Annotated in this window: 54 protein-coding genes (2 of these 54 only partly in view); 41 read left to right on the top strand and 13 right to left on the bottom strand. The window is 73.4% G+C overall.

Annotation, left to right across the window (positions count from 1 at the left end; translation table 11 throughout):
- The 3 genes from KSK32_RS04815 to KSK32_RS04805 all read left to right on the top strand — a co-directional run.
- Positions 1 to 686: the end of a valine--tRNA ligase gene (locus tag KSK32_RS04815; RefSeq protein ID WP_216928856.1), read on the top strand. Its footprint begins 1933 nt before the window's first position; 686 of the gene's 2619 nt are visible here — the last part of the coding sequence; its start codon lies off the left edge, out of view; the stop codon is at positions 684 to 686.
- Between the two features lie 68 nt (positions 687 to 754).
- Complete coding sequence (locus KSK32_RS04810) at positions 755 to 2026, top strand: folylpolyglutamate synthase/dihydrofolate synthase family protein (protein WP_254187518.1); 1272 nt, start codon at positions 755 to 757, stop codon at positions 2024 to 2026.
- The gene (locus KSK32_RS04805; protein ID WP_216928846.1) at positions 2023 to 2484 is read left to right on the top strand and encodes a DUF4233 domain-containing protein; all 462 of its coding nucleotides are present in this window, start codon (positions 2023 to 2025) and stop codon (positions 2482 to 2484) included. Before KSK32_RS04810 ends, KSK32_RS04805 begins: the two co-directional genes overlap by 4 nt.
- 72 nt (positions 2485 to 2556) lie before the next feature.
- On the opposite strand, the gene KSK32_RS04800 is transcribed toward KSK32_RS04805, so the two are convergent.
- Positions 2557 to 3867 (bottom strand): VOC family protein, encoded by a 1311-nt coding sequence (locus KSK32_RS04800; RefSeq protein WP_216928844.1) that lies wholly within the window; start codon positions 3865 to 3867, stop codon positions 2557 to 2559.
- A 145-nt stretch (positions 3868 to 4012) separates the two neighbouring features.
- On the opposite strand from KSK32_RS04800, the gene ndk reads away from it, so the two are divergent.
- A complete protein-coding gene (ndk, locus tag KSK32_RS04795; protein ID WP_216928842.1) occupies positions 4013 to 4438 on the top strand; it encodes a nucleoside-diphosphate kinase in 426 nt (141 codons plus the stop codon).
- A 36-nt stretch (positions 4439 to 4474) separates the two neighbouring features.
- On the opposite strand, the gene KSK32_RS04790 is transcribed toward ndk, so the two are convergent.
- Positions 4475 to 5266 (bottom strand): hypothetical protein, encoded by a 792-nt coding sequence (locus tag KSK32_RS04790; RefSeq protein ID WP_216928840.1) that lies wholly within the window; start codon positions 5264 to 5266, stop codon positions 4475 to 4477.
- 63 nt (positions 5267 to 5329) lie between these two features.
- Complete coding sequence (locus KSK32_RS04785; protein ID WP_216928838.1) at positions 5330 to 5767, bottom strand: carboxymuconolactone decarboxylase family protein; 438 nt, start codon at positions 5765 to 5767, stop codon at positions 5330 to 5332.
- A gap of 479 nt (positions 5768 to 6246) precedes the next feature.
- On the opposite strand from KSK32_RS04785, the gene ileS reads away from it, so the two are divergent.
- Complete coding sequence (ileS, locus tag KSK32_RS04780; protein ID WP_216928836.1) at positions 6247 to 9393, top strand: isoleucine--tRNA ligase; 3147 nt, start codon at positions 6247 to 6249, stop codon at positions 9391 to 9393.
- Positions 9394 to 9550: 157 nt separating this feature from the next.
- Positions 9551 to 10243 carry a 1-acyl-sn-glycerol-3-phosphate acyltransferase gene (locus KSK32_RS04775; RefSeq protein ID WP_216928834.1) on the top strand — a complete coding sequence of 231 codons (693 nt, stop codon included), beginning with the start codon at positions 9551 to 9553 and terminating at the stop codon, positions 10241 to 10243.
- 4 nt (positions 10244 to 10247) lie between these two features.
- Here the strand turns inward: KSK32_RS04775 and KSK32_RS04770 are convergent, their stop codons facing one another.
- The gene (locus KSK32_RS04770; RefSeq protein ID WP_216928832.1) at positions 10248 to 12137 is read right to left on the bottom strand and encodes a hypothetical protein; all 1890 of its coding nucleotides are present in this window, start codon (positions 12135 to 12137) and stop codon (positions 10248 to 10250) included.
- 207 nt (positions 12138 to 12344) lie between these two features.
- On the opposite strand from KSK32_RS04770, the gene KSK32_RS04765 reads away from it, so the two are divergent.
- From KSK32_RS04765 to KSK32_RS04720, 10 genes are all read left to right on the top strand, one after another.
- A complete protein-coding gene (locus KSK32_RS04765) occupies positions 12345 to 14330 on the top strand; it encodes a TIGR03960 family B12-binding radical SAM protein (RefSeq protein ID WP_216928830.1) in 1986 nt (661 codons plus the stop codon).
- 170 nt (positions 14331 to 14500) lie between these two features.
- Entirely contained in the window at positions 14501 to 14938 is a 438-nt protein-coding gene (locus KSK32_RS04760; protein WP_013288016.1) for a hypothetical protein, read from the top strand.
- A gap of 13 nt (positions 14939 to 14951) precedes the next feature.
- A complete protein-coding gene (locus tag KSK32_RS04755) occupies positions 14952 to 16460 on the top strand; it encodes a hypothetical protein (RefSeq protein WP_216928828.1) in 1509 nt (502 codons plus the stop codon).
- Between the two features lie 10 nt (positions 16461 to 16470).
- On the top strand, positions 16471 to 17883 hold the full coding sequence (gene mycP / locus KSK32_RS04750; RefSeq protein WP_216928826.1) for a type VII secretion-associated serine protease mycosin: 1413 nt from the start codon (positions 16471 to 16473) through the stop codon (positions 17881 to 17883).
- 297 nt (positions 17884 to 18180) lie between these two features.
- Complete coding sequence (locus KSK32_RS04745; protein WP_216935814.1) at positions 18181 to 18900, top strand: TIGR03936 family radical SAM-associated protein; 720 nt, start codon at positions 18181 to 18183, stop codon at positions 18898 to 18900.
- 130 nt (positions 18901 to 19030) lie between these two features.
- Complete coding sequence (locus KSK32_RS04740) at positions 19031 to 22327, top strand: Rne/Rng family ribonuclease (protein WP_216928824.1); 3297 nt, start codon at positions 19031 to 19033, stop codon at positions 22325 to 22327.
- A 302-nt stretch (positions 22328 to 22629) separates the two neighbouring features.
- Positions 22630 to 22944 carry a 50S ribosomal protein L21 gene (gene rplU, locus KSK32_RS04735; RefSeq protein ID WP_018787289.1) on the top strand — a complete coding sequence of 105 codons (315 nt, stop codon included), beginning with the start codon at positions 22630 to 22632 and terminating at the stop codon, positions 22942 to 22944.
- 11 nt (positions 22945 to 22955) lie between these two features.
- Positions 22956 to 23210, top strand: a complete 255-nt coding sequence (rpmA, locus tag KSK32_RS04730) for a 50S ribosomal protein L27 (protein WP_013288010.1) — start codon at positions 22956 to 22958, stop codon at positions 23208 to 23210.
- Between the two features lie 90 nt (positions 23211 to 23300).
- Entirely contained in the window at positions 23301 to 24752 is a 1452-nt protein-coding gene (gene obgE, locus KSK32_RS04725; protein WP_013288009.1) for a GTPase ObgE, read from the top strand.
- 59 nt (positions 24753 to 24811) lie between these two features.
- On the top strand, positions 24812 to 25261 hold the full coding sequence (locus tag KSK32_RS04720) for a GNAT family N-acetyltransferase (RefSeq protein WP_216928822.1): 450 nt from the start codon (positions 24812 to 24814) through the stop codon (positions 25259 to 25261).
- A gap of 98 nt (positions 25262 to 25359) precedes the next feature.
- On the opposite strand, the gene KSK32_RS04715 is transcribed toward KSK32_RS04720, so the two are convergent.
- Entirely contained in the window at positions 25360 to 25824 is a 465-nt protein-coding gene (locus tag KSK32_RS04715; protein WP_216935812.1) for a DUF4383 domain-containing protein, read from the bottom strand.
- Between the two features lie 208 nt (positions 25825 to 26032).
- Between KSK32_RS04715 and KSK32_RS04710 the strand changes: the two genes are divergently transcribed.
- From KSK32_RS04710 to KSK32_RS04700, 3 genes are read left to right on the top strand one after another with little or no spacing between them, the layout of a single operon-like run.
- The gene (locus tag KSK32_RS04710; protein ID WP_216928820.1) at positions 26033 to 26815 is read left to right on the top strand and encodes a hypothetical protein; all 783 of its coding nucleotides are present in this window, start codon (positions 26033 to 26035) and stop codon (positions 26813 to 26815) included.
- Positions 26816 to 26846: 31 nt separating this feature from the next.
- Entirely contained in the window at positions 26847 to 27299 is a 453-nt protein-coding gene (locus KSK32_RS04705) for a phage holin family protein (protein WP_018787295.1), read from the top strand.
- Positions 27296 to 27934: a DUF3618 domain-containing protein gene (locus KSK32_RS04700; protein WP_216928818.1), complete on the top strand. Its 639-nt coding sequence runs from the start codon at positions 27296 to 27298 to the stop codon at positions 27932 to 27934. The genes KSK32_RS04705 and KSK32_RS04700 overlap by 4 nt, the downstream gene beginning before the upstream one ends.
- 53 nt (positions 27935 to 27987) lie before the next feature.
- Here KSK32_RS04700 and KSK32_RS04695 read toward each other — a convergent pair whose 3' ends face one another.
- On the bottom strand, positions 27988 to 29070 hold the full coding sequence (locus tag KSK32_RS04695) for a glycosyltransferase family 2 protein (RefSeq protein WP_216928816.1): 1083 nt from the start codon (positions 29068 to 29070) through the stop codon (positions 27988 to 27990).
- Between the two features lie 120 nt (positions 29071 to 29190).
- Here KSK32_RS04695 and KSK32_RS04690 point away from each other — a divergent pair, with 120 nt between their 5' ends.
- Positions 29191 to 29829 (top strand): cyclase, encoded by a 639-nt coding sequence (locus KSK32_RS04690; protein WP_216928814.1) that lies wholly within the window; start codon positions 29191 to 29193, stop codon positions 29827 to 29829.
- Positions 29826 to 31004 carry a zinc-dependent alcohol dehydrogenase gene (locus KSK32_RS04685; RefSeq protein WP_026268336.1) on the top strand — a complete coding sequence of 393 codons (1179 nt, stop codon included), beginning with the start codon at positions 29826 to 29828 and terminating at the stop codon, positions 31002 to 31004. Before KSK32_RS04690 ends, KSK32_RS04685 begins: the two co-directional genes overlap by 4 nt.
- A gap of 27 nt (positions 31005 to 31031) precedes the next feature.
- Here KSK32_RS04685 and KSK32_RS04680 read toward each other — a convergent pair whose 3' ends face one another.
- Positions 31032 to 32297, bottom strand: a complete 1266-nt coding sequence (locus KSK32_RS04680) for a cytochrome P450 (protein WP_216928812.1) — start codon at positions 32295 to 32297, stop codon at positions 31032 to 31034.
- Between the two features lie 238 nt (positions 32298 to 32535).
- On the opposite strand from KSK32_RS04680, the gene KSK32_RS04675 reads away from it, so the two are divergent.
- A complete protein-coding gene (locus tag KSK32_RS04675) occupies positions 32536 to 32922 on the top strand; it encodes a hypothetical protein (protein ID WP_216928810.1) in 387 nt (128 codons plus the stop codon).
- A gap of 7 nt (positions 32923 to 32929) precedes the next feature.
- Here the strand turns inward: KSK32_RS04675 and KSK32_RS04670 are convergent, their stop codons facing one another.
- On the bottom strand, positions 32930 to 33148 hold the full coding sequence (locus tag KSK32_RS04670) for a DUF397 domain-containing protein (protein WP_013287999.1): 219 nt from the start codon (positions 33146 to 33148) through the stop codon (positions 32930 to 32932).
- A 66-nt stretch (positions 33149 to 33214) separates the two neighbouring features.
- On the opposite strand from KSK32_RS04670, the gene pepN reads away from it, so the two are divergent.
- The 10 genes from pepN to KSK32_RS04620 all read left to right on the top strand — a co-directional run bounded on the left by pepN (position 33215) and on the right by KSK32_RS04620 (position 44531).
- The gene (gene pepN, locus KSK32_RS04665) at positions 33215 to 35731 is read left to right on the top strand and encodes an aminopeptidase N (RefSeq protein ID WP_216928808.1); all 2517 of its coding nucleotides are present in this window, start codon (positions 33215 to 33217) and stop codon (positions 35729 to 35731) included.
- Positions 35732 to 35813: 82 nt separating this feature from the next.
- On the top strand, positions 35814 to 36410 hold the full coding sequence (gene nadD, locus KSK32_RS04660; protein WP_216928806.1) for a nicotinate-nucleotide adenylyltransferase: 597 nt from the start codon (positions 35814 to 35816) through the stop codon (positions 36408 to 36410).
- Between the two features lie 110 nt (positions 36411 to 36520).
- Positions 36521 to 36925, top strand: a complete 405-nt coding sequence (rsfS, locus tag KSK32_RS04655) for a ribosome silencing factor (protein WP_013287996.1) — start codon at positions 36521 to 36523, stop codon at positions 36923 to 36925.
- Positions 36922 to 37569 (top strand): histidine phosphatase family protein, encoded by a 648-nt coding sequence (locus KSK32_RS04650; RefSeq protein WP_216928804.1) that lies wholly within the window; start codon positions 36922 to 36924, stop codon positions 37567 to 37569. The genes rsfS and KSK32_RS04650 overlap by 4 nt, the downstream gene beginning before the upstream one ends.
- 48 nt (positions 37570 to 37617) lie before the next feature.
- Positions 37618 to 38472 (top strand): DegV family protein, encoded by an 855-nt coding sequence (locus tag KSK32_RS04645; RefSeq protein ID WP_216928802.1) that lies wholly within the window; start codon positions 37618 to 37620, stop codon positions 38470 to 38472.
- Positions 38473 to 38481: 9 nt separating this feature from the next.
- A complete protein-coding gene (locus KSK32_RS04640) occupies positions 38482 to 39258 on the top strand; it encodes an SDR family NAD(P)-dependent oxidoreductase (RefSeq protein ID WP_216928800.1) in 777 nt (258 codons plus the stop codon).
- A gap of 451 nt (positions 39259 to 39709) precedes the next feature.
- Positions 39710 to 40492: a ComEA family DNA-binding protein gene (locus KSK32_RS04635; protein WP_254187512.1), complete on the top strand. Its 783-nt coding sequence runs from the start codon at positions 39710 to 39712 to the stop codon at positions 40490 to 40492.
- 107 nt (positions 40493 to 40599) lie between these two features.
- Entirely contained in the window at positions 40600 to 42921 is a 2322-nt protein-coding gene (locus KSK32_RS04630; RefSeq protein WP_254187511.1) for a ComEC/Rec2 family competence protein, read from the top strand.
- A 123-nt stretch (positions 42922 to 43044) separates the two neighbouring features.
- Positions 43045 to 44025, top strand: a complete 981-nt coding sequence (holA, locus tag KSK32_RS04625) for a DNA polymerase III subunit delta (RefSeq protein WP_216927969.1) — start codon at positions 43045 to 43047, stop codon at positions 44023 to 44025.
- A complete protein-coding gene (locus tag KSK32_RS04620) occupies positions 44022 to 44531 on the top strand; it encodes a hypothetical protein (protein WP_216927970.1) in 510 nt (169 codons plus the stop codon). The genes holA and KSK32_RS04620 overlap by 4 nt, the downstream gene beginning before the upstream one ends.
- A gap of 348 nt (positions 44532 to 44879) precedes the next feature.
- On the opposite strand, the gene rpsT is transcribed toward KSK32_RS04620, so the two are convergent.
- Both rpsT and KSK32_RS04610 read right to left on the bottom strand, forming a co-directional pair.
- Entirely contained in the window at positions 44880 to 45146 is a 267-nt protein-coding gene (gene rpsT / locus KSK32_RS04615) for a 30S ribosomal protein S20 (protein ID WP_013287988.1), read from the bottom strand.
- 215 nt (positions 45147 to 45361) lie between these two features.
- Complete coding sequence (locus KSK32_RS04610) at positions 45362 to 46438, bottom strand: phosphotransferase (protein WP_254186940.1); 1077 nt, start codon at positions 46436 to 46438, stop codon at positions 45362 to 45364.
- Here KSK32_RS04610 and KSK32_RS04605 point away from each other — a divergent pair.
- From KSK32_RS04605 to KSK32_RS04575, 7 genes are all read left to right on the top strand, one after another.
- Complete coding sequence (locus KSK32_RS04605) at positions 46437 to 46973, top strand: DUF4240 domain-containing protein (RefSeq protein WP_216928799.1); 537 nt, start codon at positions 46437 to 46439, stop codon at positions 46971 to 46973. The two genes, KSK32_RS04610 and KSK32_RS04605, sit on opposite strands and share 2 nt — an antisense overlap.
- Positions 46974 to 47079: 106 nt before the next feature.
- A complete protein-coding gene (gene lepA / locus KSK32_RS04600) occupies positions 47080 to 48957 on the top strand; it encodes a translation elongation factor 4 (protein ID WP_216928797.1) in 1878 nt (625 codons plus the stop codon).
- A 221-nt stretch (positions 48958 to 49178) separates the two neighbouring features.
- Positions 49179 to 49466 (top strand): GlsB/YeaQ/YmgE family stress response membrane protein, encoded by a 288-nt coding sequence (locus KSK32_RS04595; RefSeq protein WP_216928790.1) that lies wholly within the window; start codon positions 49179 to 49181, stop codon positions 49464 to 49466.
- A 253-nt stretch (positions 49467 to 49719) separates the two neighbouring features.
- Entirely contained in the window at positions 49720 to 50004 is a 285-nt protein-coding gene (locus KSK32_RS04590; protein ID WP_216928788.1) for a GlsB/YeaQ/YmgE family stress response membrane protein, read from the top strand.
- A gap of 223 nt (positions 50005 to 50227) precedes the next feature.
- Positions 50228 to 51520, top strand: coding sequence for a sugar ABC transporter substrate-binding protein (locus KSK32_RS04585; RefSeq protein ID WP_216928781.1), 1293 nt, complete (start codon positions 50228 to 50230; stop codon positions 51518 to 51520).
- Positions 51517 to 52503, top strand: a complete 987-nt coding sequence (locus KSK32_RS04580; protein WP_216928778.1) for a carbohydrate ABC transporter permease — start codon at positions 51517 to 51519, stop codon at positions 52501 to 52503. Before KSK32_RS04585 ends, KSK32_RS04580 begins: the two co-directional genes overlap by 4 nt.
- Positions 52500 to 53333 (top strand): carbohydrate ABC transporter permease, encoded by an 834-nt coding sequence (locus KSK32_RS04575; protein WP_128136489.1) that lies wholly within the window; start codon positions 52500 to 52502, stop codon positions 53331 to 53333. Before KSK32_RS04580 ends, KSK32_RS04575 begins: the two co-directional genes overlap by 4 nt.
- 29 nt (positions 53334 to 53362) lie before the next feature.
- On the opposite strand, the gene KSK32_RS04570 is transcribed toward KSK32_RS04575, so the two are convergent.
- Positions 53363 to 54223 (bottom strand): hypothetical protein, encoded by an 861-nt coding sequence (locus KSK32_RS04570; protein WP_216928776.1) that lies wholly within the window; start codon positions 54221 to 54223, stop codon positions 53363 to 53365.
- Between the two features lie 111 nt (positions 54224 to 54334).
- Positions 54335 to 55120 (bottom strand): enoyl-CoA hydratase-related protein, encoded by a 786-nt coding sequence (locus KSK32_RS04565; protein ID WP_216928773.1) that lies wholly within the window; start codon positions 55118 to 55120, stop codon positions 54335 to 54337.
- A 19-nt stretch (positions 55121 to 55139) separates the two neighbouring features.
- Between KSK32_RS04565 and hemW the strand changes: the two genes are divergently transcribed.
- Positions 55140 to 56363, top strand: coding sequence for a radical SAM family heme chaperone HemW (hemW, locus tag KSK32_RS04560; protein ID WP_216928755.1), 1224 nt, complete (start codon positions 55140 to 55142; stop codon positions 56361 to 56363).
- Positions 56364 to 56402: 39 nt separating this feature from the next.
- Here hemW and KSK32_RS04555 read toward each other — a convergent pair whose 3' ends face one another.
- Complete coding sequence (locus KSK32_RS04555; protein ID WP_216928754.1) at positions 56403 to 57023, bottom strand: DUF4870 domain-containing protein; 621 nt, start codon at positions 57021 to 57023, stop codon at positions 56403 to 56405.
- A 232-nt stretch (positions 57024 to 57255) separates the two neighbouring features.
- Between KSK32_RS04555 and hrcA the strand changes: the two genes are divergently transcribed.
- Positions 57256 to 57271: the beginning of a heat-inducible transcriptional repressor HrcA gene (gene hrcA, locus KSK32_RS04550; RefSeq protein ID WP_216928752.1), read on the top strand. The gene runs 1007 nt beyond the window's last position; only the first 16 of its 1023 coding nucleotides appear in the window; it begins with the start codon at positions 57256 to 57258; its stop codon lies off the right edge, out of view.

Genomic DNA, 57271 nt, shown 5'->3' with positions numbered 1-57271 from the left:
ACGACGTCTGCGACTGGTACGTGGAGCTGAGCAAGCCGGTGCTGGCCGAGGGCGGCCCCGCCGCCGACGCCACCCGCCGGGTGCTCGGGCACGTGCTGGACCAGCTCCTGCGGCTGCTGCACCCGGTCATCCCGTTCGTCACCGACGAGCTGTGGGCCGCACTCAGCGGCGGCGAGACCGTACTGGCCGCGTCTTGGCCGGTCGCCGACCGTACCCTGATCGACGACGCCGCGGAGGGCGAGGTCGCCACCCTCGCGCGGGTGGTGACCGAGGTCCGGCGGTTCCGCTCGGACCAGGGGCTGCGGCCGACCCAGCGGGTCGCCGCCCGCCTCGACGGCCTGGCCGGCGCGGGCATCGCGGCGCACGAGCCGCTGGTCCGCTCGCTGGCCCGGCTCGACGCGCCGGGTGACGACTTCCAGGCGAGCGCCACGCTGGCCATGCCCGGCGCGGTGAGCGTCGCGCTCGACACCCGCGGTTCGATCGACGTGGCCGCCGAGCGCGCCCGGCTCACCAAGGACCGGGCGGCCGCCGAGAAGGAGGCCACCCAGGCGCGGGCGAAGCTGGACAATCCGGCGTTCGTCGGCAAGGCGCCCGAGCCGGTGGTGGCGAAGATCCGCGAACGGCTGGCGGTGGCCGAGGCGGATCTGGTCCGGATCGACGCCGCCCTGGAGGCACTGCCCTCGTGAGCGACAGCACCGACCGCACCGCGTTCGCCGAGGTGGACGCCGCGCTCAACGCGCGCGGATTCACCCGGATGCACTTCGAGCTGGAGAAGATCGAGACCCTGCTCGACCTGCTGGGCAGCCCCCAGCGGGCGTACCCGTCGATCCACCTGACCGGCACCAACGGCAAGACCTCGACGGCCCGGATGATCGACTCGCTGCTGCGGGCGTTCGGGCTGCACACCGGCCGCTACACCAGCCCGCACCTGGAGACAGTCCGGGAGCGGATCAGCCTGGACGGCGAGCCGGTGAGCGAGGAGCGGTTCGTGTCCACGTACCGCGAGATCGCGCCGCTGGCCGAGCTGGTCGACCAGCGGTTCGCCGAGCCGCTGACGTACTTCGACATGACCACGGCACTGGCGTTCGCCACGTTCGCCGACGCCCCGGTCGACGTGGCGGTGGTGGAGGTCGGGCTCGGCGGCGCGGAGGACGCGACGAACGTGATCCAGGCCGGCGTCGCCGTGATCACCCCGATCGGGCTCGACCACACCGAGTGGCTCGGCGACACGATCGAGGACATCGCGCTGCACAAGGCGGGCATCATCCACCCCGGCGCCACTGTCATCGCGGCGGCGCAGGAGGAGGAGGCGGCCCGTCCGATCCTGGAGCGCTGCGCCGAGGTCAACGCCACCGTCGCGCGCGAGGGCGCCGAGTTCGGCGTGCTGCGCCGCGCGGTCGCGGTCGGCGGCCAGGTGCTGAGCATCCAGGGCCTGGGCGGGGTGTACGAGGAGATCTTCATCCCGCTGCACGGGGCGCATCAGGCACAGAACGCGGCGGTGGCGCTGGCTGCCGTGGAGGCGTTCCTCGGCGCCGGGGCCCGGCGGCAGCTCGACATCGAGGCGGTCCGTGAGGGCTTCGCCGCGACCAGTTCGCCGGGCCGGCTGGAGCGGGTGCGTACCGCACCGACGGTGCTGCTCGACGGCGCGCACAACCCGCACGGGATGGCCGCGACAGTCGCCGCCGTGCAGGAGGAGTTCGCGTTCAGCAAGCTCGTCGGCGTGCTGGCGGTGCTCGGCGACAAGGACGCGGCGAGCCTGCTCGAACTGCTCGAACCGGTGCTCGACTCGATCGTGCTGGCGGAGAACAGCTCGGCCCGGGCGATGCCGGTGGACGAGCTGGCCGCGCTGGCGCGGGAGATCTTCGGGCCGGAGCGGGTGCAGGTGGCCCGGGAGATGCCCGACGCCATCGAGGCGGCGGTGGCGGAGGCCGAGTCGGATGTGCCGGGCGAGCTGGCCGGAGTGGGCGTGCTGATCACCGGATCGGTCGTGACAGTGGCCGACGCCCGCCGGCTGCTCAAGCGATGACCGGCCCGCAGCAGCGCCCGACCGGCGCTGAGCAGCCGACGGGCCCGGAGCAGTCGACGGGTCCGGAGCAGCCGGCCGGCCCGGAACAGGCGGCCGGCTCGGAGCCGGTGGGTGGCGTGCGGCGGTCCGGGCTGCGGAACCCGGACAAGGCGGTACGCGGGCTCGGTGCCGGCACCATGTCGCTGGAGGCGCTGGTGCTGCTGCTGGCCATCCAGCCGATCCGGGTGGTCGGCGGTGACCTGAGCGGCGCGGCGATCGGCGCGATCGTCGCGCTGGCGGTCGCCTGCGTGGTGCTCGCCGGCATGATGCGCCGTCCGTGGGCGTGGCACGCCGGCACCGTCCTCCAGGGCCTGCTGCTGCTCTCCGGGCTGCTGCACTGGTCGCTGTTCGCGCTCGGTGTGATGTTCGCGCTGGTGTGGGCGTACGCGCTGCACGTGCGGCGGGTCATCCTCGGCTGAGCGCCGTCGCGCGGCTCCGCGTGTTAAGAAGGGCCCCTTCCTCTACCTGAGGCGTTAAGAGGGGGCCCTTCCTTACACCTGGGCGAGGGTGCGCCACTGCGTGAGCGCTACGCCGTGGCCGTCGGGGTCGCGGAAGGCAGCCGCCCACACCTCCAGTTTGGTGCCCCGGTTGACCACGCGCGGGGCGTACGTGAACCGGACACCGGAGTCGCGTAGCCGCTCGTACGCCCCCTGGATGTCGTCCACCTCCAGGTTGACGTGCACCAGGCGGCGGCTGATCGGGGCGGCGCCGGTCACCCGGCGCAGCACCAGCCGGGTCGGCCCGGAGGAGAGGACGGCGTTGCCCTCGCCCCGGTCCAGCTCGTCGAAGCCGAGTTCCCGGTAGAAGTCGAGGGACCGGTCCAGGTCGGTGACGAGCAGGGTGATGCCGACGCCGCTGATCGGGCTGGCCAGCTCGTCCGGCTCGGCCGCGCCGAAGATCGCCTCGTCCAGCTCCTCGGCGGTCGGCGGCGCGTCGGAGCGCCGCGGCGCGTCCGACGGGTCGTCCAGCGGCACGTCGATCGGGTCGGGCAGGGTGTCGGCCGGCCCGCTGTCGGCGAGCACGGTCTCGACCGGCACCGTTACGGCCGGCTCCTCGGCCGGCGAGCGGGGGGCCGGGGCGCGGCGGGGGAGCCGGCCGGGGCCGGCCGTCCGGTCGGCCCGTTCGACGAGCTGCCCCTCCAGCACCACCGGGCCGCCGGGGCTCTGGTGCAGCACCACCGGCTCGCGGTCCTCGGCCCGGGGCGGGACGTCGTCCAGGCACGGGTCCGGCGCGGGCGGGTAGTCGTCGCGGAAGTCGTCCTCCGGCGTGCGCCCGGCCCACGGCGGCGCCTCCTGTGCGATCAGCGGCTCGTCCAGCGGGTCCGGCTCGGCGGCGTACTCGGGCGGCAGGTCGGCGACCGCTGCGGCGCTCTCCGCGTGCGTGGGCACCTCGTCCCAGAGCACCCGGACGTGCCGCTGGTCGTCGAGCGCCACCCGGACCGGCAGCGCCTGGCCCAGCGAGGGCCACTTGGCGACCGGCACCCGAGGCTCGATGATCTTCTTGGATCTAGGCGGCAGCCCGGGCGCGTCGATGACCAGTTGCAGCTCGCACCGGCCGAACGCGTACTGGGTGGGTGGTTCGGAGGCGCTGTGCACGTGCCCCAGTCCGATCACCCAGGTGCGACCGCCCCCGCGTACCGTGGCCAGGGCGATCGCCAGCACCAGCAGCGCGACGCCGAGCGCCACGATGGCCCAGCTGGTCATGCCGAGCCCGAACACGGTCACGAAGGTGGCGACGGTGCCCAGCACCGCCCCGATCAGTTTGCGTACCGGCGCGATCGTGCGGTTCCCGCCATTCGCCACAGTGGACCTCCCAGGGGTTCCAGGGCCAGGCTAGGCCGCCGCGGCGGGCCAGGGAAGACGCAGCCGCCGCGCCGGCGCCGGGACCGGGTCGCTACGCTGACCGTACCCAGCCGAACCCCGTTTGAGTGCGCAGGAGGAAACCAGCGTGTCCAGCAGCAGCCCGGACGAGCGGTCGCTCGTACTGATCAAGCCCGACGCGGTGCGCCGCGGTCTGGTGGGCGAGATCCTGTCCCGTTTCGAGCGCAAGGGCCTGCGGATCGACGCGATGGTGAGCCGGACCATGGACGGCGGCTTCGCCGACCAGCACTACGCCGAGCACGTCGACAAGCCGTTCTACCCGCCGCTGAAGACGTTCATGACCAGCGGCCCGCTGGTGGCGCTCGTGCTCTCCGGCGACCAGGTGATCGAGGTGGTGCGCGCGATGATCGGCAGCACCGACGGTCGCAAGGCCGCCGCCGGTACCATCCGCGGTGACCTGTCGCTGTCGAACCGGGAGAACCTGGTGCACGCCTCCGACTCGGTGGACAGCGCCAAGCGCGAGATCGCGCTCTGGTTCCCCGAGCTGGCCTGAGCGGTTCCGGCGGCGGCCCCGGCCGCCGCCGGCCCGTCAGGGCGTCGGCGCGGGTGGCAGCGCGCCGAGCTCGCGCACGATCCGCTCCGCCAGGGCCACCGCCCGGGTACGCGCCTCCCCGGTGACCGCCTTCCGGTCACCGGGACGGGCCGGGCGGGCGCAGAGCACACTCGCCTCGACCAGGTAACCCCGGTGCCGGACGATGACCCGGGCGTGGCCCAGCAGCGGGTAGTGGCCGCCGGAGTCCAGGCGGTCGCTGTCGGCGGTGACTGTGGCGAGCACTCCGGTCGTGCCGGCCACCCGCACCGGAGCGCTGGCGCCCCGGTAGCCGATCACGCCGCTGTGCGGTTCGCCGAGCAGGTGCGTGGCGCCGCCGGTGCACGTCGTCCGGCGTACCGTCTCGAACGCCTGCTCGGCCGGCGGCGGCGTCGCGTCGGGCCGCAGGGCCGCGACCACCTGGACCCTGCCGATCACCTCCCCGCGCTGCCCGCCGCCGGAGTAGGCGGCGGGCTTCGTCTCGGCGCGGACGGTGAAGAAGGATCTGACGGTGACCGGGTCGCGGTATTTGCCGACCAGCGGCCTCGGCATGTCGCAGAGGCCGAGCTGCGCGCTCGCGTTCGCGGTCGACTCGGCGCGCACGACCGGGCCGAGACGCCCGGCGGCGCGGCGTACCACGGCCAGGACCGCCGGCCCGTCGTGTTCGGGCGCGGGCGACGCGCTGGGCGCCGGTGACGGCGACCCCGTCGCGGGCGCGACCGGCGCCTCGGCGCCGCAGCCGGCGAGCAGGGCCGCCGCCACCAGGGCGGCTGGGATCAGTCGGGCACGCACGTTTCCTCCCCCGTCGGCGTGTCACCGGCGACTGTAGAGGAACCGCGCGGCGCCCGGGGTGCACTACTCGGCCGGCGGCTGCGTCTGGCAGGTCACCGCGATCCGGTTCCACACGTTGATGGTGGCGATCGCCATCACCAGGTCCGCCAGCTCCTTCTCCGGCCACACCTTCGCCGCGGCGTCCCAGACGTCGTCCGGCACGCCGTGCTCGCCGAGCCGGGTCACCGCGTCGGTGAGGGCCAGCGCGGCCCGCTCCCGCTCGTCGAAGAACGGCGCCTCGCGCCACGCCGCGACCGCGAACAGCCGGCGGCTGTCCTCGCCGGCCGCCAGCGCGTCGCGGCTGTGCATGTCCACGCAGAACGCGCAGCCGTTGCGCATCGACGCCCGGAGCTTCACCAGCTCCAGCACGGTGTGGTCCACGTTCGCCCGGACGTACTTCTCCAGGCCCAGCACGGCCTGGAACGCCTCGGGTGCCACCGCCGCCATGTCCATCCGGCTCATCGCCGCCTCCTTGAGGTTCGGGTACGCGGACAGGACGGGACACGGCGGGCGCGGTGTGACGGCGCGGCGGTGTGACGGTGGCCATGCCGGGGCCGCCGGACCCCGTCCGGACTGCGTCGATCATGAGGTTGGCGGCGATGTCGATCTCGGATTCCGCCGTCAACCTCATGATCGACGCGGCAGCGCCCGGGGAGGGAGATAGTCGGAGGCGAAGCGGGTGGGAGGTCGAGTACGCTTGACGGGCACAGGCGACGACCCGGCCATCACCGGCGAGCCTCCGGAAGAACGGCCGGGTCACCGGCTCAGTAGAACCGGACGGGACGGCCCGTCACAGCCGGCCAACGAGCGGGCGGTCGCACCTCGGCCGCCAAGCGGGGTGGTACCGCGGGCCACGCCCGGGGCGCCGGTCACGGCGTACCGGACTCGGCTCGTCCTCGCAGACCACAGACGAGTGAGCTGCTGAGGGAGAGCGACAGGCGATGGCCTATCCGTTGCACGACCCGACCGGCGCCGGAGTCCCGGCGAGCCCGGACCTGCCCGCGGTCGAGCGCCGGGTGCTGGAGCACTGGACGGCCGACAAGACCTTCGAGGCGTCCGTCGAGGCCCGCGACGCCGGCCGGAACGGTGAGAACGAGTACGTCTTCTACGACGGCCCGCCGTTCGCCAACGGCCTGCCGCACTACGGCCACCTGTTCACCGGCTACGTCAAGGACGTGGTGCCGCGCTACCAGACCATGCGCGGGCGGCACGTCGAGCGCCGGTTCGGCTGGGACTGCCACGGCCTGCCCGCCGAGGTCGTCGCCGAGAAGCAGCTCGGCATCACCACCAAGGCGGAGATCCTCGACCTCGGCGTGGCCCGGTTCAACGACGCCTGCCGCACGTCGGTGCTGGAGTTCACCCACGACTGGGAGCGGTACGTCACCCGGCAGGCCCGCTGGGTCGACTTCGCCAACGACTACAAGACGCTCGACCTGGACTACATGGAAAGCGTCATGTGGGCCTTCAAGACCCTGCACGACAAGGGTCTGGTCTACGAGGGCTTCCGGGTGCTCGCGTACTGCTGGCGGTGCGAGACGCCGCTGTCGAACACCGAGACCCGGATGGACGACGTCTACCGGGACCGGCACGACCCGGCGCTCACCGTCTGGTTCGAGCTGACCGCCGACGAGAACGCGCCGGAGCCGCTGCGCGGGCCGGTCAAGCTCGGCGTCTGGACGACCACGCCGTGGACGCTGCCGTCGAACCTGGCACTCGCCGTCGGCCCCGACATCGAGTACGCGCTGCTGGAACGTGACGGCGAGCGCTACGTCGTCGGCGCCGCGCGCCTCGGCGCGTACGCCAAGGAGCTGGAGGGGTACGAGCAGGTCGGCACCGTGTACGGCCGCGACCTGGTCGGACGCCGCTACACGCCGCTCTACGACTTCCTGGTCGAGCCGGCCGGCCCGAACGCCTACCAGGTGCTCGGCGCGGACTTCGTCACCACCGAGGACGGCACCGGGATCGTCCACCTGGCGCCCGCCTTCGGTGAGGACGACCAGAACACCTGCAACGCCGCCGGCATCCCCACCGTCGTGACGGTGGACGACCACACCCGGTTCACCGCCCTGGTGCCGCCGTACCAGGGCGAGCAGGTCTTCGACGTGAACAAGCCGGTGATCCGGGAGCTGAAGGAGCGGGGGGTGGTGCTGCGGCAGGACACGTACACCCACTCGTACCCGCACTGCTGGCGCTGCGACACCCCGCTGGTCTACAAGGCGGTGTCGTCGTGGTTCGTCGCGGTGACCCAGTTCAAGGACCGGATGGTCGAGCTGAACCAGCAGATCAACTGGACGCCCGGCCACATCAAGGACGGTTCGTTCGGCAAGTGGCTGGCCAACGCCCGGGACTGGTCGATCAGCCGGAACCGGTTCTGGGGCTCGCCGATCCCGGTCTGGCGCTCCGACGACCCGAACTTCCCGCGAGTGGACGTCTACGGTTCGCTGGAGCAGATCGAGCGTGACTTCGGCGTACGCCTGACCGACCTGCACCGGCCGGCGGTGGACGACCTGGTCCGCCCCAACCCGGACGACCCGACCGGCAAGTCGATGATGCGCCGGGTGCCGGAGGTGCTGGACTGCTGGTTCGAGTCCGGCTCGATGCCGTTCGCCCAGGTGCACTACCCGTTCGAGAACCGCGAGTGGTTCGAGCACCACTACCCGGGTGACTTCATCGTGGAGTACATCGGGCAGACCCGCGGCTGGTTCTACACCATGCACGTGCTGGCCACCGCGCTGTTCGACCGGCCGGCGTTCCGCAACTGCCTGAGCCACGGCATCCTGCTCGGCTCGGACGGACGCAAGATGTCCAAGAGCCTGCGCAACTACCCGGACGTCTACCACGTGTTCGACTCGTACGGGTCGGACGCGATGCGGTGGATGCTGATGTCGTCGCCGGTGCTGCGCGGCGGCGACATGGCGGTCACCGAGTCGGGCATCCGGGACGCGGTGCGCCAGGTGCTGCTGCCGCTGTGGAACGTCTGGTACTTCTTCTCGCTGTACGCCAACGCCGACGGCCACACCGCGCGTCGTCGTACCGACTCGGCGAACGTGCTCGACCGGTACGTGCTGGCGAAGACGAACGAGCTGGTCGCGACCGTCGGCGCGCAGATGGACGCGTACGACATCTCCGGCGCGTGCGCCACCGTGCGGTCCTACCTGGACGCGCTGACGAACTGGTACGTGCGCCGGTCCCGGGACCGGTTCTGGGCCGGCGACGCGGACGCGTTCGACACGCTGTGGACCGTGCTGGAGACGCTGTGCCGGGTGGTGGCGCCGCTGGCGCCGCTGACCGCCGAGGAGATCTGGCGCGGGCTGACCGGCGAGCGGTCGGTCCACCTGACCGACTGGCCGTCCGCCGAGGAGTTCCCGGCCGACCACGAGCTGGTCTCCGCGATGGACAACGTCCGGGCGGTGGCCTCGGCGGCGCTGTCGCTGCGCAAGGCCAAGGGCCTGCGGGTACGGCTGCCGCTGGCGAGGCTGACAGTGGCGTCGCCCGTCGCCGCCCAGCTGCGGCCCTTCGCCGACCTGGTCGCCGACGAGGTCAACGTGAAGGAGGTCGTGCTCACCGGCGAGGTGTCCGCGTACTGCCAGCAGGTGCTCACAGTGGTGCCGCGGGCGCTCGGCCCGCGCGTCGGCAAGGCCGTCCAGCAGGTGATCAAGGCGGTCAAGGCGGGGGAGTGGGAGCTGCGCGACGGCGCCCCGGTCGCCGCCGGGGTCACGCTCGCCGAGGGCGAGTACGAGCTGCGCCTGGTCGCCGCCGACGCCGAACACTCCGCGCCGCTTCCCGGCGGCGAGGGAGTGGTCGTGCTGGACACCGAGGTCACGCCGGAACTCGCCGCTGAAGGGCTGGCCCGGGACGTGGTCCGGGTCGTGCAGCAGGCGCGCCGCGAGGCCGGGCTGGACGTCTCCGACCGGATCACGGTGGCCGTCTCCGCGTCCGAGGAGGTGCGCGCGGCAGTCGCCGCGTACACCGAGTTCGTGGCCCGGGAGGTGCTCGCCGACAGCGTCGACTTCGCCGAGGGCCTCGACGGCTTCACCGGCGAGGCCGGCGAGGGCGAGCGCGTGACCGTGACGGTCCGCAAGGTCTGATGTAAGGCGGGGGCCCTTCTTAACGCCTCAGGTAGAGAAAGGGCCCCCGCTTGACGCCCGCACCCAGCGAGTGGACTGCGGGCCACCCGCTCGGTGGCGGACGGCCGCGTCGGCTACCGTGACAGCGCCTGTTTCACGTACGACCGCCGGAGGACCCGTGCCCCTGCTCTACACCATCGGCAAGCTCACCGTGGCGCCCGCGCTCCGGTTGGCCTTCCGTCCGCACGTGGAGGGTTTGGAGCACATCCCGGCGACCGGCGGCGCGATCTTCGCCAGCAACCACCTCTCCGTCGCCGACGAACTGCTCCTCGGCACCGTGGTGCCCCGGCACCTGGCGTTCTGGGCCAAGTCGGAGTACTTCACGGGCACCGGGCTCAAGGGCGGCTTCTCCAAGTTCGTGCTCACCGGCCTGGGCGCGATCCCGGTCGAACGGGCCGGGGGCCGGGCCGCGCTCACCGCGTTCGACGCGGCGATCCCGGTGCTCAAGGCCGGTGACCTGGTCGCCGTCTACCCGGAGGGCACCCGTTCGCCGGACGGGCGGCTCTACCGTGGGCGTACCGGCACCGTCCGGCTGGCCATCGCCGCCGGTGTGCCGATCATCCCGGTCGGCGTGACCGGCACCGACAAGGCCCAGCCCATCGGTACGCGGATCCCGCGACCGGGCCGCGCCAAGATCACTATCAAGTTCGGCAAGCCGCTGGACTTCACCGGCCGTCCCGACGACCGCACGTCGCTGCGGGCGATGACCGACGAGATGATGGCCGAGATCCAGAAGCTCAGCGGCCAGGAGTACGTCCCGCGCTACGCCCCGAAGCGCGCCGACCAGACCGGCGGCGACCAGGCCGCCTGAGCGGTCAGGACTTCGGCACCACCACGCGCTGGCGCAGGTCGTCGAGGAGCCGCCCGCTGTCGTCCACCGAGAGCCGGGTGAACACGCCGGTGGTGAGGCTGCCGTGGTCGGCCGAGACGCAGACCACCACCGAGTCGCCGTCGGCCCGGCCGACGGCGCAGCGCTCGTAGCGTCCCCGTACGCCGGTGTCCACTGCCACCGACTCCTTCAGCGCGTAGTCGCCGGCGAGGCGGTCGATCTCCGACTTGGCGTCCGACTCCGGGCTGAGCCGCAGGCCGGTGCTGCCGAACAACGTCACCCGCTTGCCGTCGTTCGTGGTGTAGATGCCGGCGAACGTGTCCTCGGCGAGCAGGTTCGACTCGCGTACCCGGGATTTCAGTTCCTCGGCGGCGGCCCGGCTGCGCTGGTCCTGGCGCAGCCGCAGCGAGTCGATCTGGTCCGGGAGGGTGGCGCTGGCCGGGTACTGGCTGGAGACCGGCTGGATCCACCAGAGCGGGACGCCGCAGCAGCAGGCCACGGAGAGCAGCAGCACCCAGGGCCAGCGGCGCCGGCGCCGGGTCCGCTTGGGCGGCTGCTGCCAGCCCGGCGGCGGCGCGACAGGCGGCCCGGCTTTGCCCCGGCGCTGCTTCGGCGTCCGTCCGGGCTTCGCCGGCGGGGCGACGGGCGGCGGCGCGACGGGCGGCGGCGCGACGGGCCGGGCGGCCGGCGCACCCGGGTGGTGCGGCGGACTGTGCGGCGGCGACACCGGCCGGGCCGGTCCGGGGTACGGCGCGCTGGGCGGCGGCGACACCGGGCGTGCGGCGGGCAGCGCGGCATGGGCCGGTGGCGCCGGCTGCGGGGCGGGGTGGGCCGGTGGGTTCGGGTGAGCCGCCGGTGGCGCCGGGTGGGCCGGGTGGGGGTTGCCCGGCGCGGTCCAGGGCGCGGTGTAGGGCAGCGTCGGCGTCAGCGGCGGCAGCTCGGGGGCGTGCAGCTCCCAGCCGGTGGTGTCCACCCCGGCCCACGGGTCGACCGGCGTGGCGTGCTCCGGCGACGCGAGCGGCGGCACGGGCGTGGGCTCGGCTGACTCGCCCCAGGCGGGCCGTCGCGGCTGCGGTGGCGGGACGGCGGCGGAACCGCTCCAGCGGGGCGCCTCGGCCCGGGTCGGGTTCGGGGCGTTCTCCACGCGGGTCGGGTCCGGCGTGTTCCCGGCCCGGGTGGAGGCCGGGGCGTTCTCGACCTTCGTCGGATCCGGCGTGGCCGTGTCCGGGGGAGGCTGCGGCGCGAGGTCGATCCGGGTCGGATCCGGCCGGCGTCCGGTCCGCGGCGTGGGGACGGGCGTGGTGCGGCCGGGAACCGCTGCGGAGCCCCGCGCCCGGGTCGCCGGTACGGGCGGGGTGGCGTCGGTGCCGGCCGGCGTTCCGGCGTCGGCGGTCGGGGCCTCGCTGTCCGTGGGCGCGTCGGCCGACGTTCCGGCGTCGCCGGTGGGGGCGTCGACGGTCGTCGTGCTCGCCGGCGGGTGCGGGCTCGTGTCGTCGACGGAGGCGGTGTCGGCTGGGTCTACCGGTTCGGCCTGCTCGGACGATGCGGGGCGGTCCTCCGGCAGCGCCTGTTCGTGCTGCCACGCGGGTTCGGCCTGGTCCGACTGCTCACCGGGCTCGGCGCGGTGCGGCTGCTCGTCCGACGCGACGGCGGACGGCCGGCGCTGGGGCGTACCGTCGTGCGGTTTGCCGTCGGCGGCGCCGGACGGCTGCTCGGCGGAGGTCCGGTCGTCGGCGGCCTCCGGAGTGCCGGACGGCGACGCCGGAGCCGAGGCGCCGGTGGCGTCCTCGGTGTCGACGGCGGTCGCCGGCTCGGTGACGGACGGCATCTCGGCCCCGTCGGCCGGCCGGTCCGCCCCCGGCTGCGGCTGCGGCATCGCGGCTATCTCCTCTCGCGCCCGTTGCGAGGTTAGTACCGCACCGCCACCCAGGACGAATTCCGCCCCGGTGCCCGGCCCCACTCGGGTGATCAAGGAGTTCGTGTCCGGTGGGAGCGCCGGACAGCACACAAACTCCTTGATCAACACGGCGGACACGGGCGCGGGCGCGGGAGAAGGCGGGGGCACCGCGTACGCTTGGGCATCATGAGTGCCCCGTCCACGACCCCGCGTCCCGCCGCCGCCAACTCCGTCTGGCCCCGGCTGGAGCCGTTGCTGCCGCAGGTGACCAAGCCCATCCAGTACGTGGGTGGAGAGCTGGGAGCGGTGGTCAAGGACTGGGACGCCGCGACCGTCCGGTGGGCGCTGATGTATCCGGACGCGTACGAGGTGGGCCTGCCCAACCAGGGCGTGCAGATCCTGTACGAGGTGCTCAACGAGCTGCCCGACGTGCTCGCCGAGCGGACGTACGCGGTCTGGCCCGACCTGGAGAAGCTGATGCGCGCCCACAGCGTGCCGCAGTTCACCGTCGACGCCCACCGCCCGGTCCGCGACTTCGACGTGTTCGGCGTCTCCTTCTCCACCGAGCTGGGCTACACCAACCTGCTCACCGCGATCGACCTCGCGGGCATCCCGCTGCTCGCCGCCGACCGCACCGACGCCGATCCGGTGATCGTGGCCGGCGGGCACGCCGCGTTCAACCCGGAGCCGATCGCCGACTTCGTCGACGCCGCGGTGCTCGGCGACGGCGAGGAGGCGGTGCTGGAGATCACCGCCATCGTCCGGGAGTGGAAGGCGGAGGGCTCCCCGGGCGGCCGGGACGAGCTGCTGCTGCGGCTGGCCCGGACCGAGAGCGTCTACGTGCCGCGCTTCTACGACGTCGACTACCTGCCGGACGGCCGGATCCAGCGGGTCGTGCCGAACCGCCCGGACGTGCCGTTCCGGGTGCACAAGCGCACGACGATGGACCTGGACGCCTGGCCGTACCCGAAGAAGCCCCTGGTCCCGCTCGCCGAGACGGTGCATGAGCGGTACGCGGTGGAGATCTTCCGGGGCTGCACCCGCGGCTGCCGGTTCTGCCAGGCCGGCATGATCACCCGCCCGGTGCGGGAGCGCTCGATCACCACGGTCGGCCAGATGGTCAAGGAAGGGCTGGAGTTCTCCGGCTTCCACGAGGTCGGCCTGCTGTCGCTGTCGTCGGCCGACCACTCGGAGATCGGCGACATGTGCTCCGGCCTGGCCGAGCAGTACGCGGGCACCAACGTCTCGCTGTCGCTGCCGTCGACCCGGGTGGACGCGTTCAACATCGACCTGGCCCAGGAGCTGTCCCGCAACGGGCGGCGGACCGGTCTGACCTTCGCGCCCGAGGGCGGGTCGGAGCGGATCCGCAAGGTGATCAACAAGATGGTGTCGAAGGAAGACCTCATCCGTACGGTGGTCACCGCGTACTCCAACGGCTGGCGGCAGGTGAAGCTCTACTTCATGTGCGGCCTGCCCACCGAGACCGACGAGGACGTCCTGGAGATCGCCGACATGGCGCACGAGGTGATCCGGGCCGGCCGGGCGGCCACCGGATCCAAGGACATCCGCTGCACGGTCTCCATCGGCGGGTTCGTGCCGAAGCCGCACACCCCGTTCCAGTGGGCCTCGATGGAGCGGCCGGAGGTCATCGACGGCCGGCTCAAGCTGCTCAAGCAGGCGATCAACAGCGACCGCTCGCTGGGCCGGGCGATCGGCTTCCGCTACCACGACGGCGAGCCGTCGCTGATCGAGGGCCTGCTGTCCCGGGGCGACCGCCGGGTCGGCGCGGTGATCCGCAAGGTCTGGGAGAGCAGCGGCCGGTTCGACGGCTGGAGCGAGCACTTCTCGTACCAGCGGTGGGTGGACGCCGCCGCCGAGGTGCTGCCGGCGTACGGCGTGGACCTCGACTGGTACACCACCCGGCAGCGCGAGGAACTGGAGGTCCTGCCCTGGGACCACCTCGACTCCGGCCTGGACAAGGACTGGCTCTGGCAGGACTGGCAGGACTCGCTGTCGGAGTACGAGCAGGACGACTGCCGCTGGACCCCCTGCTTCGACTGCGGTGTCTGCCCGTCCATGGACACCGAGATCCAGATCGGCCCGACCGGCCGCAAGCTGCTGCCGCTCACTCCGGTCAACGGACTGAAGCTGCCCGCCGCCGCTCAGGGCTGAGGCCGCCCGCACCCACCGGAGCGCGGGAACCCGATCGGGTTCCCGCGCTCCGCCGTCTTCCCCCGGTGACCACCGCGGTACGCGGGGTGGGGGTGCCCCGACTGGTTCTTCCTCGATACGCTGCGTCCGTAATGGACCGGCCGGGGCCGGTAGCGGGGAGGACAGTCAGGATGGGCATCAATCCGCCGGACACCGGCGATCTGCACGTCAGCGTCGAGGACCTGGATGCGGCGGCCGAGTACATCGAGCGCCTCAAGCAGTACGTCGAGGACACCATCTCCTGGGAGATGGAGCGCATCAAGGAGCGGATGAAGGGCGACAGCGGCAACGCGCAGACGGTGCCCAACGGCACGCCGTTCGGCGCGTACGAGGACGCCCGGATGCAGTGGCAGGCGCTGACCACGTCCACGGCCAGCATGGAGGCTCACCTCAAGGCCATCTCCATGAAGCTGGCCGGCCTGAAGCAGGGCACACAGGACATCGCCAAGGCGTTCCGCGACGCCGAGGCCCGCAACGCGGCCAACGGCAAGGACATCGAGCGGCTGCTGGAGTCCGCGGCCCCGCCGCCGGACGCCGGGCAGCAGCCCACCTACCCGTACACGGCCTGAGGGGGAGACGGTCATGGCAGGAGGCACCTGGGAGCGCTGCGTCCGTGAGGTGACGCTCTCGGCGGACCCGGAAACCGTCGGATCGGTCGGCGCGGGCTGGAAGAACCTCTCCACCGCGCTCGGCCACCTGCGCGACTCGCTCGTCGGTCGCTCGTTCGTCGGCCCGATCGCGGCGGGGCAGGAGCGCCCGCACACCGGCGGCCTCCCCGGGATGCTCGCCGGCTGGAAGGGCAGCGGCGGCGACGCGTACCGCGAGCACCTCGGCGACATCGGCAAGCAGATCGAGGAACTCATCACGCACGCCAGCAACGTCAGTGGCGCGCTGACGCGGATCGAGGGTGACATCCGTACGGCGGTGGCGAGCATTCCGATCCCGCTGATGGACAACTTCGGCTGGAACGAGTGGAGCCTGCCCGGCGGCACCGAGCTGGACGACGCGCGCGACGGTGAGAGCCAGTCCGGCTTCCTCACCGCCCTGCGCAGCGACTACCAGGGCAACCAGGCGCTTTACGCCGACGGCGCGTTCCGCGACAAGGCCGACGACCTCGAAGCCACCATGAAGGTCGACGGCAACGCCAGCGACCAGAAGCGCGGCGGCTGGTGGGACACCAAGTCGCACCTCGACAACTGGTACAACGACAACCAGAAGGCGGCCAACGCGGCGATGTCGCCGTTGCCGGCCGCGGTCGAGGCCGAGCGCCCCAAGCTGGCCGTACCCCGCCCCACGGACAGCGAGCTGGGCGACGGCTACCGCGGCGACCCGCGGGTTCCCCCGACGGGTGTGCCCGGCGGCGGCCTGCCCGGTGGCGGCGCGCCCGGAGGCATGCCCGGTGGCGGCATGCCCGGCGGTGGCGGCCCCATGCCGTCCATCGGCAGCACCGGCATCCCAGGCGGAGGCGCGCCGGGTGGTGGTTCGTTCACGCCACCGAGCACCGGTGTGCCAGGCGGTGGCATCCCCGGCGGCGGCTCCTACACCCCGCCGACCACCGGGGGGATCCCCGAGCTCGGTGGTGCCCCCGGCTCGGGCACCCCGGAGTACGGCAGTGGTCTGGCCGGCGCGGGCGGGCCCGGCACGATCACCGCCGGTGGACCGGGCACGCTCGGTCTGGGTGGCGGCGGTGGCGCGGGCGGACTGAGCGCCGGTGGCGGCGGCTTCGGCGGCGGGGCCGGCCTGGGCTCGGCCGGCGGACTCGGCGGCGGCGGGATCGGCGGCGGCGGGATCGGCGCGGCAGGCGGCATGGCCATGGGCGGCCTGCCCGGCATGGTCGGCGGCGGCAACGGCAAGGTTCCGCCACTGACCAGCGCGGCCAGCGCGCTGAAGGCCGCGGCCGCGGCGGGACCGGGCGGTGCGGGCGGCGCGCGTGGCGGGATCGCCGGCGCCGGGATGATGGGCGGCGGAATGATGGGCGGTCACGGCAGCGCCGGTCACGGCGGCGACGCGGCGGGCCACTCGTCATGGTTGACTGAGGACGACGATCCGTGGGGCGCCGGTGACGGTGCGTCTCCGGGCATCCTGCGATGAGGACAGACGGATGAAGGTGCACGTCGGCGCGCTCCGGCCGGTGGCGGCCGGTCTGCTTGCCGGACTGATGCTGCTGGGTGCCGCCCAGCCGGCGGTCGCCGCGCCGCGGCGCGCCGAGCAGTGGTATCTGGACGAGCTGCGGATCGACCGGGCGCATCAGGTCTCCACCGGGCGGGGCGTCGTCGTCGGCGTGCTGGACACCGGCGTCGACGCCGGGCACCCCGACATGCGGGGCCGGGTCCTGGCCGGGGGCAGCACCCGCGACTCCGGCGACGGCCAGCGCGACCCGGACGGCCACGGCACCCACATGGCCGGGATCATCGCGGCCAACGGGACCGGGGTGGTCGGCATCGCGCCCGACGCCCGGATCCTGCCCATCCGCAAGCCCGTCGGCGCGGCGGCCACCAAGGACGACTCCGCGACCGGCATCCGGATGGCTGTCGACGGCGGGGCGAAGGTGCTCAACCTGTCGTACGGCGGCGCCGGGCCGGTGGAGGAGGTCGAGGAGGCCGCGATCCGGTACGCGCTGGAGCGCGATGTGGTCGTGGTGGCCGCGGCCGGCAACGTCCGGCAGGCCGGCCCGGACGTCGTCTCACCCGCCAAGATCCCCGGCGTGATCGCGGTGACCGGCACGGTCCGGGGCGGGGGTTTCTGGTCCGGATCGGCCCAGGGCCCGGAAGCGGTGATCGCCGCGCCCGGCGACGAGGTCTACAACATCGGCCCGGATCGGGGCTACGGCTGGGGTGACGGCACCTCCGACGCCGCGGCCGTCGTCTCCGGCGTCGCGGCGCTGATCCGGTCGAAGTACCCGAGGCTCTCCGCGTCGGACGTGATCAACCGGATGATCCGTACCGCCCGGGACGCCGGCCCGCCCGGCCGCGACCCGCGGTTCGGCTTCGGCCGGATCGACCCGGTGGCGGCGCTCACCGCCGACGTGCCGTCGGTGTCGGCGAACCCGCTGCTCGGGGCCGCCGCGCCGAGCGCGTCCGCGCCGCCGGCCGCCGCCGAGGACGACAACTTCGACGTGACGAAGTACGGCGACCGGGGCGGCCCCACCGACCAGCAGGTCATGGTGATCGGCATCGGCATCGCCGTGGCGCTCGTGGTGCTGCTGGCGCTCGTGGTGTTCCTGATCTGGAACCGTCGCCGTCACCGGCGCGAGCTGGCCGAGGCCGGCTCGATCCCGGGCGAGGCGCTGGACCGGATGGACGGCGGTGGGCACGGCCCGCCGGTACCCGCCGGTCACGCGGCGGCCCCGCCGCCCGGCTACGGCCCACCCGGCGGCTACCCGCCACCCGGAGCACACCCCCAGCCGGGCGGATACCCCCAGCCAGGCGCGGACGCCTACCCGCCCCAGGGCCAGGCCCGCCACACCTCACCTGGGCAGAGCCCGTACGCCCCACCCGGCGACACCCGCCCCTGACCCGCACGCCTCCCATTCCCGCACCCGCGCCCACCCGCGCACCCCAACCTGACGATCATGAAGTTGACGGTGAAGTCGATCTTCGATCGTGCCGCCAACTTCATGATCGCGGGGTGAGGCGGGTGGGGTGGAGCGGTGGTTTGTCGGGGTTTGGGGTGGGTGGGATGGCCCCGGGTGTGGGGCGCGGCGGGTGCTGCGTCAGGATGAGACAGATACGCAGGCACAGCCGAGGAGCTCACGATCGCCAGAAAGCCTCAACCCGAGGGCGGCCAGGCCCCCGTCGTCCAGCGGGTCCGTATCCGGTACGCCAAGCGTGGGCCGCTGCGCTTCACCTCGCACCGCGACTTCGCGCGGGCCTTCGAGCGCGCGCTGCGCCGGGCCGGCGTGCCGATCGCCTTCTCTCAGGGGTTCACCCCGCACCCGAAGATCTCGTACGCCTCGGCTGCCCCGACGGGAGTGGCGAGCGAGGCCGAGTACCTGGAGATCGGGCTCCGTGAGCCGGTCGACCCGGCAGGGCTGCGTGAGGCGCTCGACGCCGCGCTCTCGCCCGGACTCGACGTGCTCGACGCGGTGGAGGCCACCGGCGGCAGCCTGGCGGACCGGATCGAGGCGTCGTACTGGCGGATCGAGCTGCCCGAGGTCGATCCGAAGGTGCTCGCGGAGGCTGTGGCGGCCTTCACCGCCGCCGAGGAGATCCAGGTCGAGCGGATGACCAAGCAGGGGCGGCGTACGTTCGACGCCCGCGCGGCAGTGGCGTCGATCGATGCCATGGCTCCGGCTGAGACGCCTTCCGGGGCGGCGGCCGTACCGTGTGCGATACTCGAACTGGTCGTGCGGCAGGTCACCCCGTCCGTTCGGCCCGATGACGTCCTGTCCGGCCTCCGCGCGGTGGCCGCCCTGGAGCCGCCGGTCACCCCGAAGGTGATCCGGCTGGCGCAGGGCACGCTGACCGCGCAGGGCGAGATCGTCGATCCGTTGGAAGCGGATCGCGACGGGGCAACCATCGGAGAGCGTTGACCGTCGGTCAACGCTCTGGCAGGCAGACTTCGGCGGTCGCGCGTTTGCGCGCCCGGCGGAAACACCTTTGCGGCAACCCTGCGTGGCAGCGCTCACCCGCGCCCGGGGCGGCCAGAACTGGAGAACGTCCATGCTCGAGAACGAGCCCGAGGGCGGCGAACGGACCGGCGCAGAGCCGGCCGGGATGACCGCCGACAGCCCGACCACCGCCTCCGGCAGCGCCGCGAGCGCGACCGCCGCCGGCGCCGAGGGTGCCGCCTCCGGCAGCGCCGACGGCGTCACCGCGGAAGGCGGCGTCCCCGCGGAAGGCGGCGCCGTCGCGGAGGGTGTCGCCGAGACCAAGCCACCGGCCCGTAAGCGGGCCAGCCGCCGCAAGGCCGCTCCGCTGAACCAGCCGGAGCAGACCGACGCACCGGTCGAGGCGTCCACGACGGTGACCGGCAGCGGTGAGTCGCCGCAGGCCGAGGTGCTCGCGCCGGTGGCCGGCGAACTGGACACCGCGCCGAAGACCACCCGGCGGCGTCGCAAGGCGACCCCGGCGAAGGCGGTCGAGGAGCCGGTGGCCGCGGCCGGTGTGGAGGCCGCCTCGGAGGAGGTCGTGCCGCCGGTCAAGGTGACCCGGACCCGTCGTCGCAAGGCCACGCCGCCGGCTGCCGAGACCGTCGCGCCGGAGGAGACCGCCGTCGCGGGGCAGGCGGCCTCGGACGGCGTGATCGACGGACCGGTCTCCGCGCCCGGGGGCGACCTGATCGCCGAGGGACGCGCCGACATCGACGGCGGCGAGGCCACCGCACCGGACGAAGCCGTCGCCGCCGACACCGCCGGGACCGCGGCGCAGGCCCCCACCGGCCGGCGCACCGCCACCGGCGGCAGGACCACCGCCCGCGGCAACAAGGCCGCCGGCCTGGCGAGCACCGGCGGCGCGGCCGGCATCGGTGAGACAACCGGCGAGGACGTCGAGGACGAGGACGCCGAGGCGGTTGCGGACGCGGGCGCCGCGGCTGCGCGTACCGAAGAGGTAAACCTGGCCCGCGGCGGCCCGGCGGACGCGACGGGCGCCGCCGTGCCGCGTGCGGCCGAGGAGCCGGCCGAGACGCCGCCGGCCACGGGCCGCCGGCGTCGTGCCGCGCTCTCCGCGCCGACCGTCCTGTTCATGGCGCCGCAGCCCGACGAGGCACCGGCCGTCCAGGTGACGTACCCGGCCGCCGAGGAGCCGATCGAGGAAGCGGTCGAGACCGGCCGGCGCCGCCGTCGTGGCCGCCGTGAGGTCGAGCCGGTCGAGGCCGAGGCCGAGCCGGAGGCCGCCGAGGAGGAGCCCGCCGCCGAGGCCGAGGAGATCGCCGAGGGGGACGAGGACGACGAGACGGCCGCGGGCCGCCGTCGCCGCCGCCGGGGCCGCCGGGGTCGTGGCCGGGGCAAGGGCGGCGCGGACGAGGCCGACGACGAGGACGTCGAGGAGCCCACCGCCGCGGCCGAGGCCGCCGAGGGCGAGGCCGAGGAGCCCGCGGAGGACGAGGAGGACGAGGGCGAGGGGATGACCCGCCGCCGTCGCCGTCGTCGCCGCCGGGGCGCCGGGGAGGCGGACACCGCCGCCGAGGACGGCGTGCCGACCGTCGTCAAGATCCGTGAGCCGCGCAAGCCGGTCGACGAGGTGCAGGGTGTCTCCGGCTCGACCCGGCTGGAGGCCAAGCGGCAGCGCCGCCGGGACGGCCGCGAGCAGCGGCGTACGCGGCCGCCGATCCTGAGCGAGTCGGAGTTCCTGGCCCGCCGCGAGGCGGTGGACCGGGTGATGGTGGTCCGCCAGCGCGGCGACCGCACCCAGATCGCCGTGCTCGAGGACGGCGTGCTCGTGGAGCACTACGTCACGCGGAACTCGTCCGGCACCATGGCCGGCAACGTCTACCTGGGCAAGGTCCAGAACGTCCTGCCGAGCATGGAGGCGGCCTTCGTCGACATCGGGCGCGGGCGCAACGCGGTCCTGTACGCCGGTGAGGTCAACTGGGACGCCACCGGCCTGGAGGGCCGGGCCCGCTCGATCGAGCAGGCGCTGCGCTCCGGCGACTCGGTGCTGGTGCAGGTGACCAAGGACCCGATCGGGCACAAGGGCGCGCGGCTGACCAGCCACATCGCGCTCTCCGGCCGGCACCTGGTCTACGTGCCCAACGGCAACGCCTCGGGGATCAGCCGCAAGCTGCCCGACACCGAGCGCAAGCGCCTGCGGGACGTGCTGAAGAAGCTGGTGCCGGACGGCGCCGGGGTGATCGTCCGGACCGCGGCCGAGGGCGCCAGCGAGGACGAGCTGGCGCGTGACGTCAAGCGTCTCCAGGCCCAGTGGGAGGACATCCAGGCCAAGGCGACCGAGGGTGGCGCGCCGGTGCTGCTCTACGAGGAGCCGGACCTGGTCATCCGCGTGGTCCGGGACCTCTTCAACGAGGACTTCCGCGAGCTGGTCATCGAGGGCGAGTCCGCGTACGACCTGGTCGAGTCGTACCTGTCGCACGTGTCGCCGGACCTGGTGGCGCGGCTGCGCCGGCACGCCGGGGTGGCGGACGTGTTCGCCGAGTACCGGATCGACGAGCAGATCCTCAAGGGGCTGGACCGGAAGGTCTTCCTCCCCTCGGGAGGCTCGCTGGTGATCGACCGCACCGAGGCGATGACTGTCGTCGACGTCAACACCGGCAAGTACACCGGCTCCGGGGGCAACCTGGAGGAGACGGTCACCCGTAACAACCTGGAGGCGGCCGAGGAGATCGTGCGCCAGCTCCGGCTGCGCGACCTCGGGGGCATCGTGGTGATCGACTTCATCGACATGGTGCTGGAGTCGAACCGTGAGCTGGTGCTGCGCCGGCTCACCGAGTGCCTCGGCCGGGACCGTACGAAGCACCAGGTCACCGAGATCACCTCGCTCGGCCTGGTGCAGATGACCCGCAAGCGCATCGGCGCGGGCCTGCTGGAGGCGTTCAGCGAGACCTGCGAGTGCTGCAAGGGCCGTGGCTTGATCATCCACACCGAGCCGGTGCCGGAGAAGCCGCGCGCCGGGGCGGGGGAGAAGGTCAAGGCGGTCGCCTCGGCGGTCGCCGCGCCGGCCGAGGAGAAGAGCGGCCGCCGCCGGGGCCGCAAGGCCGCCGCGGAGAAGCCCGCGGCGGAGCAGCCGGCCGCCGAGTCGCCGGTCGCGCCGGAGCGGACCGTCGCCGAGGTGGTCGAGAACGACGACGACTACTACGACACCCAGGGCTACGACCTGTCCCGGTTCGAGACGGACACGCCCGCCGCCCCGGCGGTCGCGGACAGCCAGGAGGGCGACTCGGCCCGGCTGGCCGCCGCCGACGACCCGGACGCGATCGGTGACGGGGACAACGACGACGACAGCGGCGCGCCGCGCCGGCGGGCACGCCGCGGTGGCGCCCGGCGGCGTACCCGGCCGTGAGGTCTTGACGCGCTGACCCGCGCGTACCGGGCCCCCGCCCCGCCTCTTCCCGGCGGAGCGGGGGCCCTGTCGTGCCCGCCGAGCCGGGCGGGGAGGCACCGACCGGCAGCCCGGTTTGGGGGGCGGGCCGGGTATGGCGTACGCTTGCCTGCGGCGCACTTTGGTGTGCCGAGTTCCCGCGTGCCCGCGCTGCCGGTGTCACGGCTCCCGGCGAGACGCCGTGGGAACGACCGCCAACGGTGTGACAGCCGACAGCGGTGGAATAGACGCCAGTAGCCTCAACGACAGGGAGTCCGCCTCCGATGTACGCGATCGTCAAGACCGGCGGCAAGCAGTACAAGGTCGCCGAGGGCGACGTGATCGAGGTCGAGAAGCTCGCCGGTGCCCCCGGCGACGCGGTGAAGCTCACCGCGGTGCTCCTCGTCGACGGTGACGACCTGGTGACCGACGCGGCGAAGCTCGCCAAGGTCGCGGTGTCCGGCGAGATCGCCGCGCACACCAAGGGCCCGAAGATCCGGATCCACAAGTTCAAGAACAAGACCGGCTACCACAAGCGCCAGGGTCACCGCCAGCCGCTGACCCAGGTCAAGGTGACCGGCATCTCCAGCGGGAAGTAGGTCGTCCTCCAATGGCTCACAAAAAGGGTGCGTCCAGCTCGCGTAACGGCCGTGACTCCGCGGCCCAGCGACTCGGCGTGAAGCGCTTCGGTGGTCAGGTCGTCAGCGCGGGTGAGATCCTCATCCGTCAGCGTGGCACCAAGTTCCACCCCGGTGACCTGGTCGGCCGTGGCGGCGACGACACGCTGTTCGCGCTGGCCGCCGGCTCGGTGCAGTTCGGCACCAAGCGCGGTCGCAAGACCGTCAGCATCGTGCCGCAGCAGTAGTTCCGAAAGCGTTGCGGGCCGCGGACCTCGAGTCCCGGCCCGCTTCGCTTTTCCCCGTGCGGGGCGGACCCCGCTGGAAGGATTGGCGTCGTGACGACGTTCGTTGACCGGGTCGTCCTGCACATGCAGGCCGGCGACGGCGGGCACGGCTGTGTCTCGATCCACCGGGAGAAGTTCAAGCCGTTCGGCGGGCCGGACGGCGGCAACGGCGGCCACGGCGGCAGCGTGTCGCTGGTGGTCGACCCGCAGGTCACCACGCTGCTCGACTTCCACTTCCGGCCACACCTGAAGGCCGAGAACGGCAAGGGCGGCGCCGGTTCGAACCGGGACGGCGCCAACGGCCGCGACCTGGTCATCAAGGTGCCGAACGGCACCGTGGTGCAGAGCCTCGACGGCGAGGTGCTGGCCGACCTGGTCGGCGTCGGCACCACGTTCGAGGCGGCCCGGGGCGGCCGGGGCGGGCGCGGCAACGCCTCGCTGGCCAACGCCCGCCGCAAGGCGCCGGGCTTCGCCGAGCTGGGCGAGCCCGGCGACCGGCTGGACGTGGTGCTGGAGCTCAAGAGCGTCGCCGACGTGGGCCTGGTCGGCTTCCCGTCGGCCGGCAAGTCGTCGCTGATCTCGGTGATCTCCGCGGCCAAACCGAAGATCGCCGACTACCCGTTCACCACGCTGGTGCCCAACCTGGGCGTGGTCCGGGTGGACAACCACACCTTCACCGTCGCCGACGTACCGGGCCTGATCCCTGGTGCGGCCAGCGGCAAGGGTCTGGGCCTGGAGTTCCTCCGCCACGTCGAGCGCTGCGCCGTGCTGGTCCACGTGATCGACACCGCGACGCTGGAGCCCGGCCGCGACCCGCTCGCCGACATCGACGCCATCGAGTCGGAGCTGTCCCAGTACGGCGGCCTGGCCGACCGGCCCCGGCTGGTAGCGCTCAACAAGGTCGACGTGCCGGACGGCAAGGATCTCGCCGACATCGTCCGCCCCGACCTGGAGGCGCGCGGCCTGCGCGTGTTCGACGTCTCGGCCGCCACCCGGGAGGGCCTGCGCGAGCTGACGTACGCGATGGCGGAGCTGGTCGACCAGGGACGCCGCGCCGCCCCGCCGGCCGAGCCGACCCGGATCGTGATCCGCCCGAAGGCGGTCGACGACGCCGGCTTCACCATCGAGGCCGAGCCGGACGGCTCGTACACGGTGCGCGGCAGCCGGCCGGAGCGCTGGGTCAAGCAGACCAACTTCGACAACGACGAGGCAGTGGGTTACCTGGCCGACCGGCTGGCCCGCCTCGGCGTCGAGGAGAAGCTCGCGAAGGCCGGTGCGCAGGCCGGTGACCTGGTCCGCATCGGCGACCGGGAGTTCGACTGGCAGCCGACGCTCTACGCCGGTGTCGACTTCGTGCCCGGCAACCGGGGCACCGACGTGCGGCTGGAGGAGAAGTCGAACCGCCCGTCGGCGTCCGACCGGCTGGCGGCCCGTAAGGCCCGCCGGGTCCGGCCGGAGGACGAGGTCGAGGCCGCGCCCGCGGCGGAAGCGGACGCCGAGTAGCCGTTTCCGGGTCGATGGTGGGAAACCTGCGCGAAATCCGGCCGATCTAGCGTACGGGCATGTTGATCGAGTCCCGTCCCGCCACCGATCCGGAGATCGCCGCGCTCGTCGTCGCCCAGCAGCGTGAGCTGCGCGACGCCGACGGTGGGCTGGACGGGCAGGTCACAGTCGTGCACACCGACATCCACTACCTGGCCGTCGTGGTGGGCGGCCGGGCGGTCGGGTGCGGGGGCCTCCAGGCGCTCGACGCCGACACCGGCGAGCTGAAGCGGATGTACGTGCGGCCGGCGTACCGGGGGCGAGGCATCGCCCGGCAGCTGCTCGTGGCGCTGGAGGAGCTGGCGTTCCAGCAGGGGCACCGCACGGTGTGCCTGGAGACGGGCACCTACCTGCCGGCCGCGATCGGGCTGTACCGGTCCAGCGGTTACGAGCCGATCCCGGTCTACGGCGAGTACGTGGACAACCCGTACAGCGTCTGCTTCGCCAAACGGCTGCCGGTAGCGGCCTGACGCTCGAACACCATCGCCCGCCTCCTCGACCCGCTCGCGGTGGCACTCCTGCCCGGCGACTGGGCGCGGCAGACGTCGGCTCGGCGTGCCGCGCCTGGTCAGGGGCGGTCGAAGGGGGCCTCCACCCGGCTGCCGGTGCCGAGGTTGTTGTTGAGCAGCAGGCCGGCGGCGAGCATGCCGAAGCCGAGGAACAGGTGCAGCCAGTTGTCGGCGTCGTTCACCGGCAAGAAGTTGACAGCGGTGTCCTGGTCGATGGCGAAGCCGTACAGCCACAACACCAGGTAGAGCGCGCCGCCGCCGGCCAGGAACACCCGCGCCCCGCCCAGCCGCCGGGCCATGACCAGACCGACCAGCCCGAACAGCAGGTGCACCAGGTTGTGCAGCACCGACACCTGGAACACCCCGAGCAGCTTCGCCTCGGAGTGGTGCCCGGCGAACGTCATCTCGCCGTAGTGCGTGGTGACGCCGGGCACAAAGCCGAGCACGCCGATGAGCGTGAAGATGGCCGCCGCCGCGAGGGCTACCTTCTGCACCGCAGGCCGGGCGGACGCGTGTTCGCGCACGTCACGTGCCATCCCCGTCACCCCCGTGGAACCTACCGCCGCCCGGGCGGGCAGGCACCTCATTGTCTGACCGGGACGTGCCGCTTCCGCAGAGAAATCACGAATCAGGCATGGAGCCGCCGACCGGGGGTAGGGCGATTGTCACGCGGAAATCATCCGCGTACCCCCGGAAGGCACCCGCTGGGAACACACGAGCGGAAGGGACACCATGACTCAGGATCTTTCCCCCAGTTCGGCCACGTACCAGTCGACGAACGGTGGCGGCGTGCGTGACCAGGCGCGCCAGGTCGGCTCCGACGCCGCGCACGCGGGCGGCGCGGTCGCGCAGACCGCCAAGGAGCAGGGCCGGGAGGTGGTGGGCGAGGCCAAGCGGCAGGCCCGCGACCTCTACGGCGAGACCCGCAGCCAGGTCACCGCGCAGGCCGGTCAGCAGCAGCAGCGCGCCGCGAGCGGACTGCGGTCGCTCGCCGACGAGATGCGCACCATGGCGCAGCAGGGCGGCGGCTCCGGGCCGGTCACCGAACTGGCCCACCAGGCGGCCGAGCGCGTGCACGGCGTGGCCGGCTGGCTGGAGCAGCGCGAGCCGGGCGACCTGCTCAACGAGGTGAAGACCTACGCCCGCCGCAACCCCGGCACGTTCCTCGTCGGCGCGGCCCTGCTCGGCGTGGTCGCCGGGCGGCTCACCCGCAACATCACCGCGCTCGGCGACGACAGCACGGCGCGGCCGGCGTACGACCCGGACCGCACCGCCGTCATCCCGACCGCGCGCGAGGTGCCGGACCAGGTGCCGCCGGGCGGCTACCTCGACCCGACGCCGGGCAGCTACGCCGAGCCGGACCCGGGCTACTCCGCGCCGGGCGCGGCCTACCCGACCGGCGGCGCCCCGAACACCTGGGCCGACCCGGCGGGCGGCACCGGCCAGCCGCTGCCGCCGCCGGAGCGCACCGACCCGCTGCCGGGTGTCCCGTCGACCGGCGCTCCCCGCCCGTGACCGGCCGCACCGGCAGAAGGGAGGCGACGGCATGACCGTACCCACGCAGGACCCCGGCTATCAGGCGGCGGGCGCCCCGCCCCACGCCGACGAGGTGCGCGGCAGCTCGCTCGGCGACCTGATGCGTCAGGTCACCACCGACCTGTCCACGCTGATGCGCCAGGAGGTCGAGCTGGCCAAGGCCGAGATCCGCCAGGAGGGCAAGAAGGCGGGCAAGGCCGCCGGCCTGTTCGGCGGCGCCGGTTTCGGCGGCTACATGGTGGCGCTCTTCGTCTCGATCGCGATCTGGCAGTTCCTCGACAACGTCATGGACTCCGGGCTGGCCGCGCTGATCGTGGCCGTCATCTGGGCCGCGGTCGCGGCGGTCCTGTACTCGATGGGCAAGAAGAACGCCGAGCGGATCCGCGGCCTGAAGCAGACCAACGACAGCGTGCAGCGCATCCCCGACGCGCTCAAGCCGCACCCGGAGGGAGTCACCCGATGAGCACCGATCCCGAGCAGATCCGCCGCGAGATCGAAGCCACCCGCAACAACCTCAGCTCGGACGTGGACGCCCTGGCGTACAAGGTCAGCCCGAGCCGCATCGTCGACGACCGCAAGCAGCGCGTACGCAGTGCGCTGACGAACGTGAAGGACAAGGTGATGGGAACCGCATCGGACCTCGGCCACAGCTCCGGCCACGCCGCCCACTCGGTGGGCGATCACGCCTCCTCGATGGCCTCCACGGTGGGCGACAAGGCGCAGTCCGCCGCCGCCACGGTGAGCGACGCCGCCCACCGGGCGCCGCAGGTGGTTCGGCGCAGGTCCGAGGGCAACCCGATCGCCGCCGGGGTGATCGCCTTCGGCGTCGGCATGCTGGTCTCCTCGCTGATCCCGGCCACCCGCCGCGAGCAGCAGGTCGCCGCGCAGGTCAAGGAGAAGGCCGCCGAGCACGGCGGGGTGGTGAAGGAGAAGCTGGGCGAGGTCGCCGGTGAGCTGAAGGACGAGCTGCGCGAGCCGGCGCAGCACGCCGCCGAGTCGGTGAAGGCCACCGCGCAGGACGCCGCGTACACGGTCAAGGACGACGGCCGCTCCGCCGCCCAGGACGTCCGGCACAGCGCCGAGCAGGCGCGGTCCTGAACTGTAAGGAAGGGCCCCTTTTTATCGCCCAGGCGATAAAAAGGGGCCCTTCCTTACACCTCGGCGCCTAGCGGTGGGGGCACCGCCCCGGTCTCCACCCAGAGCACCAGATCGTCGGGGCGGCGCCGCGTGATCCGCCGGCGCAGCACACGTGTGGGGTGGGCCGCCGTCCGCAGCCGGGCGCCCGCGTAGGGCAGCCCGCCGCGTAGCCGCCGCCCCACCGCCAGCCAGGCGCACAGGCCGCGCTCCAGCACCCAGGCGGGCGCGGCCAGGCTCGTGTGCGCCGGGAAGACGCGGGTGCCGCCGGCCCGTCGCCGGCCCAGCTCGGCCACCGCGACGGTCGCCAGTCCGGCGCGCAGCAGCAGGCCGGGCCGGCGGGTGGCGAGCGCGGCCGCCGCCGGCAGCACCGCCAGCGCGGCGAGCAGCCACACCGGACGGGCTGTCTCGTCGTACGCCTGACGGACGCGCTGCCCGAGGAAGTGCGCGGTGGAGGGCGGGCGCCGCCGCACGTACAGCCACGCCGGGGTGGCGGTGCTGCCGCCGTACGCGCGCACGGTCCGGACCAGTTCCAGGTTCTCGAAGAGTACGTCGGGGTCGTAGCCTCCCATCGCCAGGAAGGTGCTCCGCCGTACCGCCAGCGTGCCCGGCCAGTCGCCGCCGAACAGGCGGGCGAGCAGCGTCCGGCCGGTGTCCCACCAGGCGTGCCAGGGCAGCGGGTCGAAGTGGTTCTGCGGCCGGACCAGGTCCACCCCGTCCAGCATGTGGTGCACCGCGCACAGGGCTGGGCGGTCGTACCGGACGTCGTCGTCGGCGATCACCACGTGCTCGTGCCGGGCCAGCGCGACGCCGGTGAGCACGCCGAGCACCTTGCCGTTGCGCCCGCGCAGCGCCGGGTCCGGCGGCAGGTGCCGCACCAGCCCGCGCCAGGCGTCGGCGTGCCGGGCGAACAGCTCCGGCGGCGATCCGTCGACCACCACCACGTCGACCCAGCGGCTCAGCTCGCGCAGGTACCCGGTCAGCTCGTCCAGCCCGTCGTCGTCGTGGGCGCGCAGCGGCAGGACGTACGCCATCGGGAGCCGGACCGGCGCGGACGCGGCGCCCTCGTCGTGCGGGCGCGCGGCGGCAGCTCGGTTCATGTCGCCTCCCTCGTGTCGGGTGACGCGACTTGCCCGGAATGCGGCTGCTGAAACCGTTTCGGGCGGGCTGTGTCGGGTAGCGCAGCCGGATACGGACGGTCCGAGTCGGGAGGAGACGTGATGCCCAGCAACGCAACGAGATGGGCGCTGGCCGGCGCCGCCGCGGTGACCGCTCTCGGAGTCACCCGGACGGTGGCGCGGCGGCGGCACCGGCACCAGCCCGACCGGGAGGACGGCTGGTACGTGGTGCGCCGGGGGATCACCGTGGACCGGCCGATGGACGAGGTGGTCGGCTTCTGGGCGGACCGGGAACGTCTCGACCGCGGCCTGGCGGAGTGGGCCACGCTGGAGCAGATCGACGCGAACCGGTGGCGCTGCGTGGCGGCCGACCCGGCCGGCGGCGGCACCGAGTGGCGGGCCGAGATCACCGTCGACGGGCGGGGCCGGTTGAGCTGGCGGGTCACCGACGGGCCGGTGGCCCAGCGCGGCCGGGTCGAGCTGACCGCCGCCCCGCAGGACCGGGGCACCGAGATCCGGGCCGAGCTGCGGTGGCGGTCCGGTCCGATCCGGCGGGCGGTCGGCCTGGCCGGCGGCAGCGACCCGGACCTGGGTCTGCGCACCGCGCTGCGCCGGATCAAGTCGCTGATCGAGACCGGGCAGGTGCTCGACACCCGGCACGACCCGTCCGGGCGCAGCCCGCGGCAGGAACGGGCGACGGACAAGGTACGCGAGAAGCTGATGGCGGGAGGACGACCGTGAGGGCGTTGTGCTGGGAGGGCGTCGGCAAGCTGGCCGTGCGGGACGTGCCGGAACCGACCGTCAGGTCCGGCGGCGACATCATCGTCAAGGTCCGCGCGAGCAGCGTCTGCGGCTCCGACCTGCACCTGATCAACGGCTACCTGCCGGCGATGCGCGAGGGGGACATCCTCGGCCACGAGTTCATGGGCGAGGTGGTCGAGACCGGCCCGGACGTGCGCCGGATCTCCGTCGGCGACCGGGTGGTGGTCGGGTCGGTGGTGGCCTGCGGCTCGTGCTGGTACTGCCGCACCGAGCAGTTCTCGCTCTGCGACAACTCCAACCCGCAGCCGGTCTTCACCGAGAAACTGTGGGGTCACTCGCCCGCCGGCATCCTCGGCTACTCGCACGCGGCCGGCGGCTACTCGGGCAGCCACGCCGAGTACATCCGGGTGCCGTTCGGCGACGTCGGCGCGTTCACGGTGCCGGACGGGGTGCCGGACGACTCGGTGGTGTTCGCCTCCGACGCGATGCCGACCGGCTGGATGGCCGCCGACTTCTGCGACCTCAAGGGCGGAGAGGTGGTGGCGGTCTGGGGTGCCGGTGGCGTAGGTCAGATGGCGGCCCGGTCCGCGCAGATCCTCGGCGCCGAGCGGGTCGTGGTCATCGACCGGCTGCCGGAACGGCTCGCCACCGCGGCGCAACGCCTCGGCGTGGAGACGATCAACTACGCCGAGACCGACGTGCTGGAGGCGCTGCGGGAGATGACCGCCGGGCGCGGCCCGGATGCCTGCATCGAGGCGGTCGGCATGGAGTCGCACGACGTCGGCCCGGTCTACGCGTACGACAAGGCCAAGCAGACGGTACGCGCGCAGACCGACCGGCCCACCTCGGTCCGGCAGGCGATCATGGCGGCTCGCAAGGGCGGCACGGTGAGCATCGTCGGCGTGTACGGCGGCCTGGTGGACAAGTTCCCGCTCGGCGCGGCCATGAACAAGGCCCTGGTGCTGCGGATGGGACAGATGCACGCCCAGCGCTACATCCCGATGCTGCTGGACCGGGTCGCAGCCGGCGAGATCGACCCCGGCTACCTGGCCACCCACCCGATGTCGCTGGAACAGGGCGCCCGGGGCTACGAGATCTTCGAGAAGAAGGAGGACGGCTGCCTGCGTACCGTGCTGCACCCGCAGGCCGCCTGACGGGTCCGGGGAAGGGGGTGCGACCGCTCAGCGCGGCGGGCGTACCCCCTCGGCCGGTCGTACCCCGTCGAGCACCAGCCCGCCGGGCGGCAACGCCGGCATGGAGCCGAGGTCGAGCGCCAGGTCCTGCGGCGGCACGCGGTAGCTCATCGCGTCGGTCAGGTTCGTCACCGCCCGCTTCATCAGCTCGATCGTGATCCACTCTCCGGCGCAGCGGTGGCCGGTGTAGTGGTCGCCGCCGCCCTGCGGGACCAGGCCGAACGGGTCGTCGCGCCAGCCGGCGAAGCGCTCCGGGCGGAACATCTCCGGCTCCGGCCACACGCCGGGGTGGTGGTTGGTGCCGTACAGGTCGAGCAGCACCCGCCGGCCCTGCGGGAACGAGTACCCGCGCCACTGGAACGAGCGGCGCACCCGGGCCGCGGCGACCGGGAAGAACGGGTAGTAGCGGCGTACCTCCTGCACGAACTGCTCGGTCGCGGCGTCGTCGCCTGGTAGCCGGTCCCGCCAGTGCGGGTGGTCGTGCAGCGCCAGCGCGGCGAAGACCACGTACCGGTCCACCGCGACGGTGGGGCGCAGCACGTTCAGCAGCTCCACCGCGGCGATCCGGCGGGGGAGCGGCAGTCCCCGTTCGTCCCGGTGCCCGGCCACGACCGCCAGCGCGCTGCCCTCCGGGGCGGGCACCGCGCCCGCACGTACCCGCTCGATCAGCTCGCCGGCCCAGCGGTGTGCGTGCCGGCGGCCGAGCCGTCCGCGCCAGTGCCGGGGGCCCAGCGCGGCCGGCGCCTCGATCATGGCGTGCATCTCGGTGGTGCGGCGCGGCACGTCGGCCTCGGCCAGCGGCACCCCGGCCCAGGCCCAGACCGTCCGGGTCAGGATCCTTCCCACCTCGTCGTAGAGCACGACCGGACCGCTCCGCGCCCAGACCGGGATCCGGGCCCGCCACTGCTCGTCGAAGATCTCCCCGAGCCGGCGGATCGCGGCCGGCGTCATGATCGACATGAACATCGCCTTGCGGACCAGGTGCGCCTGCCCGTCGAGGCCCTGCACCCCGCCGACGCCGGTGAGCGTGCGCTGCCCGCGCATCGGCATGGCGCCGCGCCGGACGAACCGCTCCTCGTCGTAGAACAACTCGGCGGCCTCCCGGCCGCGCAGGCAGATCGTCGGCTTCAGCAGCAGCCGGGTCTGGAAGACGTCGCTGCCGAGGCGGTCGCAGCGGTCGCCCACGAAGCGGTAGCCCTCCCGCAGGAACGCAATCGTGCTGTCCGGGCTCCGGTCGCTCGGCATGGTGCTCATCTCGGCTGCTCCTGACGCGGTTCGGCGGCGCTGCCTGCCTACCCGGGCCGGAGCGGCCGAACCCTCCATTCCAGCAGCTCCGGCCCTTCGAGGGAGGGGCCCGCGACGCGGGTGGGCGCTGGCCCCTCCCCGGGCGCGGAAAAGCTGCTTGGCTCGGGTTCGCGGACCGGCGGCGACCGGTCCGCCGCCCGTCGGCGCGACGTCCGGCGGGCGTCACCGGGGACGGGGGAGGGCACTGATGCGTGACGACAGGGCGGCACGACGGCACCGCGAGGCACCGGCCCGGCTGCGCGGCGACGGCCGCGACGGGCCGCTGATCGGCGCGCCCCGCCGCTCCGTGCCCCGCCCGCCGCGCTACTTCACCGTGCACCTGGGCTTCGCCGCCGCCGATACCGCCGTCGCGCGGGAGCACGCCGTGGCGTACGCCGAAGCACTCGGCCTGCTCCGCCCGGAGCTGGCCCTCGGGGCGGCGGCGTTGTCCCCGGCGGACGCCTGGCACCGCGCCGAGCGGCTGTTCTGCGACGCGGCCGGGCCCGACGGCGAGCGTTGCGCCGACGTGGCCGGTCACCCCGGCTTCCACCACGCGCCCGGTCCGGGCGGCCTCGGCTGGGGCGACGGTGACTGAGGCGCGCTCAGTCCAGGTCGAACTCACCGTCCTGGGCGCCCGCGACGAACGCGTCCCACTCGGCCTGCGTGAAGACCAGCACGGGCCCGTCCGGCTCGGCGGAGTTGCGCATACCGATCAGGTCGTCGACGAAGGCCACCTCGACCGCTCCCTCGGAGGTGTCGCCCTCTGCCCGCTGCCAAACCGCCCGGGAGAGGTCGAAATCGCCCTTGGGGTGCTGACCCATCGCTGCTCCTCCATCGCCATGCGTAACGAGAAGGCCCGAGCGGACCTCATCGGGCAGGATAAGCGGATGCCGAGCCTCACCCGTGCAGAGGCGACCGCGCGCCGCGCGTCGATCGCCGTCGAGTCCTACGATGTGGACCTCGACCTGACCGGCGACGCCGAGCGGTTCCGCTCCGCCGTCACCATCCGGTTCCGGGCCACCCCCGGTGCCGAGACCTTCGTCGACGTCAAGCCGCGCCGACTCCTCGCCGCCCGCCTCAACGACCGCGACCTCGACCCGGCCCTGCTGGCCGGCGACCGGCTGCCGCTGACCGGCCTGGCCGCGACCAACACGCTCACCGTCGAGGCCGAGATGGCCTACTCCAACACCGGCGAGGGGCTGCACCGCTTCGTCGATCCGGCCGACGGCGAGACGTATCTCTACGCGATGTCCTTCCTGGACGACGGGCCGCGCATCTTCGCCGCGTTCGACCAGCCCGACCTGAAGGCCCCGGTGACGCTGGCGGTCACCGCGCCGCCGGAGTGGACTGTCGCCGCCAACGGGCAGCTCGCCGACCGGCCCGCGCCTGGGCGCTGGGCGTTCGCCCCCACCGAGCCGCTGGCCACCTACTTCGTCTCGCTGATCGCGGGGCCCTGGCACGTGCTGCGCGCCGAGCACGACGGCATCCCGCTCGGCCTCTACTGCCGGCGTTCGCTCGCCGCCCACCTGGACGCCGACGCCGACGAGATCCTCACCGTCACCCGGCAGTGCTTCGACCGCTTCCACGAGCTGTTCGCCGAGCGCTACCCGTTCGGCAAGTACGACCAGGCGTTCGTGCCCGAGTTCAACGCCGGCGCGATGGAGAACCCGGGCCTGGTCACGATCCGCGACGACTACGTGTTCCGCTCGGCGGTCACCGACACCCAGCGGGAGCTGCGCGCCACCACCATCGCCCACGAGATGGCGCACATGTGGTTCGGTGACCTGGTCACCATGAGCTGGTGGGACGACCTGTGGCTCAACGAGTCCTTCGCCGAGTACCTCGGCACCCGGGTCACCGCCGAGGCGACCCGGTTCGACCAGGCGTGGACCACGTTCGCCAGCCGCCGCAAGGCGTGGGGCTACACCGCCGACCAGCGCCCCTCCACCCATCCGGTGGCGCCGGAGGAGGTCGCGGACGCCGCCCAGGCGTTGCTGAACTTCGACGGCATCTCGTACGCCAAGGGCGCCAGCGTGCTGCGCCAGCTCGTCGCCTGGCTCGGCGACGAGGCGTTCCTGGCCGGGCTGAACGCCCACTTCGCCGCGCACCGGTTCGGCAACGCCACGCTCGCCGACCTGCTGGCCGCACTCGGCAAGGCGAGTGGCCGCGACCTGGACGGCTGGGCGGAGCGCTGGCTGCGCCGCGCGCAGGTGAACACGCTGCGGGTCGACACCGCTGTGGACGCCGACGGGCGGTGGACCGACGTGGCGATCGTGCAGACCGCCCCGGCGAGCCACCCGGTGCTGCGGCCGCACCGCATCGGAGTGGCCCACCACACCGCCGACGGCCCGGCGTACCGGTTCGAGGTCGACCTCGACCCGGACGCCGACGGCGGCCGGACGCCGCTGCCGGAGCTGGTCGGGCGGCCCGCCACCGGGCTCGTGCTGCCGAACGCCGGTGACCTGACATTCGCGAAGGTCCGACTCGACCCGGCCTCGGCGGACGCGGTGCCGCTGCTGCTGCCGGGGCTCGCCGACCCGCTGGCCCGGGCGCTGCTCTGGGCCGAGACGCTGGACGCGGTCACCGACGGGGAACGGCCGGCCGGCGCGCTCGCCGGGCTGATCGCGGCGGCGCTTCCCGCCGAGAGCGAGGTGACGATCGTCGAGGACGTCCTGTCGCTCAGCCGCCGGTTGATCGACCGCTACCTCGACCCGCTCGCCCGTGACGCGGCGCTGCTGCGGGTCGCGGCCGCCTGCGCGGCGCTGCTCGACCCGGCGCCCGCGGGCAGCTCGTTGCAGCTTGCCGCCGCGCGGGGTCTGATCGGCGCGACCACCGACACCGCGACGCTGACCGGCTGGCTCGCCGGCGAGGGCGTCCCGCCGGGCCTGGCGGTCGACGCCGACCTGCGCTGGGCGGTGCTGCGCCGGCTCGTGGTGCTCGGCGCGGCCGGGGCGCCGGAGATCGACGCCGAGGCCGACGCCGACCGCAGCGCCACCGGCGCCGAGCAGGCCGCCGCGTGCCGGGCCGCGCTGCCCGGCGCCGACGCGAAGCGCGCGGCCTGGGAGATCGTCACCCGCAGCACCGAGCTGTCCAACCGCCTGGTCGAGGCGACCGCCGAGGGCTTCTGGCAGCCCGAGCAAGCCGAGCTGACCGCCGGCTACGTGGAGCGCTACTTCGCCGACATGCCGGCGGCGGCGCGTCTGCGTACCGCGTGGGTGGCCGACGCGGTCACCGTGGCCGCGTACCCCCGCTACGCCGTGGCGCAGCCCACCCGGGAGATGGCCGCGGCGCTGCTGGCCCGCGACGACCTCACGCCCGGCCTGCGGCGGTGGGTGACCGACCTGGACGACGACATGCGCCGGGCGCTCGTGGCCCGGACGGCGGTGGCGGCCGCGTCGGCCTGACCGGGCACGCCGGGCGGGGCTCACCCGCCCGGCGTGGCCGACCCCGCCCGGGCCGCTCCGGGACGCGGCCTACGATCGCTGGGTGGAGGAAGACATCCGGCGGGTCGGCATCATGGGCGGCACGTTCGACCCGATCCACCACGGGCACCTGGTGGCGGCGAGCGAGGTGGCCGACCGGTTCGGTCTGGACGAGGTCGTCTTCGTGCCGACCGGACAGCCGTGGCAGAAGGCGGAGGAGACGGTCACCCCGGCCGAGGACCGCTATCTCATGACGGTGATCGCCACCGCCTCCAACCCGCGTTTCCAGGTGAGCCGGGTCGACATCGACCGGGGCGGTCCCACCTACACCGTCGACACGCTGCGCGACCTGCACGCCGAGTACGGCCCGAAAGCGCAGCTGTTCTTCATCACCGGCGCGGACGCCCTGGAGCGCATCCTCTCCTGGAAGGACTTGGACGACGCGCTCGAACTGGCCCACTTCATCGGCGTGACCCGGCCCGGCTTCGAGCTCACCGACAAGCACCTGCCGGCCGACTCGGTGAGCCTTGTGCAGGTGCCCGCGATGGCCATCTCCTCGACCGACTGCCGCGCCCGGGTCGCCCGGGGGGAGCCGGTGTGGTATCTGGTGCCCGACGGTGTGGTGCAGTACATCGCGAAACGGCGTCTCTACCAGCGGTGATTCGCCCCCTTACATCCTGGTTCGTGCCTGAAATCGACCAGAACTGACAAGTCGCCACACCGCCGGGTGTGAGAGGCTTGGAGAGTCGCACGGTTGATCGAAGGAGAACGGTGACAGTTTCCGAACGCGCGCACGAGCTGGCGATGGCCGCCGCCCAGGCCGCGGCCGACAAGAAGGCACAGGACATCGTCATCATCGACGTGGGCGACCAGCTCGCGATCACCGACGCGTTCCTGCTGGCCGCCGCTCCGAACGAGCGTCAGGTGCTCGCCATCGTCGACGCCATCGAGGAGCGCCTGCTGGAGCTGCCGGAGAAGGCCAAGCCGGTGCGCCGCGAGGGCGAGCGGGGTGGCCGCTGGGTGCTGCTCGACTACGTCGACATCGTGGTCCACGTCCAGCACACCGAGGAGCGCGAGTTCTACGCGCTCGACCGGCTCTGGAAGGACTGCCCGCAGATCCCGTTCACCGATCGCGACCTGGCCGACTCGGCCGCCGGCACCGCCACCGCCGAATGACCCGCCTGATCGTCTGGCGGCACGGCAACACCGACTGGAACGCCGCGAGCCGGGTCCAGGGTCAGACCGACGTGCCGCTCAACGACCTCGGCCGGGAGCAGGCGCGCGCCGCCGCGCCGGTGCTCGCCGCGCTGCGCCCGGACGCGATCGTCGCCAGCGACCTGAGCCGGGCCGCCGACACCGCCGCCGCGCTCGCGGCGCTGACCGGGCTGCCGGTCCGCTCCGACGCCCGGCTGCGCGAACGGCACTTCGGCCAGTGGCAGGGCCTCACCCTGACCGAGGTGGCCGAGCGGTTCCCCGACGAGTACGCCCGCTGGCGGGCCGGCGACCCCGACCCCGGCGCCGGCATCGAGCCCCTGGGCGACCTGGGCGCCCGGCTCGGCGCCGGGTTCCAGGACGCCGCCGACCTCGCCGTCGGTGGCACGGTCGTGGTGGCCACCCACGGCGGCGGCGCCCGGCAGGGCGTCGGACACCTGCTCGGCTGGGACCACACGGTGCTGCGCAGCCTCGGCTCGCTGTCCAACTGCCACTGGACCGAACTGCGTCGCGACGACGGGGTGGAGCGGCGTACCCGGCCGGGCTGGCACCTGCGCGCGCACAACGTCGGCCTGATCGCCCAGCCGGCGCTCACCGACGCGGTCTGACACCTCCGGCACCGGCGCGTCACAGCGTCATCGGCTAGCGTGCCGGTCATGCCCGTCGCGGTCGTCACCGACTCCACCGCCTACCTGCCCCCCGACCTGGTCCGCGCACGCGGGCTCACAGTTGTCCCGCTCACCGTCGTCCTCAACGGCGCGGAAGGGCTGGAGGGCGTCGAGACCTCCCCGGCCGACGCCACCCGCGCGCTGAGCGGCCGGCGGGTCTCGGTGAGCACATCCCGGCCCGCGCCGGAACAGTTCGCGCAGGTCTACCGCACGCTGCTCGCCGAGGGTGCCGACGGCGTGGTGTCGGTGCACCTGTCCGCCGAACTGTCCGGCACCGTCGAGGCCGCCCGGCTGGCCGCCGCCGAGGTCGGCGACGACCGGGTCACGGTGGTCGACAGCCGATCCACCGGCATGGGCCTCGGCTTCCCGGCGCTCGCCGCCGCCGCGGCCGCCGCGCAGGGCGCCGACCTGACCGGGGTACGCGAGGCGGCGCTGGACGCGGTCGCCCGGACCACCATCTACTTCTACGTCGACACGCTGGAGTTCCTGCGCCGGGGCGGCCGGATCAACGCGGCCGAGGCACTGCTCGGCACCGCCCTCTCGGTCAAGCCGATCATGCACATGCCTGATGGCGCGATCGTGGTGAAGGACAAGGTCCGTACCGCCAGCCGGGGAGTGGCGCGTCTGGTCGACCTCGCCGTCGAGGCAGCCGGTGACGGCGAGGTGGACCTCGGCGTGCACCACCTCGCCGCGCCGCAGCGGGCCGAGCAGTTGCTGGCGGCGCTGACCGAGCGGCTGGGCGACCGCCTGCACGACACGTACGTCACCGAGGCCGGAGCCGTCGTCGCCGCCCACGCCGGACCCGGGCTGGCATGCGTGGTGGTCCACCGCCGCACGCCCTAGGGTGGCCGGATGAGCCCACTGTCGTTTGTCGTCACCGGCGGCGGGCGCGGCGTCGGGCGGGCCATCGTCGAGCGGCTGGCGGCCGACGGCGGCACGGTGGTCGTGGTCGAGCGGGACACCGGCGCGCTGGACTGGTTGGCCCGGCATCCGCTGGCCGACCGGCTGCACGCCGTGACCGGGGACGCCGGTGACGAGGCGGTCACCGGCCGGGCCGCCGACCGCGCCGAGGCGTACGCGCCGCTGACCGGCTGGGTCAACAACGCCGCCGTCTTCCGTGACGCCGACCTGCACCGCGCGCCCGCGAGCGAGGTCGTCGACCTCATCGCGCTCAACCTGCGCCCCGCCGTCGCGGGGGCCGCCACCGCCGTACGCCGGTTCCTCGCCGCGCGTACCGGCGGCGCGATCGTCAACGTCTCCTCCCACCAGGCCCGCCGGGCGGTGCCGGGCGCCCTGCCGTACGCCACCGCGAAGGCGGCGCTGGAGGGGCTGACCCGGGCGCTCGCCGTCGACTACGGTCCGCGCGGGATCCGCGCCAACGCGGTCGCGCTCGGCTCCATCCACACCGAGCGGCACGCCGCCTACCTGGCCGGACTCGACCCGGCCGGGGTGGCGCACTCCGACGCGGAGATGGCCCGGCTGCACCCGCTCGGCCGGATCGGGCGTACCGACGAGGTGGCCGATGTGGTCGCGTTCCTGCTCTCCGAGCGTGCCTCGTTCGTCAACGGCGCCACGGTGCCGGTCGACGGGGGACGGGCCGCGCTCGGCCTGGACCCGGAGGCGCGCTGACGGGCCTGCTGATCCCCCGCGCAGGCCCTAGCACGGTGACGGCTTGATCGGGTGCCTGTCCACAGTGCTCGGGTCGTCCACAGCCAAGAGCTGAGCGGCCGATGCGGCACGAGGCGTCGTCGTAGCGTCCCGAGCCGTGCCAGACGACGAGGAGACGACGGTACGGCGGCGGCTCGCCCGGCTGTTCGGGTTCGCGGACGCCGCTGCCGTTCCGCCGACCCCCGCCTCCCGCTCGCACGGGCCCGGCTCGGCGGCGAGGTCCTCGTGGTGGCCCGGGCCATCCCTGTCCCGGCCGGACCGCGAGCCTGGGCCCGACGACGCCGGGCCGGTCGTCAACGGCGGGTCCGGTGCGGGCGCCGGGCATGCCACCGGCGGGACCGGACCGGATTTCGGAGGGCGGCTCGGCCCGGGTTCCGGGCGTGGGCCGGGCGAGGTCGAGACGGGTTTCGGGCTGCGGCGCGGTGTCCCGGAGCAGGACGGCGGTGCGGAGCAGCCGTTCGGGGCGGATCCGGCGTCCGCCGAGCCGGACGACGAGGGGAACCGTCAGTCGGCGTCCGCGCGAGGTCTGGCGTCCCGGCTGCCCGGCCCGGGCGCGTTCGACCCCGGCCGCCGGGGTGTGCGTGCGCTCGCGGTGCTGGCCGCAGTCGTGGTCGTGGTGGCCGCCGTCTGGGCGTGGCGCTCGCGTCCGACCGCCGAACCCGTCCAGCCGGTCCTGGCGGCCACCGAGGCGCCGGCAGGCGGGGTGACCGACGTGGTGGCCGGTGCGCCCGCATCGGGCGGCTCACCCGGTCAGGTCGTCGTCGCGGTGGCCGGGAAGGTCCGCCGCCCCGGCCTGGTCCGGCTGCCGGCCGGTGCCCGGCTCGCCGACGCCGTCGAAGCGGCCGGCGGCGCGCTGCCCGGCGTCGACGTGGCGCTGCTCAATCCCGCCCGCAAGGTCACCGACGGCGAGCTGATCCTGGTCGGCGTGACCGCCCCACCGGGACCGGCCGGACCCGCCCCGGCCGGCGGCGGGGCAGCTCCGGGCGGTCCGGCGGCACCGGCCGGGCCGGTCAACCTGAACACCGCCACCCTCGGCCAGCTCGACGCACTGCCCGGCGTCGGCCCGGTGCTCGCCCAGCGGATCCTCGACCACCGGGACCGGCACGGCGGCTTCCGGTCCGTGTCCGACCTGCGCCAGGTCGACGGCATCGGCGACGCGCGGTACGAGCAGCTCAAGGAACTGGTGACGGTGTGAGCAGCCGACCTGGGTCAGGGCCCGATCTGGCCGACGGCCGCGTCGTGGTCGCCGACGGGGACGTGGGCGGCCGTGAGGTGCCGGATCTGCGGTTGGCCGGGCTGGCGATGGCCGCCTGGCTCGCCGCGCTGGCCGGGCTGCACCTCGGTGTCCGGGCGACCGTGTGGCTGGCCGCCGGTACCGCCGTTCTCGCCGTTCTGGCGGGCCTGCACCTGTGCGGTGTGCTCGGCCGACCGGGGGAGCCGGTCCGCCGCTACGGCTGGATCGTGGTCGCCGTGCTGCTCGGCGTGGTCTGCGGTGCGGCGGCCACCGGCGCCCGGCTCGCGATCCGGGACGCTACCCCGGTACGCGCGCTCGTGACCGAAGGAGCCCGGGTCACCGCCGACCTGGTGCTGCGCGACGACCCGCGCCCGATACGCGGCGCCCCCGGCCGGCAACCGATGCTGCTGGTCCGCGTCGACCTGGTCCGCCTCACCGGACCCGACGGCGCTCGGGTCACCGGCCCGGTACGCGTGCTGGTGCTGGCGACCGACCCGTCCTGGCGGCCGCTGCTGCCGGGCCAGCGGGTCGTCATTCAGGGGCGGCTGTCCGCCCCGCGGGGCGGCGACCTCAACGCCGCCGTGCTCTCCACCGCCGACCCGCCCACGCCGCGCGGCGACGCGTCGTGGCCGCAACGGGCCGCGGGTGTGCTGCGCGCCGGGCTGCAACGGGCCTGCGAACCGTTGCCCGACGCGCCGGGCGGGTTGCTGCCGGGTCTGGTGGTGGGGGACACCAGCCGGCTGCTGCCGGAGGTGGAGGAGGACTTCCGGGCCACCGGGATGACACACCTCAACGCGGTGTCCGGCTCAAACGTGGCGATCGTCGTCGGGGCGGTGCTGCTGCTGGCCCGCTGGGCGCGCGCCGGTCCGCGTACCGCCGCCGTCCTCTGCGTCCTCGCGCTCGTCGGGTTCGTCATCCTGGTGCGGCCCTCGCCGAGCGTGGTGCGTGCCGCAGCGATGGGCGCGATCGGGCTCGCCGCGCTCGCCGCCGGGCGGTCCCGGTCGGCGCTGCCCGCGCTCGCCACCGCTGTCACCGGCCTGGTGCTGTACGACCCGGACCTCGCGGGTGACCCGGGTTTCGCGTTGTCGGTCTGCGCCACCGGCGGGCTGCTGCTGCTCGCGCCGGGCTGGCGGGACGCGTTGCGGCGCCGGGGCGTACCGGCCGGGCTGGCCGAGGCGCTCGCGGTGCCGGCAGCCGCGCAACTGGCCTGCGGCCCGGTGATCGCCGGGCTGTCCGCGACGGTGAGCCTCGTGGCGGTGCCGGCGAACCTGCTCGCGGTGCCGGCCGTCGCGCCGGCCACTGTGCTCGGCGTGCTGGCGGCGGTGCTGTCGCCGGTGTGGCCGGGCGGTGCGGAGTTCCTGGCCTGGCTGGCGAGTTGGCCGGCGCGCTGGCTGGTGGCGGTGGCCGCGCACGGGGCGGACCTGCCGGCCGGGAACCTGCCGTGGGCGGGCGGGGTGGCCGGGGCGCTGCTGCTGGCGGCGGTGAGCGTGTCGCTGCTGCTCGCCGTCCGCCGGCGCCGGGCGCGGCGGCTGATCGCTGTCGTCGCGGTGGCGGTGGTGCTGGGCGCGGTGCCGGTACGACTGCTCGCCTCCGGCTGGCCGCCACGCGGCTGGGTGGTGGTGGCGTGCGCGGTGGGGCAGGGGGACACGGTGGTGCTGCCGGTCGCCGCCGGCCGGGCCGTGGTGGTGGACGCCGGCCCGGAGCCGTCAGGCGTGGACGCCTGCCTGCGCCGCCTTCGGGTACGCGAGGTGCCGCTGCTGGTGGTCAGTCACTTCCACGTCGACCACGTCGGCGGCGTGGCCGGGGTGTTCCGGGGCCGTCGGGTGGGTGCGGTGGTGGGTCCGTCCTGGTCCGAGCCGCCCTACGGCGCAGCTCAGGTACGCGAGGCGGCCCGCCGGGCCGGTTCGCCACTGGCTCGGGTGCAGGCGGGGTGGCGGTGGCGGGCGGGCGCAGTGGACCTGGTCGCGGTCGGGCCGCCGTACCCGCTGCGGGGCAGCCGGTCCGACCCGAACAACAACTCGCTGGTGCTGGCCGCCACCGTGGACGGGGTACGCATCCTGCTCACCGGGGACGCCGAGACGGAGGAACAGCGGGCGATGCTGGAGACGACACCGGCCGCCCAGATCCGGGCGGACGTGCTGAAGGTCGCCCACCACGGGTCGGCGTACCAGGATCCGGAGTTCCTGGCCGCGGTGCGTCCGGCGGTGGCGCTCGTCTGCGTGGGCGTCGGCAACGACTACGGGCACCCCGCCGCCGGGCTGCTGGACCGGCTGAGCCGGGGCGGCGCCCGGGTGTTGCGTACCGACACCGACGGGGACATCGCAGCGGTCCGGGTGAGCGGCGGGCTCGCGGTGGTGAAGCGCGGCGCCGAGTCGGGACGGCCACCCTGAACAGGGGGAATCTTGTTGGGGTAGATGGGAGATCAAGGCAAATGTCTGGATTTGCGCTGTGTGCGGGCTGCGCCGTCACAGTCCCCGATGAGCAGGCCCGGCCGGGTCGAAGGGCGTGCGAGTATGGGCGACGTGACCCCCGCCGACCTGCCTCCTATTGTGCTCGTCCTCGGCGACGAGGAGCTGCTCGCCACGCGAGCGGTCACCGAAGCCGTCGGCCGGGCCCGCGAGGTCGACCCCGACGTGGACGTGCGGGAATACCAGGCCGGCACGCTCACCGTCGGCGAGATCGCCGAGATGCTCAGCCCTTCACTGTTCGGCGGTCGCCGGGTGCTCGTGCTCCGCTCCGGTCAGGACGCTCGCAAGGACCTGTCCACCGCGCTGCTCGCGTACGCGAAGAATCCCGACCCGGACGTGCAACTCGTGGTGCTGCACCTGGGCGGGGCCAAGGGCAAGGCGTTCGCGGACGGCCTGCGGGCGGCGGGCGCCACAGTGGTGCCGGCGGTGAAGCTGAAGGGCGACCGCGAGCGGGCCGCCTTCGTGCGGGACGAGATCCGCCGCCACGGCGGCAAGTGCACGCCCGACGCGGCCGACGCCCTGGTCGCGGCCGTCGGCAACGACATGCGTGAGCTGGCTGCCGCCTGCTCGCAGCTGGTCGCCGACACCGACGGGCGGATCGGCGCGGACACCGTCGCCCGCTACTACCGGGGACGGGCCGAGGTGACCGGCTTCACCGTCGCCGACGCGACGATGGTCGGTGACGTGCCCGGGGCGCTGGAGGCGCTGCGGTGGGCGCTGCACGTCGGCGTCGACCCGGTGCCGATCGCCGACGCGCTGGCCGACGGCGTACGGACCGTGGCCCGGGTCGCCGCCGCCGGCCGGGGCAACGCGTTCCAGTTGGCCAAGACGCTCGGCATGCCGGCCTGGAAGATCGAGAAGGCTCAGGTACGCGCCCGGGGCTGGACGCCCGAGGGCCTGGTCGAGGCGATGCGGGTGGCCGCCGAGTGCAACGCGGCGGTCAAGGGCGGCGCCGACGACCGGGCGTACGCGCTGGAGCGGGCCGTGTTCTCGGTGGCCGCGGCCCGGCAGGGCGGCGCCCGGTGACCCGAGCGTGGTCGACGGTGGCCACGGACGAGGAGCGGTACCGCCCGCTCTACGCCCGGGTGCTGGGGCTGCGCTTCGTCAACCCGGGTGGGGTGCTCTGCTTCCTCTTCTTCGAGGGCGCGGTGGCGCTGGCCGTGCTGCTCGCGCTCGCCGAGCTGGTCAGCTGGTGGGCGGTGCTGGCGCTGCCGGTCGCGGTCGCGGCGATGGTCAAGCTCAACGACGTGGTGGCGGAGATGGTCGTCCGCACCGCAGCGCAGGTGCCCGAACAGGAGCGGGACCGCTTCCGCCGGCAGATGGAACCGGTGATCGGGCGGGCCCGGGTGCCCACCAGCGCCCGTGCGCTACCGGGCGCACCGACATCGGCAAGCGTCCGTGCGTTGTCAGGCGGCGCGACGCCGGCGAGCGGGCGGGTGTTTCCGGACGGTCCGACGCCGATCGCCGACCCCCGGGGCATCCGCTACCACCATCCGCGACGCTCGACGTTCGACCGCCCCGGCGAGCGGTGACCACGGCGTTCCTGGTGTGCGCCGACACCCAGCTCACCTCGGCCGCTGCGGGCAGCCGCACACCGGAGCCGCCCGCAGCGCCTCCCGAGGTTCGCGTCCTCCCGCTGACGTGATCATCGGCCCGTCGGCCGCACATGCACGGAGTCCGGGCGACCGCTGCCCGCAGCGGTCGCCGGCGGCACCGATCACCGCCGCAGATCTTGGTACGAGAGGGCCCCTATAGAGGCCGAAATCCTCCAAGATCTCCGAACCGGTCCCTCAGCGCGCCGCGCTGCGGGGGAGGGTGGACAGGCGGAAGCCCCGTGGGCGCGGTGGCCCCGGGGCTTCCGGTGGGATCTGTAGCGCTGGTCAGGCAGAGAACGAGGCGACGCGCTTGGCGATCGCCGACTTCCGGTTGGCCGCCTGGTTCGAGTGGATGACACCCTTGCTGGCAGCCTTGTCCAGCTTGCGGGTGGCCTCACGCATGAGCACGGTGGCCTTCTCGGTGTCGCCCGCCTCGGCAGCCTCGTGGAACTTCCGGATGGCGGTCTTCAGCGACGACTTGACCGACTTGTTACGCAGCCGGCGCTTCTCGTTCTGCCGGTTGCGCTTGATCTGGGACTTGATGTTCGCCACGCGACAGCCTCGTCTTGATAGCTCGGGTTGGTCTGCTTTCGCGCACGACGAGCATGCGTCATCGCCGCGCGAAAAGCCAGGCTACCAGGTCGGCCCCGGACGAGCCAAAACGCCTCCGCCCGGCCCCATCCAGCCTGGTCGAGCGGCGCGCCACTTCGGGGAGGTGGTGAGGTCAGGGCTCCTGGGATGCCGCCACCTCGCCGAACTGGTGTGGATCAAGGGGAGGGGGTGGGGTGTGCCCAGGACCAGCCCCGGCGCTCGGCCAGCCAGCCGAGTGCCTGCTCCCCGCTCCACCGCTGGTGGGCGCGCAGGTGCGGGGAGGCGCTCGACGGCCCGGCGGCGGCGCCGGTCAGGAAGTACCCGGCCAGCGCGGCGAGCGTCACGTCCAGCGCGTCAGCGGGCGCCCCTGCCGCCGCCGGGTGCCCCGCGAACGCGGCGTCCGCGTCCAGGCCGCTGGCGTACGCGGTGAGCAGCAGCCCGGCCAGGTCGAACCAGGCCGGGCCGTGGCAGAGCCAGGGCCAGTCGCACAGCCAGGCCCGCCCGCCGGAGTCGATCAGGAGGTTGTCCACCCGCAGGTCGCCGTGGGCCAGGCCGGGGGCGGCGTCGGCGTACCGGGGCAGGCGCGACTCCAGCGTGACCAGCTCGGCCAGCGGGGCGCCGGCGGCCTGCTCGGGCAGCGGCTCGCGTCCGGCGGCCACCTCGCCCCACCAGAGGATGTCGTCGCGGGCCAGGTCCGCGAGGCGGGGGAGCCGGAGCGCGGCCAGTTCCGCGGGCGCGGTGGCGAGCGCGGCGGCCACCTCGGCGTACGCGGCGAGGGCGGCATCCAGCTCGCTCGGCGCCCAGGGCAGGCGGGGGGTGTGCCCGTCGATCGCGTCGAGCGCGAGCGCGTACCAGCCGGACTCGGTGAGCGCCCAGCGCGGCCGGGGCACCGGCAGGCCGGCCGGGAGCCGGGCCAGGATCGCCGCTTCGTGGGCGTACCAGTCGACCAGGTGCCGTTGCCCGTTCAGTGCCGCCGCCTTGACGAACGCCCGCTCGCCGGCAGGGCCGGTCAGTACGGCGGCGAAGCCGCTGGTGAACCCGCCAGCCGCCACCCGGACCGCCGCCGGTGGACCGCCGATCCGGGCGGCGAGCGCGTCCCGCAGCGCAGCCGGCAGGTCGGCCCAGCCGGGCCGGACGGCCGTCGACCCGTACGGAACCGGCGGCAGGGAGATCGGGCGCACCACATCATGCTGCCGTACCCGCGGCGCGCGGCGGACCGGCGCGTCGGTGGGCTCTGCCAGACTGCCTGCCATGAGGACCGACGAGTTCTGGCAGTTGATCGACGAGGCCCGCGCCGGCGCCGGGGGAGAGCCCGACGCGGTGGCCGCCCGGGCGGTCGCGCTGCTGGCCGAGCGCGACCCGGAGGAGATCGTCGGATACGCCCACCACCAGCGGCGGGTGCTCGCCGCCTCCTACAAGGTCGACCTCTGGGGCGCGGCGTACCTGATCAACGGGGGCGCGTCGGACGACGGCTTCGAGTACTTCCGGGGCTGGCTGATGACCCAGGGCCGGGCGGTGTTCGCCCGGACGGTCGGCGACCCGGACTCGCTGGCCGAGCTGCCGCAGGTCCGGGCCGCCGCGCTCAGCGGCGAGGAGTTCGAGTGCGAGCAGATGCTTGCGGTGCCGTGGGACGCCTACCGGAAGGCCACCGCGTCCGACCTGCCGGCCGAGCGCGACCCGGTCCCGGTGCCCGACCTGAACGACTTCTGGGACTTCGACGACGAGGAGGAGGCTCGCCGCCGGTTGCCGAGGCTGGCCGCGCTGTTCGTCGAGCCACCCGTGGAATAGGCGTGGAGTGAAGGGGGAGCCCGGGCGCGCCCCGGGCGACGTGGGACCATGGAGGGGGCCGGCGGCGCGCCGGCCCGCTCACGTCAGCCGACCAGAACGGACCGCTGTGCCACCGACGCTCGATCCCGGCGCGAACGCTCCTGGTGCCACCGACCCGGCGCGCATCCGCAACTTCTGCATCATCGCCCACATCGACCACGGGAAGTCGACCCTGGCCGACCGGATGTTGCAGCTCACCGGTGTGGTCGATCCGCGGCAGATGCGCGCGCAGTACCTGGACCGGATGGACATCGAGCGCGAGCGCGGGATCACCATCAAGAGCCAGGCCGTGCGGATGCCGTGGACGATCCGGGAGGGCGACCGGGCCGGCGAGACCGCCGTGCTCAACATGATCGACACCCCGGGCCACGTGGACTTCACCTACGAGGTGTCCCGTTCGCTCGCCGCCTGTGAGGGCGCGATCCTGCTCGTCGACGCCGCGCAGGGCATCGAGGCGCAGACGCTCGCCAACCTCTACCTGGCGCTCGAGAACGACCTGCACATCATCCCGGTGCTCAACAAGATCGACCTGCCGGCCGCCCAGCCGGAGAAGTACGCCGAGGAGCTGGCCCACCTGATCGGCGGCGACCCGGCGGACTGCATCAGGGTTTCCGGCAAGACCGGCGAGGGCGTGCCCTACCTCCTGGACGAGATCGTCCGGCAGTTCGTGCCGCCGGTGGGCGACGCCGAGGCGCCGGCCCGCGCGATGATCTTCGACTCGGTGTACGACGTGTACCGGGGCGTGGTCACGTACGTCCGGGTGATCGACGGCCGGATCTCCGCCCGGGACCGGATCAAGATGATGTCCACCGGTGCGGTCCACGAGCTGCTGGAGATCGGCGTCATCTCGCCGGAGATGGTGAAGGCCGACGCGCTCGGCGTCGGCGAGGTGGGTTACCTGATCACCGGCGTGAAGGACGTGCGGCAGTCCCGGGTCGGTGACACGGTCACCATCAACGGGCGGCCGGCGTCCGAGGCGCTCGGCGGCTACAAGGATCCGAAGCCGATGGTCTACTCGGGGCTCTACCCGATCGACGGCTCGGACTACCCGAACCTGCGTGAGGCGCTGGACAAGCTCAAGCTCAACGACGCGGCGCTCACGTACGAGCCGGAGACCTCCGGCGCGCTGGGCTTCGGCTTCCGCTGCGGCTTCCTCGGCCTGCTGCACCTGGAGATCATCCGGGAGCGGCTGGAGCGGGAGTTCAACCTCGACCTGATCTCCACCGCGCCTAACGTGGTCTACCGGGCCATCCAGGAGGACGGCGAGGAGGTCGTGGTCACCAACCCGAGCGAGTACCCGACCGGCAAGATCGCCGAGGTGTACGAGCCGACCGTGCGGGCCACCGTGCTGACCCCGAACGACTACGTCGGCGCGGTGATGGAGCTGTGCCAGGGTCGCCGGGGCAGCCTGCTCGGCATGGACTACCTCTCCGCCGACCGGGTGGAGCTGCGCTACACGCTGCCGCTGGCCGAGATCATCTTCGACTTCTTCGACCAGCTCAAGAGCCGCACCAAGGGTTACGCCTCGCTCGACTACGAGCCCTCCGGCGAGCAGGCGTCCGACCTGGTCAAGGTCGACATCCTGCTGCACGGCGAGCCGGTCGACGCGTTCAGCGCGATCGTGCACAAGGACAAGGCGTACACGTACGGCACGACGATCGCGGCGAAGCTGCGCTCGTTGATCCCGCGCCAGCAGTTCGAGGTGCCGATCCAGGCGGCCATCGGCAGCCGGGTCATCGCCCGGGAGACGATCCGCGCGATCCGCAAGGACGTGCTCGCCAAGTGCTACGGCGGTGACATCAGCCGTAAGCGCAAGCTGCTGGAGAAGCAGAAGGAGGGCAAGAAGCGGATGAAGATGGTGGGCCGGGTGGAGGTTCCTCAGGAGGCGTTCATCGCGGCGCTGTCGTCCGACTCCGGCGACACCAAGTCGGCCGGCAAGAAGTAGCCCGTCAGGTTCCACGAACCGGCCGGCGCCCTGAACAGGGCGCCGGCCGGTCGGCGTACCCAGGAAATTTTCAGTTGTCGGTAGCGCTCCCACCTGCGGGTTCGTCTCAGTCGGGGGAGCGGCGGTCGATGCCGCCGGTTTCGATTTTCGATGCGTCGGGCACTTAGCGGGCACGACAGCAACCGCACAGAACGTGCGAAATCGCTTTAGGAGGACCGACCGTGGAGTTCACCGTCTGGGGCATCATCACCGCGCTCGTCGTGGGTCTGATCGTCGGCGCGCTGGGCCGGCTGGTCGTGCCGGGCCGGCAGAACATGCCGATGTGGCTGCACATGGTGATCGGCGTCGGCGCCGCGCTGCTGGGCACCGTCCTGGCCCGCGCGCTCGGCATCGCCACGCAGACCGCCGGTATCGACTGGGCCGAGCTGGCCGTGCAGGTCGTGCTCGCCGCCATCGCCGTGGCCCTGGTGGCCGGCGTCGGCCGCCGCCGCAGCGTCTCGCATCACTGATCGACGCACCACGCGCCTCGACGGGCGCCCGGCCGATGCGGCCGGGCGCCCGTCGGGGTATTCGGCGCATTGAACTCCGTCGGTGCACCGGGCTCGCCCGCCGCGCCGGGTTTCGGAGAGAAGCAGCAGGTCAGAGCATGTCTGCACAATTCGTCATCGGAGTCGGTTTGGATTCCCGGGCGGTCGGGAACTTAGCGATCACGACAGTAACCACACAAAAACGTGTGACCCGATCTTAAGGAGGAGGGCGACCATGGAGCTCACCGTTTGGGGCATCATCACGGCGCTGGTCGTTGGTCTGATCGTCGGCGCGCTGGGCCGGCTGGTCGTGCCGGGCCGGCAGAACATGCCCATCTGGCTGCACATGCTGATCGGCGTCGGCGCCGCGCTTCTGGGCACCATCGTCGCCCGGGCCTCCGGCTTCGCCGAGACCGCCGGCATCGACTGGCGCGAGCTGATGCTGCAGGTGCTGTTCGCCGCGATCGGCGTGGCCCTGGTGGCCGGTCTCGGCCGTCGCCGCGGCGTCTCGCGCTACTGACCCCGCACCACGCGCCTCGACGGGCGCCCGGCCTCACCGGCCGGGCGCCCGTCGGCGTATGCGTGCCCTGAACTGCCCGGACGGCAGCAATGTCGGCCGGGCATCAGGCTGCGATACGGTCGCCTGTGCCCTCCGCCACGAACACCCCCTGTTGTAAAGGAAATTTTCCTACTAAGGTGCGGCGGAGAAGGTTAGTGCCAAACGGCCCTGAGGGAGATATGGCGTGAACAGGTGGAAGCGGCTGGCTCCGGTCACCGCCATCGTGGCGTCGGCCGCGTTGGTGCTGACCGCTTGCGGTGGCTCCGGCGACGACGACAAGGCCGCCGACAACAGCAAGCTCACTGTGTGGATGATGGGTGAGGGCGGCGACGCCCAGACCACGTTCCTCGACAGCGTCGAGGCGGAGTTCAAGAAGAAGCACCCCGAGACCGACGTCGTGGTGCAGTACATTCCCTGGCTCGAGGCGCCGAAGAAGTTCCAGGCCGCGCTCGCCGGCGGGGAGGGCCCGGACGTCACCGAGCTGGGCAACACCGAGACCCAGGGCTGGGCCGCGCAGGAGGCCCTGGCCGACGTCTCGGACAAGTTCAACGGCTGGTCCGAGGGCAAGGACATCCTGCCCGACCTGGTCAAGAACGCCCAGCTCGACGGCAAGCAGTACGGCGTGCCGTGGTACGCCGGCGTCCGCGCCGTCTACTACCGCACCGACTGGTTCGCCGAGGCGGGCGTCAAGCCGCCGACGAACTGGGACGAGATGATCGCCGCCGCGAAGGCCGTGCAGGCCAAGAAGCCCGGCACCTACGGCATCGCCCTGCCCGGCAACTCCGAGCTGCCGTTCTACTCCTTCCTCTGGGGTGCCGGCGGGGAGATCGCCACCAAGGAGGGCGACACCTGGAAGTCCGGCTACAACACCCCCGAGGCGCAGAAGGCGGTCAAGTTCTGGACCGACCTGGTGACCGTGCACAAGGTCGCCCCACCGGCGGCCGCCGGGTGGAACGAGGTCGACGCCCGCACCCAGTTCGCCACCGGCAAGGCCGCCATGGCGTTCGCCGGTAGCTGGCAGGGCGGCGCGATGAAGAAGGACAACCCCGACATCGAGAAGGTGTGGGGCACGTTCCCGATCCCCGGCCCGGACGGCAAGCCCGCCCCGGCGTTCGCCGGCGGCTCCGACATCGCCATCTGGAAGGACAGCGAGCGGCAGGCGCTGGCCTGGGACTACATGACCGTGCTGCTGAGCAAGCAGAAGGACAAGGAGTTCGCCAGCAGCCTCGGCTTCTTCCCGGTCTACCAGGACCTGGTGAGCAGCGGCGACTACGCCAACGACAAGGTGATGGCCGCGTTCGCCACCGCCATCCAGAACACGAAGCTGACCCCGCTCACCCCGAAGTGGGTCGAGGTCAGCCGGACCAAGACGGTGACCCAGGCGATGAACAGCTCGGTCATCAAGGGCCAGAAGACGGTCGAGAAGGCAACCGCCGACGCGGCCACCGAGATGGAAGGCATTTTGAACAGCAAGTGAGCCTACTGACAAAGAGCCCCGGCGAGGCCGCCGCGCGGGAGACCCCCGCGCGGCGGCGCCGTCGCCGGGTGGACCACCTTCCGTACCTGCTCCTCCTGCCCTGCCTGGCGATCATCGCCGTGTTGCTGCTCTGGCCCCTCGGCCAGGTCGTGTGGATGTCCTTCCACAAGCTGGACAACGTCCGGCAGCTGCGCGGCGACCGCGAGTGGCCGTGGGTCGGCCTGGCCAACTACGCGCAGATCCTCGGCGACCCGTTCTTCCGTACGGTGCTGCGCAACACCGTGCTGTTCGCGCTCGCCAACGTGGCGCTCACGATGATCCTCGGCACGCTGGTCGGGCTGCTGCTCAACCGCCTGGGCAAGAAGATGGTCACGTTCGTGGCGAGCTGCGTGATGCTCGCCTGGGCCACCCCGGCGCTGACCGGCACGATCGTCTGGAAGTGGATCTTCGACGACACGAGCGGCCTGGTCACCTGGCTGTTCAACAAGCTTCCGGACGGGCTCTCCACGGCCCTGTTCGGGCGCAGCGACTGGACCGGGTACGGCTGGTTCAACGACCCGCTGCTGTTCTTCGCCATCCTGACGCTCGTGGTGGTCTGGCACTCGTTCCCGTTCATCGCGGTGAGCGTCCTGGCCGGGCTCAAGAGCGTGCCGACGGAGTTGCAGGAGGCGGCTCGGGTCGACGGCGCCGGGCCGTGGAAGGTGTTCTGGAAGGTCACGTTCCCGATGCTGCGGCCGGTCTTCGGCATCCTCGTGGTGCTCTCCACGATCTGGGACTTCAAGGTCTTCACCCAGCAGTTCGTGCTGGCCGGCGGCACCCAGGACCGGACGACGTTCATGCTGTCGATCTACTCGTACGCGGAGGCGTTCTCGCCGCCGCCCAAGTACGGCCTCGGCTCCGCCATCGCGGTCATCCTCACCGTGATCCTGCTCGTGGTGACCGCCCTGTACGTCCGCATGGTGCTGCGGCAGGAGGACGAATGACGAAGAAGATCGCCCTCAACGGCGCGGGCCTGCTGGTCGCGCTCTTCGCCGCCTTCCCGGTCTACTGGATGGTGGCGACCTCCCTGAAGCCCAACCGGGAGATCTTCTCGTCCACCCCCCGGCCGGTGCCGGCGGAGCCGACGCTGGAGCACTACCGGGAGATCCTCACCGGCAACCTGATCCCGGGCGTCACGTTCGCCGACTTCTTCCTCAACAGCGCGCTCGTCGCGCTGGCGACGGTGCTGCTGAGCGGGCTGGTCGCGCTGCTCGCCGCGACCGCCGTGGCCCGGTTCCGGTTCAAGCTGCGCACCACCTTCCTGATCATGCTGCTGGTGGTGCAGATGATCCCGCTGGAGGCGCTGGTCATCCCGCTGTTCCTGATGATCCAGCGGCTCGGCCTCTACAACACGCTGCCCAGCCTGATCCTCACGTACCTCGGCTTCTCGCTGCCGTTCGCGGTCTGGATGCTGCGCGGCTTCGTCGCCGCGGTACCGAAGGAACTGGAGGAGGCCGCCGCCATCGACGGCGCCAGCCGGGCCCAGACGTTCCGCAAGGTGCTGTTCCCGCTCGTCGCGCCCGGCCTGGTCGCCACCAGCATCTTCTCGTTCATCACCGCCTGGAACGAGCTGATCTTCGCCTTGACCTTCATCAACGACCAGCAGAAGTACACGCTGCCGGTGGCGATGACGTTCTTCTTCGGCCGGGACGACACCGCCTGGGGCTCGGTCATGGCCGCGTCCACGCTGTTCACCCTGCCGGTGATCGTCTTCTTCCTGCTGGTGCAGCGCCGGATGGTCTCCGGCCTGGTGGCGGGAGCGGTCAAGGGCTGAACCGGCGGTGCGGGCCGACCCGGCGGCGGTCAGGCCGCGGCGAACACCTCGGCCCGCACCTCGGTGGCCGGGTCACCCTTGACCCGGGCCCAGGAGCCCTGCTCGGCGGTCCACTCCAGGTTGCCGAAGCGGACCCTCTTCACGCCGTGGTCGTCGGCGTGCGAGACCAGCCAGTGCGCGTACCGCCAGCCGTTGCGGTCGCCGCCCGCCGGCACGGTGAGCGCGGTCAGGTCCGTCGCCGTGGGCAGCCGGGGCAGCCCCCAGTCCAGCGACAGGCTCTCCAGCACGGCGCTCGCGGCGGCCGGGCCGCGCATCGTCGGCGGCGAGGAGACGGTGCAGGCCACCGCGCCGGTCGCGTGGCCGAGCAACGCGCGGGTGAGGACCTCCGACTCGTCCGCCCACTTCTCGTACGCCTCGGGGAACGCCGACCGCTGCACCCGCTGGGCGGCGTCGGTGACCCGCATCCGCTCCCAGCCCCTGACCTTCTTCAGCGCGGCGTAGAACTTGTTCGCCGCGTACCGCGGATCCTGGACCTGCTCCGGGGTGCCCCAGCCCTGGCTCGGGCGCTGCTGGAACAGGCCGAGCGAGTCGCGGTCGCCGTGGGCGATGTTGCGCAGGTGCGACTCCTGGTACGCGGTCGCCAGCGCCACCACCACCGCGCGCTCGGGCATCCGGCGCTGCATGCCGATGGCCGCGATGGTGGCCGCGTTCGCCATCTGGTCGGCACCGAGCACCACCTCGCCGTCCGCCTGCACGGTGCAGGTCCGGCTGGACAGGGGGAGCCGCAGGTGCTCACCGAACTGCTTGGTCACGACGTAGACCGCGAGCAGCGCCAGCACGCACACCGCCACCCCAGATGCCACGATCGCCGCTCGCGTCCGCACCCGCACCCCCTGTCCCGACAGTCCGACAAGCGTACGTCCCACCCGCACCGGCGGGTCTCGGCCGACCGGCGGGCCCCACGTCGGCCGGAGCGGCTTCCGCGGGGACCGCCGCGCACCTCAGTCCTCGGCGGGCACCCAGGCGGCGGGACGCTTCTCCCGGAACGCCATCACACCCTCGCGCCCCTCGTCGGAGAGGAAGTACCCGGTGGACAGCGCGGCCAACTCGCCGATCTCGGCCCGCAGGTCGGGAGCGGCGGGCCGGCGCAGCAGCTCCTTCGCCCCGGCCAGCGCCCCCGGCGCGCCCTTGACCAGCGAGGCGCAGTAGCGCCCGACGGCGGCGTCCAGTTCGTCGCCCGGCACCGCGGCGGTGACCAGGCCGATCTCGGCGGCCCGGCGGCCGTCGAACGTGTCGCCGGTCAGGTACAGCTCGGCGGCGGCCCGCTGGCCCAGCCGGGGCAGCACGGTCGCCGAGATCACCGCCGGGATCACCCCGATCCGCACCTCGGTGAACGCGAACGTCGCCTCCTGCGCGCAGACCGCCAGGTCGGCGGCGGCGATCAGGCCCAGCCCGCCGGCCCGGGCCGGCCCGGCGATCTTCGCCACCACCGGCTTCGGGCACTCCCGCACCGCCACCAGCACGTCGCCGAGCATTCCGGCGGGCACCGTGCCGCTGGCGTACGCGGCGGCCGTCTCCTTCAGGTCGGCGCCGGAGCAGAAGACCGGGCCGGTGTGGTCGAGCACGATCGCGCGTACCGCGTCGTCGGCGACCGCGCCGGCCAGCCCGGCCAGCAGCTCGGTCATCAGGGGCGTGGAGAGCGCGTTGCGATTGTGCGGGCTGTCCAGGGTGAGGGTGGTCACCCCACGGGCCGTGGCGACTCGCACGAGAGCGTCCGGAGAGGTCATGCCGGGCACACTAGTGGCCATGCCCGGCGTCCTTCCAGAAGGCGAACCCGTCCCGCGCGACGGATCGCTGCCCGCCACCGCCACCCGCGCCGTCGGCGCACGCGGCTTCGGCGTGTACGTGCACGTGCCGTTCTGTGCCAGCCGGTGCGGTTACTGCGACTTCAACACGTACACCGCCTCCGAGCTGGGTGGCGGGGCGAGCCGGGAGACGTACGCCGACTCGGTGCTGGCGGAGCTGGCGCTGGCCGCCCGGGTGCTGGGCGACTCGCCGCCGCCCCGGGTCGACACCGTCTTCGTCGGCGGCGGCACGCCCACCCTGCTGCCCGCCGACGACCTGGCCCGGATCCTCGACGGCATCGACCGCGTCTGGGGGCTGGCCGCCGACGCCGAGGTGACCACCGAGGCCAACCCCGAGTCGGTGAGCCCGGAGTCGCTCAGGACGCTGCGGGCGGCCGGGTACACCCGGATCTCGCTGGGCATGCAGTCCGCCGCGCCGGGGGTGCTCGCGGTGCTCGACCGGCGGCACAGCGCGGGCCGGGCCACCGCCGCCGCCCTGGAGGCGCGTGACGCCGGGTTCGCGCACGTGAACCTGGACCTGATCTACGGCACGCCGGGCGAGACGGCCGAGGACTTCGCCGCCTCGCTGGCCCAGGTGGTCGACGCGGGCGTGGACCACGTCAGCGCGTACGCCCTGATCGTGGAGGACGGCACCCGGCTGGCCGCGCGGATGCGCCGGGGCGAGCTGCCGTACCCCTCCGACGACGTGGCGGCGGACCGCTACCTGGCCGCGGAGGCCGCGCTCGGCGCGGCCGGATTCTCCTGGTACGAGGTGTCGAACTGGGCCCGCTCGGCGGCGGCCCGGTGCCGGCACAACCTGCTCTACTGGACCGGCGCCGACTGGTGGGGCCTGGGCCCGGGGGCGCACAGCCACGTCGGCGGCGTGCGGTGGTGGAACGTCAAGCACCCGAGCGCGTACGCGGCGCGGCTGGCCGAGGGCGCCTCGCCCGCGCTGGCCCGGGAGCAGCTCACCTCCGACGAGCAGCACATGGAGGACGTGATGCTGCGGGTGCGGCTCGCCTCCGGGCTGCCGCTGGACGTGCTGGACCCCTCCGGCCGGGCGGAAGCCGAGCGGGCCCGGGACGCCGGGCTGCTCGACGCCGGGGCGTACGCGCGGGGGCTGGTGGTGCTGACGCTGCGCGGGCGGCTGCTGGCCGACGCGGTGGTACGCGACCTGCTGCCGTGACCGGCACCGGCCGGCCGCCCCCTCGGCCGGCCGGTGGTGTCACTTGACGAAGTTGTAGGTCAACGGGTAGCGGTACAGCACGCCCTCGTTGGCCTTGACCCCGCCGACGATCCCGAAGATCAGCGGCACCAGCCAGACCAGCATCGGGACGAAGAACAGGATCCCGCAGGTGATGACCGTGATCACCCAGGCGAGCACGCTGGCGATGGTCCAGGTGATCTGGAAGTTCAGCGCCGCGACCGCGTGCGCGCGGACCGTCGGCGACTGCTGACCGCGGGTCATCAGCGCGATGAGCGGGGCGACCCAGCCGAGCAGGCCGCCGCCGACGATGACACCCGCGGCGCCACCGAAGTGCGCCACCAGGGCCCACGTCTTCTCGTCGTTGTTGGCGTACGCGGCGGGGCCGTACCCGCCGCCGGCGGGGTAGCCGGGCGCGCCGCCGGGCGGGGGGTAACCACCCGGCGGGGGGTAGCCGCCGCCGGGGGGCGGGTAGCCGCCCGGGGGCGGATAGTCACCGGGCGGGGGATAGCCGCCCGCGCCCGGCGCCCCGGACAGTGGGGCGGTGGGCGGTTCGTTGCCCGGCGACGAGCCGTAGGGCGCCGACGGGTCGGGCTGGGGGCCGGAGTCCCCTGCCCCGGGAGGGCGAGGAGGTTCAGTCATGGTCGCCACGGTAGGTGCACCGGTCAACTCGCACCAGAGCGACACAGACCGACGATGACCGGCTGTTCGGCCCTGGTGGGAAGCGGTGTGTGGTGGGCCGCACCGCAGGTCCGTCAGGCGATCATCGCATCGCCGGGGGTGCCGACGTAGACTGGCACTCGCTACAGTCGAGTGCCAGCCGCCCGGCGGATGCCGCGCGCCGGCCCGGCCGAGGTGCGTCAGGAGGTGTGGAATGGGTCTCGACGACC

The organism is Micromonospora sp. WMMB482, assembly GCF_019038635.1.
Lineage (GTDB): Bacteria > Actinomycetota > Actinomycetes > Mycobacteriales > Micromonosporaceae > Micromonospora > Micromonospora marina.
This window is presented reverse-complemented; position numbering and strand designations above follow the sequence as displayed.

Coding starts and splice junctions, on each gene's coding strand:
- KSK32_RS04810 (WP_254187518.1), top strand. CDS start 755: ATGCACTTCGAGCTGGAGAAGATCGAGACCCTGCTCGACCTGCTGGGC.
- KSK32_RS04805 (WP_216928846.1), top strand. CDS start 2,023: ATGACCGGCCCGCAGCAGCGCCCGACCGGCGCTGAGCAGCCGACGGGC.
- KSK32_RS04785 (WP_216928838.1), bottom strand. CDS start 5,767: ATGAGCCGGATGGACATGGCGGCGGTGGCACCCGAGGCGTTCCAGGCC.
- ileS (WP_216928836.1), top strand. CDS start 6,247: ATGGCCTATCCGTTGCACGACCCGACCGGCGCCGGAGTCCCGGCGAGC.
- KSK32_RS04770 (WP_216928832.1), bottom strand. CDS start 12,137: ATGCCGCAGCCGCAGCCGGGGGCGGACCGGCCGGCCGACGGGGCCGAG.
- KSK32_RS04765 (WP_216928830.1), top strand. CDS start 12,345: ATGAGTGCCCCGTCCACGACCCCGCGTCCCGCCGCCGCCAACTCCGTC.
- KSK32_RS04760 (WP_013288016.1), top strand. CDS start 14,501: ATGGGCATCAATCCGCCGGACACCGGCGATCTGCACGTCAGCGTCGAG.
- KSK32_RS04755 (WP_216928828.1), top strand. CDS start 14,952: ATGGCAGGAGGCACCTGGGAGCGCTGCGTCCGTGAGGTGACGCTCTCG.
- mycP (WP_216928826.1), top strand. CDS start 16,471: ATGAAGGTGCACGTCGGCGCGCTCCGGCCGGTGGCGGCCGGTCTGCTT.
- KSK32_RS04740 (WP_216928824.1), top strand. CDS start 19,031: ATGCTCGAGAACGAGCCCGAGGGCGGCGAACGGACCGGCGCAGAGCCG.
- rplU (WP_018787289.1), top strand. CDS start 22,630: ATGTACGCGATCGTCAAGACCGGCGGCAAGCAGTACAAGGTCGCCGAG.
- rpmA (WP_013288010.1), top strand. CDS start 22,956: ATGGCTCACAAAAAGGGTGCGTCCAGCTCGCGTAACGGCCGTGACTCC.
- KSK32_RS04720 (WP_216928822.1), top strand. CDS start 24,812: ATGTTGATCGAGTCCCGTCCCGCCACCGATCCGGAGATCGCCGCGCTC.
- KSK32_RS04710 (WP_216928820.1), top strand. CDS start 26,033: ATGACTCAGGATCTTTCCCCCAGTTCGGCCACGTACCAGTCGACGAAC.
- KSK32_RS04705 (WP_018787295.1), top strand. CDS start 26,847: ATGACCGTACCCACGCAGGACCCCGGCTATCAGGCGGCGGGCGCCCCG.
- KSK32_RS04700 (WP_216928818.1), top strand. CDS start 27,296: ATGAGCACCGATCCCGAGCAGATCCGCCGCGAGATCGAAGCCACCCGC.
- KSK32_RS04695 (WP_216928816.1), bottom strand. CDS start 29,070: ATGAACCGAGCTGCCGCCGCGCGCCCGCACGACGAGGGCGCCGCGTCC.
- KSK32_RS04690 (WP_216928814.1), top strand. CDS start 29,191: ATGCCCAGCAACGCAACGAGATGGGCGCTGGCCGGCGCCGCCGCGGTG.
- KSK32_RS04680 (WP_216928812.1), bottom strand. CDS start 32,297: ATGAGCACCATGCCGAGCGACCGGAGCCCGGACAGCACGATTGCGTTC.
- KSK32_RS04675 (WP_216928810.1), top strand. CDS start 32,536: ATGCGTGACGACAGGGCGGCACGACGGCACCGCGAGGCACCGGCCCGG.
- KSK32_RS04670 (WP_013287999.1), bottom strand. CDS start 33,148: ATGGGTCAGCACCCCAAGGGCGATTTCGACCTCTCCCGGGCGGTTTGG.
- pepN (WP_216928808.1), top strand. CDS start 33,215: ATGCCGAGCCTCACCCGTGCAGAGGCGACCGCGCGCCGCGCGTCGATC.
- KSK32_RS04650 (WP_216928804.1), top strand. CDS start 36,922: ATGACCCGCCTGATCGTCTGGCGGCACGGCAACACCGACTGGAACGCC.
- KSK32_RS04645 (WP_216928802.1), top strand. CDS start 37,618: ATGCCCGTCGCGGTCGTCACCGACTCCACCGCCTACCTGCCCCCCGAC.
- KSK32_RS04640 (WP_216928800.1), top strand. CDS start 38,482: ATGAGCCCACTGTCGTTTGTCGTCACCGGCGGCGGGCGCGGCGTCGGG.
- KSK32_RS04630 (WP_254187511.1), top strand. CDS start 40,600: ATGGCCGCCTGGCTCGCCGCGCTGGCCGGGCTGCACCTCGGTGTCCGG.
- holA (WP_216927969.1), top strand. CDS start 43,045: ATGGGCGACGTGACCCCCGCCGACCTGCCTCCTATTGTGCTCGTCCTC.
- KSK32_RS04605 (WP_216928799.1), top strand. CDS start 46,437: ATGAGGACCGACGAGTTCTGGCAGTTGATCGACGAGGCCCGCGCCGGC.
- KSK32_RS04610 (WP_254186940.1), bottom strand. CDS start 46,438: ATGGCAGGCAGTCTGGCAGAGCCCACCGACGCGCCGGTCCGCCGCGCG.
- KSK32_RS04590 (WP_216928788.1), top strand. CDS start 49,720: ATGGAGCTCACCGTTTGGGGCATCATCACGGCGCTGGTCGTTGGTCTG.
- KSK32_RS04575 (WP_128136489.1), top strand. CDS start 52,500: ATGACGAAGAAGATCGCCCTCAACGGCGCGGGCCTGCTGGTCGCGCTC.
- KSK32_RS04565 (WP_216928773.1), bottom strand. CDS start 55,120: ATGACCTCTCCGGACGCTCTCGTGCGAGTCGCCACGGCCCGTGGGGTG.
- hemW (WP_216928755.1), top strand. CDS start 55,140: ATGCCCGGCGTCCTTCCAGAAGGCGAACCCGTCCCGCGCGACGGATCG.
- KSK32_RS04555 (WP_216928754.1), bottom strand. CDS start 57,023: ATGACTGAACCTCCTCGCCCTCCCGGGGCAGGGGACTCCGGCCCCCAG.